Origin of the sequence: Streptomyces hokutonensis, from assembly GCF_042751305.1 — a bacterium.
GTDB classification, from domain to species: Bacteria; Actinomycetota; Actinomycetes; order Streptomycetales; family Streptomycetaceae; genus Streptomyces; species Streptomyces hokutonensis_A.
The window spans coordinates 480,918-525,811 of the sequence record NZ_JBHYWD010000002.1 but is presented as its reverse complement, the minus strand read 5'-3'; the positions used below and the strand labels follow the sequence as shown (position 1 = coordinate 525,811).

The window sequence follows — 44,894 nt, the reverse complement described above, 5'->3', positions numbered from 1 at the left end:
CCTCTGGTGCAGCGCGCGCGCCCTCTCGAAAGAGGCGCGCGCACGCGGGGCCGGCTTGGGCTGCGCCCGCGGGCGCGCCCCTGTCCGTTGCTAGCGAAGGATGTTGACGGCCCGCGCGACCACCAGGACGACGATCGACACGGAGACCGAGGACTGGCCCATCATCAGCATCTTGGCCCAGCGCGAGAGCGGCATCACGTCGGTCGGGCTGAAGGCCGTGGAGTTGGTGAAGGACAGGTACAAGTAGTCCAGGAACGCCGGCTCCCAGTCCGGTGGCGCGGTCTCCGGGCTCTGCATCTGGACGAAGAGGAAGTCGGCGTAGGGATGGTTGCCCATGACCCGCGCCATGGGCCCGCCCCGGTCCCACTCCCAGTACCAGAGGGCGAACACGATGACGTTCGTCAGCCAGATCCCCCCGCCGGTCAGCAGCAGCGGCCCCGCGTCCAGGCCCTCGGTGCCCCTGACCAGGCCCAACACCAGCCGGGCCGCCGCCCAGCTGTTGGCCAGGCTGATGACCCCCGTCAGAACCAGACTCGGCCAGCGCAGCCACCGCGTGCCCGGCTCGATCCGCCGCGGATTGGCGGCGAACAGACCGACCATGAGGACGAGTTCGAGAGTCGGCAGCAGCCAGTACGGCTGGAAGGCGAGCCGGTGCGGCAGCATCAGCTGCACGGCGACCGCCACCAGGATCACGGCCGACACGGCCCACCGCGTCTCCCCGCGCGTGACCTGCCGCCACGCGGGCACCACATCACGCCTGCCGTCCTCCAGCAGCCGCTCGATCCTGGCCAGGCGGTTCTCGGGATCGTCTCTGTCGTCCGTCATGACACCGATTGTCCCCGGCCGGGGGTCGGTCCCATGACACGCCCCACCCCGGGCGGACCAATCGCGGTCATCCCTTAAGCGGTTCCGCCAGCCGCCCCAACAACCCCGCGACCAGCGCAGTCTGCACCGGCACCGCATCCGGATGGATGAACTCCCCCTGCGCATGCGCCCCGTCGCCCACCGCCCCCATGCCGCACAGCACCGGCAACCCGAGCACGGTGACGAAGTTGGCGGCGCTCGCGCCGCCGACGGCGGTGTCGCGCAACGCTTCACGATCCTGCGCGCGGGCGACTTCCCGGGCGAGGTCGAGCAGCGGGGCTGAGCATCGGCATGGGCACGAGGACCGGTGCGGCCAGCGCCCACAGTGCGGAGCCGCTGGTCATGACGAGGTTCATGAAGGTGATCAGCACGGCGATGCCGACGAGCACCGTCCAGCCGTGCTGCGCCGGGGCCGGGCCTGGGACCCGCAGTTCCTCACGGACACCGAGCGCGCCGAGCTCCTGAAGGTCGCGGGCGCCCGCCCCGAGGACACCGCGACCGCGACACCCCCGGCCAAGCCGCTGAGCGAGGCGGAGCGCGGTGTCATCGCCGAACTGCTCCGTGACGGCCGCGCGTCAGAGGCGAGCGTGTTGCGGGCCACAGGTCTGGCCACCTCCACCGCGCACCGTGTCGTCCCCCGGGTCCTGGACGAGGGATGGGTCAAGCCGCGCCTGGAGATCGGGTCGGAGTGGCTCGGCTTCCAGACCGCGTTCGTCCTGCGTCTGCGGGTGGCGCCGGGGGCGACCCCCGAGGTCATGCACCGCATCGACCAGCTCCCGCAGACGCGGCTCGCCGCCCAGGTGGCCAGTGACATGTCGGTGCTCGCCACCGGCCTGGTGACCGACCGCTCCGCCCTGGCGCGCTTCGTCGACGCCGAGCCGGCCAGGATCCCCGGCCTGCTCGGCGTCAGCGTCGCCGTCATCCTCGCCGAGCCGCGCCGCTACTGGCTGGACCGCGACCTGACCACCGGCCTCGGCACCGTCCACTTCCACGCACCGGCGCTGCTCTGAGCGACCTCCTGCGTCAGCCGGTGCCGAAGCCTCCCGTTGCGTAGGCGCACTCCGTGTAGATGTAGCCCGACCTGAGCTTGGCCGTGTCCGAGGCCGGGCTCGCGGTCGAACTGTCCGGCCGGTGCACGAAGTACGTGGTGCCGGTCGGCAGACTGATCGTCTTCTGCGGGTAGTTCTTGCCGGCGCTGCACGGCTTGAACCCGGACAGCAGAGTGGTGGACAGGGAGTACGTCGTGCAGCTCCCGCAGCCCTTGAGCGTGAAGCTGCCGGTGACCGGCCCGGTGTACAGGACGGTGATGTCGTCGGGGCTGTCGTTCTTGACCGTGACGGAGATGCTCCCGCCTGACGCCATTGTCGGCAGCTTCTTGCCCGCGGCGGGAACCGTCTGGGCCACCTCGGCGGCGATCGCGATCTTCTTGGCGCGGGCCCGGTTCTTGTCGTGCGTGTTGTTCTTCACGAAGTCGTTCATCGTGCTGAGCGCAGAGTCGAAGTCGCCGCTCTTGTACTGCGAGACACCGCACTGGTAGGCCCCGGCACTGGCTTGGCCGTCGGCCCGCGTGGCGTCGGCGCTCAGCTCGTCGGCCACGCCCGCCTGTCCGCCCTCCAGCGTCCCGATCTGGGAGGAGAGATTCTTCAACTGCTCGACGGCTGCGCACGGTTGGCTGCCGCTCACGCCCTGCGCCGCCTTGGTGACGGCCGACTTGACGGCCGGTTCGACCTGGCCCGCCTGGGACGAGTGCGGGAACGTCGCCAGCAGAGCCCCGAAGTCCGTCGGCCAGTCGGCGCTCTGCGTGGCCAGAGAGGCGGAGGCGCACTCGTAGAGGGACGTGGCCAGCCGGTCGTCCGGCCAGGTGGTCAGCGTACCCAGTTGCTTCTTGCCGATGGTGCCGGGGACGGTCCGCAGATACTTCAACTGGGGTATCGCGTCACAGTAGTTCTTCTGCGCGTAGGCCCCGGCGACCGTCGTGTAGAACGTCTTCAGCCGGTCGGGAACCTTGCCGGCGGCCCGCGATCCGGAGTGCGCGGTGGTGAGGTTGTCGTACACCGCCAGCGCCTGGCGGTAGTGGGGCTCGGCCGCGGAGAACGACAACCGCCCGCTGTCCGCCACGAGTTGGTCGGCCTTGTCCAGCCGGTCGAGGAGCATCTGCTGGGTCGCCTCGTTACGGGCGTTGTCGTACAGCACGACTCCCCCCGCGGGTACGGCGAGCAGCACCAGGCCCAGCACGAGCGCGAGGGGTGCGGCCGCGGGCCAGGCCAGCCGGGTACGCAGACCGACCAACGCGCCGTGGACGGCGGCGAATCCGAGGAACACGACGTACAGCACGACGAGCGGGGTCGAGACGCCGTCCGGGTCGGCGGGCAGGGCCACCAGCAGCAGCACGACGGTCGCGACCCAGCATGCGGCCATCAGCAGCCAGCGGCGCGTCAGCGCGTAACCGAGGCCGAGGCCACTGAGGTTGAGGAGGCCGACCGCGACGGATCTGAGTCGGTCCGGCGGGGCGGATGGAGGTGAGGTGGGCATGGGCGGAACGGCGAACCCCTGAGACCCCTGATTTCCTTGATATCCCTGGTATCCCTGATAACCGCCGTACTGATCCCCGGACATGGTTCTCCCCCCGCTCAACAACGCCCCCGTTACCGTGACTTGTCAGTGTACGGTCGGGTTCGCCGCTAGGACAGTGGAGACCGTGGGGCGCCTCCGCCTCTCAGTACCCTGGACAGTCCGAGCGCCGCCGTCCTTACCGCCGGGGCGAGTTGGGCGGGCCGGAAGCGGGTGCGCGGTACGGCGACCGAGAGGGCGGCGACCGCGGTGTCGCCGGCGAACACCGGGGCCGCGATGCAGCTCACCCCCGAGGCCGCCTCCTGCTCCTCGTAGGCGAGGCCGGAGACCTGGATCTTCTCCAGGGCCGTGCGCAGCCGGGCCGGATCGGTGATCGAGTGCGCGGTGAGACTCGGCAGCGGGCGGGACAGCACCTCCTCCGTCAAATCGGCGCCGGAGAAGGCCAGTAGCGCCTTGCCGACGGCCGTGCAGGTCAGGGGCAGACTGCCGCCGATGCGGGAGGGCAGCCGCAGTGCCTCGTGGCCGTGGATGCGTTCCAGGTAGACCACCTCCATGCCCTCGCGGACGCCGAGGTGGATGGTCTCGCGGGTGGCCTCGAACAGGTCCTGGAGGAAGGGCAGGGCCGTCTCGCGCAGATCGCGCCGGTGCGGGACCAGCGAGCCCAGCTCGAAGAGCTTCGCGCCGAGCAGATAGCGGGGGCCCGAGCGCTCCAGCCAGCCCAGTCCGACGAGGTCGGCCGCGAGCCGGTGGACGGTGGGCTTGGGGAGTCCGGTGCGCTCCGAAAGTTCCGACAGACGGTACGGTCCGCCGCTCGGACTGAAGCATTCGAGGATGAGCGCGGCCTTCTCCAGCATGCTGCCGCCCGTGCTGTTCCGTGTCACGGAACAAAGATTGTCCCTTGGCGGGGATGCTGTCTATACCGAGGGGTGTACCCGCACTGCTCTCCCAGGAGGTAACCCGTGCCCACCGTCCCCGACGGCGCCCGCCCGGACGCCGAGCCCCCGGCCGTGGTCAAGGCCGCCGACCTGCTGGCGGAGGCCACCCGTACCGGGGTCGCCTGCCCGCCGGTGCGCGACCTGCTCGACGGCGGCGGCCTGGAGACCGCGTACGCCGTCCAGCAGCTCAACGTCCGGCGCGGCCTGGACGCCGGCCGCCGCGTCGTCGGCCGCAAGATCGGCCTGACCTCCCCCGCCGTACAGCGCCAACTCGGCGTGGACCGGCCGGACTTCGGCGCCCTGTTCGCCGACATGGCGGTCCCGGACGGCGGCGAGGTGCCGGTGGGCCGGCTCCTCCAGCCGAAGGTGGAGGCGGAGGTCGCGCTGGTCCTCGGCCGGGACCTGCCGCATCCCGAGTGCACGATCGTGGACGTGCTGCGCGCGGTCGACTTCGCGCTGCCCGCGCTGGAGATCGTCGACAGCCGGGTGCGGAACTGGGACATCTCCCTGGTCGACACCGTCGCCGACAACGCCTCCTGCGGTCTGTACGTCCTCGGCGGGACGCCCGTACCGCTGACCGCCGTGGACCTGCGCGCGGTCACGATGACCATGAGCCGGGACGGCGAGACCGTCTCCGAGGGCACCGGCGCCGACTGTCTCGGCAGCCCCCTCACCGCGGCGGTCTGGCTGGCCTCGGCCCTCGCGGAGCGCGGCGACCCACTCCGCGCGGGAGACCTCGTGCTGACCGGCGCCCTCGGCCCGATGACCCCGGCCGCCCCCGGAGACACCTTCGAGGCGCACATCTCGGACCTGGGCTCGGTACGGGTCCGCTTCGCAGCGGAAGCCACAGAAGGGAACGGCAAGTGACCACCAAGGTCGCCATCATCGGCTCCGGCAACATAGGCACCGACCTCCTGATCAAGGTCCTGCGCCTCTCCGAGACCCTGGAGATCGCCGCGCTGGCCGGCATCGACCCGGACTCCGACGGCCTGGCCCGCGCCCGCCGCCTCAAGGTCGCCACCACCCACGAGGGTGTCGCAGGACTCGTCAAACTTGACGAGTTCGCCGACGTCGACCTCGTCTTCGACGCGACCTCGGCCGGCGCCCACCGCCACCACGAGGAGGTCCTACGCCCCCTGGACCGCACCCTCGTCGACCTCACCCCGGCCGCCGTCGGCCCGTACGTCGTCCCGCCGGTCAACGGCGAGGCCCACCTCGACGCCCCGAACGTCAACATGGTCACCTGCGGCGGCCAGGCCACCATCCCGATCGTCGCCGCCGTGGGCGCCGTCTCGCCGGTCCACTACGGCGAGATCGTCGCGTCCATCGCCTCGCGCTCGGCCGGCCCCGGCACCCGCGCCAACATCGACGAGTTCACCGAGACCACCTCCCAGGCCATCGAGGCGGTCGGCGGCGCCGCGCGCGGCAAGGCGATCATCGTCCTCAACCCGGCCGAACCCCCGCTGATCATGCGGGACACCGTGCACTGCCTGGTCTCCGACTGCGCGACCGAGGCGGTCACCGCGTCCGTCGAGGAGATGGTCGGCCGCGTTCAGGCGTACGTGCCCGGCTACCGCCTCAAGCAGCAGGTGCAGTACGACAAGGTCGCCGCCGACGACCCGCTGCGCACCCTCGCGCCGGGCACGGGCGAACTGCTCAAGGTGTCGGTGTTCCTGGAGGTCGAGGGCGCCGCCCACTACCTCCCCGCCTACGCCGGAAACCTCGACATCATGACCTCGGCCGCCCTGCGCACCGCGGAACGCATGGCCGCCCGCACCGAAAAGGAGGCAGCCAAGTGAACCCCTCCCTCTACGTCCAGGACGTGACGCTCCGGGATGGCATGCACGCCGTGCGCCACCGCTACACCGTCGACCAGGCCCGCGCGATCGCCGCCGCCCTCGACACCGCCGGAGTGGCCGCCATCGAGATCGCCCACGGCGACGGACTGTCGGGCTCCAGCATCAACTACGGCGTCGGCGCCCACACCGACTGGGAGTGGATCGAGGCCGTAACCGACGTCGTACAACAGTCGATCCCGACGACCCTCCTCCTGCCGGGTATCGGAACCGTCCACGACCTCAAGCAGGCCCACGCGCTGGGCATCCGCTCGGTACGGGTCGCCACGCACTGCACCGAGGCCGACATCTCCGCCCAACACATCGCAGCCGCACGGGAGTTGGGCATGGACGTGGCCGGGTTCCTGATGATGTCCCACATGGCCGAGCCCGCCGAACTCGCCCGCCGGGCCAAGCTGATGGAGTCCTACGGGGCCCACTGCGTGTATGTCACCGACTCCGGCGGGCGGTTGACGATGGACGGCATCCGGGACCGCTTCCGCGCCTACCGCGAAGTCCTTGCCCCGGAGACCGAGTTGGGCATCCACGCCCACCACAATCTCGCGCTGGGCGTGGCCAACACGGTCGTCGCGGTCGAGGGCGGCGCGATCCGCGTCGACGCCTCCCTCGCGGGCCAGGGCGCGGGGGCGGGCAACTGTCCGCTGGAGGCGTTCGTCGCGGTCGCCGACCTGATGGGCTGGAAGCACGGCTGCGACCTGTTCCCGCTGATGGACGCGGCCGACGATCTCGTACGACCGCTGCAGGACCGCGAGGTACGGGTGGACCGCGAGACCCTCAGCCTCGGCTACGCGGGCGTGTACTCCAGCTTCCTGCGCCACGCCGAGACGGCGGCCGAACGCTACGGCCTCGACACGCGCAGCATCCTGGTCGAGGCGGGGCGCCGGGCGATGGTCGGCGGCCAGGAGGACATGATCACGGACATCGCGCTGGACCTGGTTGCACGCGCGGCGAAGACGGCCTGAGCCGGGCGGAGGAGAGGGGAGTCCGTTGGTCTAGTCCTCTTGACGGAGGGCTCGGGGAGTTGTTTGGTATATACCAAAGCCTTTCGCGCCCCCCCAACTCCCCCTCCCCATAGGCACCCCCGAAAGGGGATCTGTCATGCGCCTGGCAAGACTCGCGGCTTCCGTGTGCACCCTCGCGCTCTCGGTCAGCGGCGTCACCGTCGCCCTGGCCCCCGCGAGCAGCGCCGCGGGAAGCAGCGTCTACTCCGTGGCCCCCTACGTCGACATGTCGAACAGTCAGGAAGGGCTGCTCGACACCGCCATCACCGGACACCAACTCAAGGCGTACACAGCGGCCTTCGTGCTCGGCGTCGGCTGCAACCAGATCTGGGGCGACACACTCCCCATCGGCAACGACTCCTTCACCGACCCCCTGATCGCCAAGGCGAAGTCCGAGGGCGCGTCGGTCATCATCTCCTCCGGCGGCGCGAGCGGCGAGCCGCTGGCCTGGACGTGCTCGACGCAGAGCAGCATCGACGCCGGATACCAGGCCATCATCAACGACTACGGCGTCACCCAGCTCGACTTCGACATCGAGGGCGCCGCCATCGCGGACACCGCCGCGGCGGCCCGCCAGATGCAGGCGATGAAGGACCTCAAGGCGGCCAACCCGAACCTGAAGTTCTCCATGACCCTCCCGGTGCTGACCAGCGGGCTGACCGGCGACGGCGTCAACATCGTCAAGGCCGCCAAAACCGCGGGCATCAAGATCGACGTGCTCAACATCATGGCGATGGACTACTACGCGGGCACCGGCACCGAGATGGGCCAGGCCGCCGTCTCCGCGGCGAAGGCCACGCTGGCGCAGATGCAGTCCGTCGACTCCGGCTACACCTACGCCAACCTCGGCATCACCCCGATGATCGGCAAGAACGACGACGGCTCCACCTTCACCCTGGCCGACGCCCAGACGGTGGAGAGTTTCGCCGCGCAGAACAGCGTCGGCCGGCTGGCGTTCTGGGCGATCACCCGGGACCAGGCGTGCGGCGGCAGCGCCAACTCCCTGCCCACGTGCAGTCAGATCAGCCAGAACAGCCTCGCGTTCACCGACGCGTTCGTGCCCTACACGGGCACGGGCGGCGGCGGAGGCACCACCAGCGACTTCTCACTGTCCCTGTCGCCGGGCTCAGCCTCGGTCGCCCAGGGCGGTTCGGCGACCTCGGCCGTCTCCACCGCCGTCACCTCCGGCAGCGCCGAGTCCGTCAGCCTCTCCGCTTCCGGCGCACCCTCCGGCGTCAGCGTCTCCTTCAGCCCCAACTCCGTTACATCCGGGGGCAGTTCGACCCTGACGGCAACGGTCGGCTCGTCCGTGGCCGCGGGCAGCTACCCGATCACCGTCACCGGCACCGCCGCGACCGGCAGCCACAGCGCCACGTACACCCTCACCGTCACCAGCAGCACTGGCGGAGGCGGCGGCGGGGGCTCGCTGACCAACGCGGGCTTCGAGACCGGCAGTCTGAGCCCGTGGACCTGCACGGGCGGCAGCGCGGTGGTCTCCAGTCCGGTACACAGCGGCAGCCACAGCCTTCAGGTCACGCCGAGTGCCAGCAGCACCGGTGAATGCGACCAGTCCGTCACCCTGTCCCCCAACAAGAGCTACACGCTCACCGCCTGGGTCCAGGGACCGTACGCCTACCTCGGAGTGAGCGGCGGCGCCTCCGCGAGCACCTGGTCCAACAGCACGAGCTGGAACCAGCTGTCGGTCACCTTCACCACCGGCAGCAGCGGAACGGTCACCGTCTACGTCCACGGCTGGTACGGCCAGTCCAACGTCACGGCGGACGACTTCACCCTCGGCTGACGGGCCGTCAAGCCGAAGTCGTTCAGGGCTCGGCCCCCGACCGCAGATGCGGACGGGGGCCGAGTGCAGGGCGGGTCAGTAGTTCTCCGCGGTTCCGCCGCCGAAGATCTTCAGCTGTTCGGAGTCGGTCAGTCTGTTCACGAACATGACGAGTTTTCCGGTGGTCAGGATGCCGCTGACGGTGGCCTCCTTGTTCTTCGCGTACAGGGTGTCGGTCTCCTTCTTGGCCTGGTCGAACCACGTGGTCGCCTTGTCCGGGTCGGCGCCCGGGGCATCGACCGCGGCGCAGGCGCGGAGGAAGGCGGTGGTGTGGGTGTTGCCGTTCTTGGCGATGCAGTCCAGGAGAACGAGCTCGTCGGCCTTGGTGACCGTCAGGAGCAGGGACAGACCCTTGCCGTTGTCGCCGGTGATCACTGTTTCCTTGCGGCCCCCGGGGAACTCCTCCTCCTTCGGGGCTCCGAGGGTGATGCTCCATGTCTTCGAGAGGTCGGCCAGGAACGCTTTGCCCGTATAGCCCTTGGCCATGACTGTCGCCTCGCCCAGCCTCGGCATCTCGGCGGCCGGGATCGCGTGGGTGGGCAGCGTGGCGGCCGACGGCGGGGTGAAGGAGGGGGTGGGACTCGGCTTCGTCGGGGACGGTTTGTCCTCGGCGCCCGCGACCACCGGGGGATCCTGTTGTTCGTGCTTGGTGCAGGCGGTGAGCGTCAGGGCCGCTGCCACCGCGGTCAGCACCAGCACCGCCCCCGTGTTCCTGCCCCTCACGTGCCGCTGTCGTTCAGGTTGCATAGCGACTTGGTGACCTTACTGTTGTGCGGAACGAAGGCCATCGCGTCGAAAGCGACGTCGGCGTCTCCGGTTCCCGCGTCGTGTAGGTTGTCCGCCTCGATACGGCCGCCCTTCCAGAAGGTGAAGGTGCCGAACTCGATCCAGGTGTCGTTGCCGTTGCTGTACGTCGCTTGGTTGACGTGGCAGAAGTCCGGCTCGGCCCCCACGGTGTTGTCTCCGGGGATGAAGTTGTACTTCACGTTCGCTTGGCCGCCATGGCTGGGCAGGTGGACGAACACGTCGAACCGCTTGCCGGGCTGGTCGCCGGCCGGCAGGCGGGCCTGGTTGAGTTCCCAGCGGCCGGTGACCTTGTGGAAGATGTCGCCCGCGGGGTAACTGTGGGTGAAGTAGATATGGTTGTCGTAGCCGGCGCCGAGCTGGTGGATGTCGATCTGCGCGATGTACGGAGTGGCACGCCAGGTCGTGTCACTGCGCTGCATGGTGATGTTGTCGCCGGTCTGGAGCGTGAACTTGCCGTCGTCGGCGCCCACGATGTCCTGGCAGCCGTAGGTGTTCTCGTGCTCGCCCAGGTCGTCGACGATGAGGGCCGTCTCGTCACCGTTCGGGTAGTCGATGCACGGTCCGTGGTCGTACTTGCTCTCCAGGGCCGGTTCGGCCGAGCCCAGGCTGTAGGCCAGGTTCTCCGTCGACGAGTTGCCGTCCTGCTGGTCGGTGATCCAGGTGACGCCCTGGGTCCAGCGGCACTGCTCGTCCAGACTCGGGCAGGGGTCGGCCGCGCCGGGGGTGCAGGCGTTGACGCTCGGGTCGCAGAACAAGTCGTAGCTGGTGGGGGTGTTGAGCATGACGTTGGCCAGCGGCATGTCGGGTTTCGAGTACGACGGTTCGGCGTTCCAGGTCTGCTGCGGTACCTCGGCCCAGCCCAGGACCTTCTCCTGGTACGGCCAGTCGGCCGGGTGGGCGGCGTCGCCGGTGTCGAAGCGGAGGAAGGCGGCGCGGTCGGCCGGGTAGACGGGGTTGGCCGGGTTGTTGAGGAAGCCGAGCCCGGTCTTCGCCGAAGGGTCCGTGTAGACACCGGAGTTGTAGCCCCACAGGGCCATGTACCAGTTCTCGATGTACTTGGAGTTGCCGTTGTTGACGTTCATCCCGAGCGCCTTCAGCTGGTTCCACTTCTCGGTGAGGATGCGGAGTCCGGCCGCGATGTTGGAGGCGTAGTCGGTGGCGATCGCGCCGGCGTGGAGGGCGTCGTACGCGTCGGGCTTGGTCTCCGACATGCCGGTGGTCACCTGACCGATGCCGTAGCCGCAGTCGGCCTTGGTGCGGTCCGGGTAGTAGTGGATGCTCGCGCCGTTGCCGAACCAGTCGGCCTGCAGGACGTTGCCCGAGTCGCCGTAGACCGAATGCCAGGACGCCTGCTTGAAGTTGGACTCCTGGGCGAGGATGCCGAGCATGACCTGGGCGGGGACGCTGTCGCCGTCGGTCAGGCCGGCCTTGGGGAACAGGCCCTGGGGGCTGTAGGCGGACAGGCCCGTGTCGTGCCAGTTCGCCGGGCGGGTGAGGGTGAGGTCACCGTGCACGGCCTGGTCCACCGCCCACTCGACCATGTTCGCGCTGGGCTGGAGGGCCTGGCGCTGGGGGTCGTTGCGCTTGACCACGCAGGGCGTCTCCATGAAGGTGACGGGCCCGTACACGTCGGCTCCGCTGGAGGTCAGGCACTGGGATTCCGGACCGCCCTCGCCGCAGGTGAGCGGATCCACGTCGTCGGCCGCCGCGGTGATCGCCGGGGCGGACACGGCTGGTTCCGTCCCTGTCGTGTCCGCGTCCGTGGGCAGTGGCCGGCTCGCGTCCACCGCGGTCGTGGCCGCCGTGTCCGTCCCGGTCGCGGTCGCCTTCACCGTGATCAGGCCGGAGCCCTCGTCCGAGGGGGAGCCCAGTTTGCCGGTGACGCCCTTCATCTGCTCCGAGAAGACCGAGGTGGTCACCAGGTGACCCTCTCGGGAGACGCCCGTGGGACGGCCGTCGAAGGCGCGGCGGACCAGACCGGGAGCGTGCGTGGTGTCGATGCCCGCCACGTCACCGGCGACGATGTCGCCGCCCTTCGCCGGGAAGAGCTTGACCTCGCCCTCCGTGCCGGCGCCGAGTCGGGTCAGCGCCCCGCCCTGCCAGCGGGTCACGACGCTCTTGCCGTTCTGGACGGTCCCGATGTCGACCGCTCCGTCCGCCGACGCGGTGAGCGCGAACAGCGGGCCCGGCACCTTCGCCTCGACCGTGGCCTTCAGCTTCTTGCCGCTGCCGGTCAGCGTGACCAGCTTGCCGCCCAGGACGCCGTAGTCGCCGTGGGCGGTCGGCACGACGTGGGTGAGCTGGCCCGCGATCTTCCGCTCGCTGCCGACCCGTCCCGTGGCGGCGTCGGCCTCGATGAGGGTCGTGTCGCCGATGTCGGTGTCCGTGACGGAGCTGGAGGTGAACATCACACGGTCGCCGTCTCCGCAGCCGGGGCTGAAGTAGGCGAGCTGCACGCCGTCGGCGACCTCGGTGACCTTGCCGTCGGAGAGGCGGATGACGGCGGCGAAGGCGCCGCGGGCGGTGGCGCCGGGCTGGTTGGTCCATGCGGAGGGCGCGTACACGGCGGCGGCGTACCGGCCGGAGCCGGTGGTGCAGACGTAGCCGGTCCATGGTCCTACGTCGGACAGCTCCCCGTTGCCCAGGCGGGCGATCTCCCGGAACGTGAAGCCGTCGCTCTCCTTGGCCGCGAGGATGTGCAGGCCGCCGGAGTCGCCCGTGGCCTGGACATCGATGTCCTTGGAGTCCGTGTAGTGGGAGCCGAGGGCCTTGCCGGGGTCGGAGAAGAGTTCGCCGGAGGCGGGCGCGGCCTGCGCGGGGGTCGCGGTCGTCGCCGCGGGCAGTGCGGCGAGGGAGCCGGCGAGGACGAACAGGGCCAGGACCGGGCCGGACACGCGGGGCCTTCTGATCCGCGAGCGGAACATCCGCGATCGGTACATGGCTGCCCTCACATCCAATCCGTGCAGAGACCGTGCAGGGGCGAGAGGCTCGCGTCGTTGCCGTTCTGCTCGTAGTGGAGCGGGAACGGGTCGAAGCGGTCGCCCTGGTCGTTCCAGCAGGCCTTGGTCGTGGTGTCCTTCCAGTTGCGCATCGGCGTGTAGGCGCTCAGCCGAGTGCTCGTCAGCAGGCCGGTCGTACTGGCCCATTCGATGCCGCCGGTGAACTCGTCAGTGGTCCACAACGATCCGTACACGTCCTCGACCGAGACCGAAGGGTCGTAGGAGACCTTCATCCACACGGCCTGGCAGTCCGGGGACCAGACGAGTTTCACCTCGACCGATTCGTCCGCCTCGTCCACCTGTTGGAGGGTCTCGGCGTCCGCGTCGCAGCCCGCGTCGACGGGGTCGACACCCGAGCAGGTGTCACGCCAGCAGCTCGGGGCGGCCGATGCCTGCGGTGCGGCCACTCCCTGGAGAGCGGCGGCTAAGAGAAGTGCGGCTGTGGCGCCGCCTGCCCGACGTCTTCTTTTCGAGAGCCGGGCGGTTTTCGGGAGCCAGCGGGGCATGACCATCCTTTTCAAAGGTGAATGCGGGCAATCTCCGTACAGGGGAGGCCGGTTCACCCAAAAGGCCATGCGGTGCGCGACGCCCCCCGTCTCGCCGTCGTGGACCGGTGCGCTGATCACGCGACCGTCACAGAATCACCCTCAGGATTCAACAACACCAACCAAGATTCACCCAAGAAGTCGTCAAGCCTGGCTGCGCCATGGAACCTTCTGCGCACTCTTTTCATCCGCCAACCCCGTTGAAGGGATGGGTTGTTGACCAGCGCAGGACCAACATGAGGAACGGGTGGATTTACCACAGAAGTGCACATTGCTCGGCTTCGCTCGCAGCAACTCGGTCGCCCCATCTACGCGTGGAGAATCCGTGAGAACGAGACGTGCAGCACGAAGATCCTTCTGCCTGGCGGCGGCAGCGACCACGATCGCCGCCCTGCTGAGCGGTGGCCCGGCCTCGGCAGCGAGCAGCGGCAGCACCGCCGATCCCGCGACGCCCGGTCGGGGCTCTCAGGGTCAGTCCTCCAAGGTCCTGTCCCCCGACACCGTGCTCCCGAAGACCTGGAGGACCTCCGCCGACCGCGCGGTCACCGTCGCCGGTGACGGATCCGGTCTCCACCTGCTCGCCGCCGAGAGCCGTACGGCCTACTCGTGGCGCTCCGTGGCCACCCTCTCCGAGCCCGGCCTGGCCACCGACCTGTGGATCGGGAACGCCTGTGTGACCGGTTCCGGCAAGCGTGCGGTCGTCGTGTACGCACCCCGGGACTTCACCAACGAACCCCAGTTGATGGAGCACGGCGCCTTCGCGGCCGTGGTGGATCTGACCAGCGGCAAGGTGACCAAGCTCGCCGACACGGTGACCCTGGCCTACTTCGACCCGGGCTGCGGGACCGGCGAGACCGCCGTACTCACGCAGATCGGTGACGACGAGGACAACCGGACCCGGCTGCTGACGGTGGATGCCGCCACCGGCGAGATCATCCGCAGGCAGACCGAGAACGTCCAGGTCACCTCGGCGATCCCCACGGAGAACGGCATCGTCGGCGCGGCGTCCGGCCGACTTGTCACCTTCGACCGGAGCAACCGCACCACTGAGCTCGCGACCACCTCCGGCACCGCATTCGACCTACGGGTCGACAGTCAGGGCGGCATCAACTTCCTTGACCAGCAAGGCGATACGGCCCGAGCCCGCCGTACGGCAGGGGGAAGAACCACCACCTTCGCCAAGGGCCCGTCCGGCAAGTTGGGTCTGCGATCCGGCACTTCGGGACGGGTCTTCCTCACAGGTGATCCGAGTACGTCACAACTCCCCTCGGCGGTACGGCGCTTGGCGGTTCCAGCGGACGCGACCGTCTCCTCCACCGGAGCTCTCGCCGTCGACCAGGCCGTCTCCCAGAACCTGCGCAGCCATGTCAGCGATCCGCTCGCGGCCACCGCGTGGAACACCCCGGCGCCGCTCCGGCTCACGACCGAGGTCCCGGCGACCGGAAAGTCCGTGCCCTTCACGGTCGATACGGCGGCCACCGACACCCAAGCCTCCGGCCTGACGACGTCCCCCGCCCTGACGGGCTCCAGCGGTGAACTCTCCGCCGCCGTGGCCGGTGACCCCACCTCCACCGTCGACGACGACCGCACCTGCTCCCAGCCCCGCAACGACCCCGGCCAGCAGGCCTACCAGCCCACTCCCAACCAGGTCGAGTGGGCCGTGGACATGGCCATCCGCGGTGACCTGACCAGCACCTACGTCCGTCAGGGCGGCTGGCGTACCGCCGCCGGGCTCGGCACCGTCAACCCCCAGGGCATGTTCCCTCTCCCCGCGCTCACCGGTACCACCTCCGGAGGCCGTATCCCCGCCCAGGTGCTGCTCGGCGTGCTCGCGCAGGAGTCCAACCTGTGGCAGGCGGAGGGCGGTGCACTGCCCGGACAGACCAGCTCCACCCTCGCGAGCACCAACGGCTTCTACGGCCATCCCAGCGATCCGGCGACCCCCGAGGACCACTGGCTGATCGACTGGTCCAAGGCCGACTGCGGTTACGGCATCGGCCAGCAGACCAGCGGGATGAAGACCGGTGACGTGGACGAGTTCCCGGCCGCCCAGCAGAAGGCCATCGCCCTCGACTACACGTCCAACATCGCGGTCGCCGCACAGACCCTCGCGGCCAAGTGGAACGAGCTGCACGACGACGCGATCACACCGGGCGGCATCAGGCTCAACACCGACGACCCGGCAGCCCCGGAGAACTGGTTCGCCGCACTGTGGGACTACAACTCGGGCCTCAACCACTACGTTCCGGCCAACCCGAGCGCCGACTGGGGCCTGGGCTGGCTCAACAACCCCTCCAACCCCCTCTATCCGCCGGACCGGCACGCCTTCCTCGACGGCAACACCTACGCCGACGCCGCGCATCCGCAGGACTGGCCGTACGAGGAGAAGGTGCTGGGCTGGGGTGCCTGGCCCATCGACACCGGGCGCTCGTACGCCGACGACGGCACCGCCAACGACGGCAACACGGCGGGCTATTCGGCGGCCTGGTGGAACTCCGACAGCGACCGTTCCACGGTCAAGCCGGGCCTGGACACCTTCTGCAGTCCGGACATCAACGCCTGCGACCCCGCCGACCCGCCGCGCTGCGAGGTCGACCATCTCGGCGAGACCTGCGATCCCCCGCACTGGTACCACGGCGCCCAGACGACCTGGAAGGTCGGCTGCGCCGAGAGCTGCGGGCACGAGTACCTCACCTACAAGACCCTCAGGGCCGAGCTGGGCAACGGCAACAACGGCGCCGGCACCAGGTGCGACAACTCGGACGTCGGCTTCACCATCGTCGACGACGTGCCGAGCAGCGTGCCGACCTTCACCGACGGCTGCGACAAGTCGGCCTGGACCGACTCGGGCAGCTTCTCGTTCCGTTTCAACGCCGACGCCCAGGGCCACTACGAGGCCAAGGGCGACCTGCACCAGATCGGCGGCGGCTTCGGCGACCACTTCTGGTACGCCCACGCCCGTGACGACTCGCACGGCGCCTCCGCCTACATCGACGACCCCGCCACGGACCCGGGCACCGCATCCGGGCTGATGGCCGCCACCGGAACCTGGCGGCTCAGCAGTCAACGGACGTCCTGGACACGGGTGTTGGTCCATCTGCCCGACACCGGGTCCGCCAGTCAGCAGGCCGTCTACACCATTCACCTCGGCGACGGCACCACCCACAACCGGATCATCAACGCCGTGTCCCACGAGAACCGTTGGGTGAGTCTGGGCATCTACCACTTCACCGCCGGATCGGACTTCCAGGGCGTCACCCTGTCCAACTACACGGCCGAGGGGCAGGCGGACAACGACATCGCCTGGGACGCGGTCGGCTTCCAGTGGCTCTCCGCCAAGCCCCAGCACATCGTGGCCTCGCTCGGCGACTCCTACTCCTCCGGCGAAGGCGCGGGCGACTACGACGAGTCCACCGACCAGGAGCACGGCACCGCCGACTGGAACGCGTGCAGCCGCAGCGCCAACGCCTGGCCGCGCAAGCTGGTGCTGCCGGGCATGCCGGCGGGCCTCGCGACACTCTCCGACAACTACAGCCCGAGCGCCGAACTCGGCTTCGTCGCCTGCTCGGGCTCGACCACCTGGAACGTCGACGGCACCGCCGACACGAGTTACTGGCAGAGCGGCGAAGTCGGCGCGGCCGAGGGCGAGTTCCGGGAGATCCCGCAGATCCAGTCCGGAGTCCTCACCAAGGACACCACCCTGGTGACGGTCACCATGGGCGGCAACAACTACGGCACGTTCGTCGGCGCGATCTCCGACTGCGCGAGCCTCGGGGACTGCGCGAACAGCGACTACCTCGCCAAGTACGAGGCACTGGCCGACAAGATCAAGGAGGATGTCGGCAACACTCTGGCGGCCATCGCCCAACAGGCCCCCAACGCCAAGATCCTGATGGTCGGTTACCCGGAGATCCTCAGCCGCACAGTCAAGTGCACCGGCTCCTGGTACATCGACGGCGACGAGGCCGATGCCCTGGCCACCCTGGCCAACTACATCGACGGCGTCCAGAAGGACAAGGTCGACGAACTGCACGCGGGCGGGATCGACGTGTCGTACGCCAATCCGGTCGACGCGTTCGTCGGGCACGGCGGCTGCGACAGTGACGAGTGGATCAACAAGATCGTCCTCGGGCCGAACGGCGACGGCGACTTCCACGAGGGCGACCCGCACTCCACGTGCATCTCGGTCGCCGGGATCGGCCAGACCTGTCTGAGCCGGGAGGCCTTCCACCCGAACAACGCGGGCACCACCGGGTACGAGCATGTGGTGGAGGACGCCTTGACCGCCATCGGCTACACGGGAACATGAGCGCATGGCTCAGGTGACTCCCGTGGCACCACGCCGAGGCAGCCGGCCGGCCGGCTGCCTCGGCGCGCTCGTCCTGATCTGCGTGCTGCTCGCGGCGGGGGTGGTGGTGTGGTTCTTCCAGTCCGTGCAGGACAACGAGCAGGACCGCGACCGTGCGGCACGGGCCGCCGTGGCCGCCGCGGCGGAGCAGCTGCGTACCCGGCTGGAGACAGCCGACGCCGACGGCACGCTCACCGACCGGGAGATCACCAAGGCGCTGGGACGCGTGCGGGCACGCTCGGTCGACCGCGGTGACGACCGAGCGGTCCTGGTGGTGCAGGTCGCCGCGTCGTCCTGGGCTCAGTGCTATTCCTATACGGCACTGTCGACCGGCACGGTGAAGGCCCGGGCGCTCGATGAATGCGGCGGCTGACCGAAGGGAACCCCTACGGCACCTCGACGACCTGGACGACCGGCTCGCGGCGGTTGTGGCGGCGGATGACCAGCCACGTTATCCAGCCGACGCCGATGATGAACCCGAAGCTGATGATCCGGTAGAGCACGACCGTGGCGATGGCGGTGCTGGTCGCCACGCCACCCGTGACCAGGCCGAGGACGAGTGCGCTGTCGATGATGCCGAGTCCGCCCGGGATGATCGTGAGGGTGCCGGCGGCCATGCCCGCGCAGAAGGCGAGCAGGAGTTGGGCGTTGCTGATCTGCGTGTCGCTTATGGCGTGGAAGCACAGCCACAGACAGCCCGCGTCGAGCAGCCAGTTGAGCACGGCGAAGACGGCGGCGGCGATCGCGTGCCGGGGTTGCAGCCGGGCGGTGCGGAGTTGCTCGACGAAGCCGCGGATCCGGTCGAGGCCCTGGGTCTCGGGAAGGTGCCGCAACTTGTTGACCTTGGCGAGCGCAGCCCGGGTGGCCGGTTCGACCTTCTCCGGGTGGCGGGTGATGCGCCTGATGCCGACGGTGAGCAGCAGGACGGCCAGGCCGAGGGTGATCAGGCTGTGCCACTGCAGACTGCCGTCGGAGGCGATCGCGGAGATCGCGGTGACGACGGCCAGGGCCGCGGCGGAGAGTATGCCGGAGAGCGCGATGCACCAGGAGGCGACGGCGGGTGTGGCTCCGAAGCGGCGCATCTGCTGGTAGTTGAAGTGGGTGGAGAAGGCCGGTCCGCCGGGGAGTGTGACGCTGAGCGAGTGGGCGGCGTAGGCCAGGGCGACGTGCTTCTGGATCGGCACGATCACCCCGGCCGAGCGCAGCAGCCGGCGCTGCATGCGCGCGTAGCAGCCCATGGCGGCGACCTCGGCGACGAGCGCTACGGCGAACCAGTTCAGCCGGGGTGCGCGCAGCTGTGACAGCGCGGCGGCCAACGACGACCAGCCCAGTACCAGTTCGGTGGTGAACAGCGCGAGCAGGACCGTGATCACCACCGGGCGCACCCAGCGTCGGGTGCGACGCGGCGCCGTGTCGGCCGGTTCGGGGGTGATGGCGGTGGTGTCCGGAGCGTGCACAGGCAGGACCGTCGATTTCGTGAAGTGAGCTTCAACCGTCGGCGACCCCGGCGCCGCTCGATGCGGGGACGGTGTTCTCCGAGCGGACGAGGGAGCGGGCGCCGAGGCTGAACTGTGCCAGTTTATGCACGATGGCCCCGCGGACCGGAGTGTGCCCCTGCCTGTTCGTCCCGCGGGCAAGCCGTACCTGTCGGCTCGGCACGCGATTGTGCGGGCCCCCGCTGCACGAAGGGGCCCGCATCGCACCGGAGTTCAGACGGAGTCGGCGTGCTCCTGGTCGCGGCTGGTCTGCGCCGCCTCCGGCTCCGGCTCGTCGGCCGCGCGGCCGCCGGGCAGGACCGCGAGGACGATCAGCGTGCCGGCGGCCATGATGATCCCGCCGACCAGGCTGGTCTGCGCGACACCGTGGGCGAAGGCCTCGTGCACGGCGTCGACCAGGGCCTGTGCCTGCTGCGGTCCGGCGGACGGCGTCTTCGCGATCTCCTGGGCGACCGCCAGGCCGCCGCCGACCGAGTCCTTGGCCGTGTCGAGGGCGGCGGCGGGGAGATGGCCGCCGACCAGGTCGGTCAGCTTGTCCTTGTAGATGGTGCCCAGCAGCGAGCCGAGGATGGCGATGCCCAGCGAGCCGCCCAGTTCCAGCGCGGTGTCGTTGGCGCCGCCGCCGACACCGAGCTCGTTCTCCGGGAAGGAGCCCATGATCGTGTCCGTGGCAGGCGAGACGCTCAGTCCGACCGCGAAGCCGAGCAGCATCAGCGTGGGCAGGAAGTCGCCGTAGGTGGAGGTCTTGTCGATCCGGGTGAGCAGGAGAACGGCCGCGGTGCCGAGCACCATGCCGGTCACCACCATCGGCTTCATGCCGAGCTTGGGGGTGAGCCGTCCGGTGACCACGGCGCCGAGGAACACGGCTCCGGCCAGCGGCAGCAGTCGTACGCCGGTCTCCAGCGCGTTGTAGCCGAGGACGAACTGCAGGAACTGCGTGGCGTAGTAGATCGCGCCGAAGGTGCCGAAGAAGAAGAACAGCACCGCCGTCATCGAGCCGCTGAAGGGGCGGTGGGCGAACTTGCGGACGTCGAGCATGGGGTGCGGGTGGCGCAGCTCCCAGACCACGAAGGCGGGCAGTCCTACGGCGGCGACGACTGCCGCGGTGACGGGTCCGGCGCCCCAGCCGAAGTGCGGGCCCTCGATGATCGCGTAGACGAGGCTGCCGACCGAGACGATGGAGAGCAGACCGCCCACGTAGTCGATGCGGAACGCCGTGTCCGCCTTGGACGGCGGGACGAGGACCAGGGCGCCGACCACCGCGAGGACGGCGATGGGGACGTTGATCAGGAACGTGGAACCCCAGGCGTGGCTCTCGAGCAGCCACCCCGCGACCAGCGGGCCGACAGCGATGGCGAGGCCCGAGGTGGCGGTCCAGGCCGTGATGGCCCGCGCCCGCTCGCGCTTCGGGAAGATCGCGACCAGCAGGGACAGCGTGGCCGGCATCACCACGGCCGCGCCCACGCCCATGGTCGCGCGGGCCGCGATGACGAGAGCGGTCTCGTGGACGAGGCTGCCCATCACCGATCCGCCGGCGAAGATCATCAGGCCGGTGACGAGGGCGCCGCGGCGGCTGTACTTGTCGCCGATCGAGCCCAGTACGAGCATCAGCGCGGCGTACGGGACGGTGTAGCCGTCGATGACCCACTGCAGATCGCTGCTGCTCAGGCCGAGGTCGGTGGTCATGTCGGGTGCGGCCACGATCAGCGAGGTGTTCGCCATGACCACGATCAGCAGGCTCAGGCACAGCACGATCAGGGCGGACCAGCGGCGTGCGTAGGGCCCGGCCGTCCGGTCGACGGGGGTGGTGACGAAGAGCGGCATCGGGGACTCCTGGGGACGCATTAATTGCTCACTGATGTGCAGACTATTTTATTGCCCATTGATGTGCAACTATGCCGGGACGAGCCAGCCCCTCCAGGAGGTGTCGACGTGATCAGCCGCAGCAGCGCCAGGGCGCACGCCACCCGCGCCCGCATCCTGGAAGCGGCCCTGCGGGAACTGGGCCGCGACCCCGACTGCAGCCTCGGTGACATCGCCGTGGCCGCGGGCGTGGCCCGGCGCACCATATACGGGCACTTCACCGGACGGGCCGCACTGGTCCAGGGCCTCGCCGCGGACGCCGGGGAGGCGGTACGGCGGGTGAGCGCCGCCGCTCAGCCGCCGGCGCCGGACGCCGTGACCGCGCTGGCCCGCTTCGTCCTGGCCCTGTGGTCGGTCGGCGACCGCTACCGCACCCTCCTCGGCCTCGCCCACCGCGACCTCGGCCCCGACGCGATCGACGCGCTGCTCCGCCCGGCCCGCGAGACGGTCAGCGGGATCCTCGCCCAGGGCCAGCAACAGGGCGTCTTCCACACCGCCGTCCCGCCGGGACCGCTCAACAGAGCTCTGGAGGCACAGATGCTGGCGCTGCTGGAATGCGTCAACTCCGGCCTCTGGAAAGACGACGGCACGGCAGCCGCCACCGCCGCCCTCATCGCCGCGGGCGTCGGACGCGACAGCGCCGCCGCCACGGTTCACCGACTGCGACCGTCCCGCTGAAGGAGACCTCATGTATCAACACCCGCACGACTACGCCGACTTCACGTACGGGGCGTACGAGTCCGACGACACGCGCCCGCCGCGCAGGAACCGGCGCCCGGTCGTCGTCGCGGTCGGCGCGCTGGTCGCGCTGCTCGTCGTTCCCGTCGCCGTCGACCGCCTCGCGACGGCGCGGGTCGAGTCCCGTACGGCCAGGGCGTTCCAGGAGGGCATGCACACGCCCTCGGTGCCGGAGGTCCACGTACGGGGCTTCCCCGTGCTGACCCAGCTGGCCGCCGGCACCCTGCGGCACGTGGACATCACCGCGCACGACATACCGGCGAGCGAGACCACCGGCCCGCTTCCGGTGAGCCAACTCTCGCTCCGTCTCGCCGGGTTGAGGAAGTCGGACGACGACAAGGAGGCACTGGCCCGCTCGGCGGAGGCGACCGCCCTGCTGTCCTACCCGGACGTGTCCGACGCCCTCGGGCTGGAGATCTCGCGGGGTGCCCGGCCCGACCAGGTACGCGCGCAGGTCCTGCTCGCTCCAGGCGCCGACGTCACCGTGGCCGCGACCGTCTCGGTGCTGTCCGGCAACCGCATCGCCTTCAAGAACTTCCAGGTCACCGGGGGCCTGCTGCCCGAGGTGGGGCGAACGGCGCTCACCAGGGTCTTCGAGCGGCCGATACAGCTGCGGAACATCCCCGACGGGCTGCGGCTTCGGTCCGTCACCGCGACGGAGAGCGGGCTCAGTGCCCGGCTGTCGGGCGAGTCGGTCACCTTCCGGTCCGACGACAGCGCGCGGAGCGGTTCGGCATGAGTCAACTCGCCGTACGGGGAGGGTGTTTGAGGGCTCAGCCGTCCGTGACGGGGCGAATCGCGCCAGCGATCTCGTCCACCACGTCACGGGCCTGCTTCTCCGGGACGCCGGTCGCGATCAGCGCGGCGACGGCAGCGTGGGTGCCGTCGTCCTCCAGTTCCCCGGTGTTGAGCTCTTCGAGCAGCGCGACCGTCAGGGCCTCGAGTCCGGCGCTCAGTACGGCGGGAGGCAGCTGAGTGTGGAAGACGCCGTCGCGCTGTCCGCGGTCCAGGATGGCGGTGGCGGCGCGGCGGGCCGGTGCCAGGACCTCGGCCACCCGCTCGACGCCCAGGTCACGGCGGGCCAGGGCCAGCAGGAGCCGGTAGCGGTCGCCCACGGTCCACATCGACAGGACGAAGCGCACGAACGCCCGGTCGGCCGACTCCACCGGTTCCGGGTCGGCGGGCAGCGCGGCCATCAGCGCCTCCGAGGCCTCCTCGGCCAGCGCCTCAAGCAGCGCCTCCCGGCCGGGGAAGTGCCCGAACAGCGTGCGCCGGACCACGCCTGAGGCGCGGGCGAGCTCCTCCAGGGTGATGTCCGGATTCCGGCCGAGTTCCCGGCGGGCCGTGGCCAGGATGCGTTCCCGGTTGGAGCGCGCGTTGCTTCGCTGGGGGACTCGGGCCGGCGGCTTGGTCACGGACAACCTCGGTGAAGTGCGGGAACGACGGAGCAGGGGCGAACGGTACGTCCAGTCTGGCACGGTCCGGCGGCCGGTCCCCTCCCACGGCGGGGACCGGTCCGCCGGCCGTCGCTCAGTAGGGCCGAAGGTAACGGTCGAGCCGGGAACGCGCCCGGTTCACGCTGAGTCCCAGTGCCTTGCCGAGCGCCTCGCCCGACACGTCGTCGGCCCGCACCCCGTACGCGGCCTCCCTGCCGACCCGGCCCGCCATGCGTTCCAGCATGGCCACCGCCTTCACCGCGGCCACCGGTGCCGTCTCCGCGAGCGCGTCGAGCCGTTCCTCCAACTGCTCCATCAGATCGGAGAGTTCCTCCGGCAGCGGGACCGTACGGCGTTCGACCGCGCTGATGTGCTCCCACCAGTCCTCGTACGCGTCGGACGTGTCCAGGTCGTCCAGGTCGTGGTCCTCCACCTGGTCCCAGTCGATGGGATGGCTCTCGCCGCGCCAGCCGCACGCGCAGGAGGCCCGCCAGGCCGCCGCCTTGGGGCGGCCCAGCCAGCCGTTGTACGCCCACCACTCGCGCGTCTGGAATCCGTTGGTGCCACTGCCCACGTCCAGATACACGGGTTTGGGCTCACTGCCGTCGGCGAGGGTCGCCCCCACGATGCCCTCGTGGGACTCACCGAACTCCTCACTCCGCCACGCCACAACTCCCCCTTCCGGCAACCCTGTCACGGCCGGACCGGCACCCAGGGCGCCGGTCCGGTCACAGTACGAGAGTCCCGCGGAACGGGCGTCCGGGGAGGGCGATTTCACCCAACAGACCGGATTGTTGGGCAGGTTGTGCCCGTCAGGCGACCGCGGGATCGAGCAGCCCCGCGCGCAGGCGCCGGAGCATACGGCTGATGAGGCGGGAGACGTGCATCTGGGAGACGCCGAGCTCCTCGCCGATCTCGGCCTGGGTGCGCTCCTCGACGTAGCGCATGTGGATGATCTTCCGCTCCCGCTCGTCGAGTTGGGCGATCAGGGGGGCCAGGGAGTTCAGGTCGTCGACCAGTTCGAGGCACGGGTCGTCCTCGCCGATGACGTCGCCGAGCACGCTCTCGCCCTCGGCGCCGGCGTCGGAGCTGAGCGCGGCGTCGAGCGAGGAGGAGGTGTAGCCGTTGGACGCCTTGCGGGCCTCGATGACCTCTTCCTCGGTCAGGCACATCAGCTCGGACAGTTCCCGGGTGGTGGGCGTACGGCCGAGGCGGGAGCGGAGTTCCTCGGTGGCCTTGGCGAGCTCGACGCGGGCCTCCTGCAGCCGGCGCGGCACATGGACGGCCCAGCTGGTGTCGCGGAAGAAGCGCTTGATCTCACCGACGATGTAGGGAACGGCGAACGAGGTGAACTCGACCTCTCGGGTGAGTTCGAAGCGGTCGATCGCCTTGATGAGTCCGATCGTGCCGACCTGGACGATGTCCTCCATCTCGTTGTTGCTGCGGCTGCGGAAGCGGGCCGCCGCGTAGCGCACGAGGGAGAGGTTCATCTCGATCAGGGTGTTGCGCACGTACTGGAACTCGTGGGTGCCCTCCTCCAGCGAGGTCAGCCGGTCGAAGAACTGGCGCGACAGTTCACGCGCGTCCTTCGGGCTCACCTTCGACGGCTCCGCGATCAACGGGAGCGGCTCTTCGGCCGCCACCCGCAGCCCTGCCGTGGCCGCTGCCTTCGCTGCCGTCACGGCTCCCATAACGCCCACCCCATTCGTTCGAACGAACTTCGGTCAAGAGCCCCCTGCCCCGGTTCGCACGTCTCACTCCCCCTCGTTCGGTCAAATCCGGGGCGGGCGCCTGACTTTCGGTACGGAGGTCGAATGGGCGGCTCACGCGCCCTTGCGGCCGACGCCCGCGTAGACCCAGTACTCGGACGGGTTCTCCGGGATCTCGTCCCCGGCGTCCGGGCGCCACAGGGGGACGTAGGTCAGACCGGGTTCGACGAGGTCGAAGCCGTCGAACAGGCCGAGGATCTCGTCGTGGGAACGGGCGGTGACGGGCGAGGTGGCCTTGGAGCGGTACAACTGGCCGACGGCCGCGGCGGTGTCCGGGCGGTCCTGGTTCGTCGCGTGGCTCAGTGCGAGCCAGCTGCCGTCGGGCAGTGCGTCACGGAACTCGGCGACGATGCCGGCCGGGTCCTCCGCGGGCGTGATGAAGTGCAGGATCGTGATCATCAGGACGGCGACCGGCTGCTCGAAGTCGATCAACTTCCTTACCTGCGGGGCGGACAGGACCTCGGCCGGCCGCCGGATGTCGCCGTCGACGATGTCCGCGTCCGGGTTGTCGGCGAGCAGGGAGGTGCTGTGCGCGACCGCCACCGGGTCGTTGTCGACGTAGACCACGCGGGCGCCGGGGCTGGCGGCCTGCGCGACCTCGTGGACGTTGCCCTGGGTGGGGATGCCCGAGCCGAGGTCGATGAACTGCCGCACTCCTGAGGCGACAAGGAAGCGCACGGCCCGGCCGAGGAAGTCGCGGTTGGCCCGGGCCAGGGTGCGCACCTGGGGGTCGATCGCGGTGAACGCCGCCAACGCCTCGCGGTCTATGGCGAAATTGTGTTCACCGCCCAGCATCGCGTCGTACATTCGGGCGACACTCGCCTTGTCGGGATCGATCCCCTGCGGAAGCCCTGCGCTACCCGGCACTGCAACTCCTCTTCGCCCGAAGATCCTTGACGAGTCATCATATGATTGCCGTCGAACGCACTGCAGACCGCATGCCCCACGCCACGCGGCCGGTCCCCATCCGGAAAGGCACGACCCTGCGGAACGAACCGCGAAGTCACCACGGTGACGCACTCCCTGCCGGGCCCCCACGCCGCAGGCAGGTCTTCGCCCCCGCGGCGGACGTGATCGGCTCGGAGCTCGATCTGCGGCTGACGGGCACCCACGTCGTGCACGCGCTCACGCCCGGGTTCTGCGACGCGGCCTCGGTGTATCTGCTGGAGCGGTGGGTGCTGGAGGAGAACGCGACGCAGTCCGTCGATCCGGCCCAGATCGAGGCGCGCCGGCTGGCGGTGCGGGTGGGCGCGGAGGCGCAGGAGACCTGGGACGGTGTGCTGCCGGTCGGTGAGGTCATCGTCTTCCCGCGCGAGACCCCGTACGCGCGCGCCCTGGCCACCGGCCACACCCAGGTGCTCGACGGGGTGGACGCGCACACCTCGCAGCGGCTGCTGGCCTCCGCGGGCGGGGACGCGCAGCGCATAGACGACCTGCTGAAGACGGCGTCCTTCCTCGTGGTGCCGCTCCAACTGCGCGGCGCCGTCATCGGTTTCATCGCCTGCACCCGCGGCCCGGAGCGGGAACCGTTCCTGCCCGGCGAGGCCGTGGCCGTGGAGTCGCTGGCGGCCCGCGCCTGTGTGGCCCTGGACAACGCGCGCCGCTACGAACGCGAGCGCCGCACCGCGCTGGCCATCCGCAACAGCCTGCTCCCGGACCCGGCCCGGCAGTTCCCCGGCTGCCGTATCGCCCACGGCTATCTCCCCGCCGGCCAGGGCAACATCATCGGCGGCGACTGGTTCGACGTGCTGCCGCGCCCCGGCGGCCGGGTCGGCCTGGTCGTCGGCGACGCGATGGGGCACGGCCCCGACTCCGCCGTCGCCATGATCCAACTGCGCACCGCCGTAAGGACGTTGGCCCGGCTCGACATGGAGCCGGCCGAACTCATGCGCCGCCTCGACGAGTTGGCCTACGACACCCCGGGCGCGTCCTTCGCCACCTGCATCTACGCCGAGTGGGATGCGGCCTCGCGCACCTGCACCCTGGTCGGCGCCGGGCACCCTCCCCCACTGCTGCGCGGACCCGAGGGGCCGACCGCACCCGTGATCCTCGCCAGCTCGGGACTGCCGCTGGGGCTCGCCACCGGCAACTACGAGCCCACGGTGCTGACCGTCTCCGAGCCGTCCCTGCTCCTGCTCTACAGCGACGGGCTGGTCGAGTCCCGGCACGCCGACATCGACCAGGAGATCGCCCGGCTGGCCACAGCCCTCGACACGGCGGCCGCCGAACCCGCGCCGGACGGCGGCCCGGACGCGTTCCCCGCACTGTGTGAACGGCTGCTCCGCGTCCCCGGCGCGGCGCCCGGAGCCGACGACCGCACGCTGCTGCTGGCCGAGTTGACGCCCGCGACCACCTGAACAGGCCGCGGGCGTCCTCGCCCCCTGCATCGTCCGGTGATCAGCGCCCGGTCGGCAGCATGGCCCACACGGCCTTGCCGCCGGTGAGCGCCGACCGGTCGACCCCCCAGGTGTCCGCGAGCGCCTGCACGATGAACAGCCCGCGCCCGCTCTCGTCGTCGACACACGGCTCGCAGCGGGAGAGCCCGCCCCCCGTGTAGTCGTGGTCGTGCACCTCGATGCGCAGCCAGCGGTCGTCGACGATACCGACCCCGCACAGGAGCCGCGCGCTGGGGGTGTGGCACACGCCGTTGGTGGCCAGCTCCGAGACAAGCAGCACCGCGTCGTCACGCACGCTCTCGGGCAGGCCCCACTTGGCCAGTTGCGCACCCATGACGTGACGGGCGACGCGGACGCCGGAGCGGTGCGCCGGAAGTTCCAGCCAGTGCGCCAAGTCGGGGCTGGCGACGTCTAAAAGCTGCGGGGAGGGAGTCGTGTGGGGGGACACGGTGGTTCGCCTTCCATTGGGGGCGTGCGCAGGCGGGAGACGCGGGTCAGCAGCAACAGGCGTGCCGGAATTGGGGTGTTCCGGCGGGGGGCCTAGATCACTGACACAAGTAACTATGCCCATAGGTCAGTTCAAGCTGCAACCGGCTCCCTGATAATTACAGAACGGCGATTTCTGTCTGGCGGCATCAGCAAGTCGCTGTCAGACTAACGCCGGTGACAGTCCCTCAGGAGGTTGGGCGTGAGCGAAGCTCGTTCGGGCGCCGGTGCACCCACGGTCCTGCGCATGATCCTCGGCCGCCGGCTGCAGGACCGGCGGCAGGACGCGGGCGTGTCCCTGGAGGACGCCGCCAGGGCCCTGCGGGTGACGTCCCTGACCATCCGCCGCCTGGAGAAGGCCGAGGTCGGCCTCAAACCGCTCTACGTCGAGAAGCTGCTGGAGACCTACGGCGCCGGCCGGCAGGAGATCGAGGAGTTCGTCGCCCTCGCCGAGCGCGCCAACCGGCCCGGCTGGTGGCACGACTTCCGTGATGTGCTGCCCGGCTGGTTCACCGCCTATGTGAGCCTGGAGACCGGCGCCAAGACCCTGCGCACCTATGAACCCCACTACGTCACGGGACTCCTCCAGACGTACGACTACGCACGTGCCGTACTGAGCGGCGGCTTCCCGAACGACAACGACGAAGACCTTGAACGGCGGGTGCAGTTACGTCTGCGCCGCCAGAGTCTGCTGGAGAGGCCGGACTCGCCCACCTTGTGGGCGGTGCTGGAAGAAGCCGTGCTCCACCGGGTGGTGGGCGGTCCCGCGGTCATGCGGGACCAGATAGACCGGCTCCTCGAGGTCTCGGAACTGGACCACGTCAGTGTCGACATCGTCCCGTTCTCGGCGGGTGCCCACGTGGGGGCGTGCGCACCCTTCACCTATTTCCGGTTCGAGGAACCGGAGCTGCCCGACATCGTCTACAGCGAGATCCTCTCCGCCTCCATGTATCTGGACCAGCGATCCGACGTCGCGGCCCATCTGGAGGCGCACAACAGGATGTCGCTGCTGACCTCGTCCGCGGACAGCAAGGCGCTCTTGAACCGCATGCGCAAGGAGTACTCATGACCACCACCGACAACACGGTCTACAACGGGATGCCCGCGTCGAACCTCGGCGAGCAGGGCTGGGAATGCCCCTGGAGCGGTCCCAACGGCGGTCAGTGCGTGGAGACCAAGCAACTCGCCGACGGCCGTGTCGCGTTGCGCCAGTCGACCGACCCCGCCGGACCCGCGCTGATCTACACGCCGCAGGAGATGGCCGCGTTCGTCGCCGGGGTCAAGCGCGGCCTGGCCGACCATCTGATGGCCGGCTGAACCAGAACCACGGGCGTGAGGAACTGGAGCCGGCCCGGCTGCGACCTGCCCGAGACGCCGATGCACACCATTTGAGAGGGACAGCATGACCAACCCCCACGCCGCGCGGGACATCGACACCAGCAGGCCGCACTCCGCCCGCATGTACGACTACTACCTGGGCGGCAAGGACCACTTCGAGGTCGACAAGCAGGCGGCCGAGACGGTCGCGGCCGCCTACCCGGCCATCTTCGTCTGCGCCCGCGAGAACCGTGCGTTCATGCACCGGGCCACCCGTGTCCTGGCCCGCGAGCACGGCATCCGGCAGTGGCTCGACATCGGCACCGGCATCCCCACCGAACCGAACCTGCACCAGGTCGCCCAGTCCGTGGTCCCCGAGGCCCGGGTGGTCTACGCCGACAACGACCCGCTGGTCCTCAAGTACGCCGAGCGGCTGATGCGCAGCACCAGGCAGGGCCGCACCACCTATGTGCAGGCGGACGTCAACGACCCCGAGACGCTGCTCAACGCCCCGGAGTTGGCCGAGGTGCTGGACCTCGGCCAGCCGGTCGCACTCTCACTCAACGCACTCCTGCACTTCGTCACCGACGCCCAGGACCCGTACGGGCTCGTGGAGCGCCTGCTGTCGGTCCTCCCTTCGGGCAGCGCCCTGGCCATCAGCCACTGCACACCCGACTTCGACCCCGCCACCTGGGAGAAGGTGACGTCGATCTACACCAACGCCGGGACACCGGTGCAGTTCCGCTCCCAGAAGGACGTCTCCCGCTTCTTCACCGGGCTCGACCTGCTCGAACCCGGCATCGCGGTCGGCCACCGCTGGCGCCCCGACGCCTCCGACGAGGACGCCGTCACGGCGGAGCCGCCCACGGACGCAGAGGTCAGCCTGTGGACCGGAGTGGGCATCAAACCGTAGCGCCCTCCCAGGACGCCAACGACGTTACGTGCGGGAAACCTTGACGACGGCGGTGCCGGATGCCACGATTCCGGCGCCGCCATGTTTGCGTAAACATCCCCCTCCACTCACTCACGCCGAGCCCACCGGGTCCGGAGACGGCGAGCCGACAACCCCGTCCCGCCCGGTACCTGTTCCAACGGCCGCTCAGCCGCGCGCAGGCCCCGTCCTGCGCCGAGCCGCCAATCCTGAAAGGGCAAGTCGATGCGCACCAACCCCGCCAGAACCCGTCTGCGGGCCACCTTCGTGGCCGTCGCGATCGCCGCGGTCACCGGCACCACGCTGGCCGGCAGCCCCGCCTCCGCCGCGCCGAGCACGAACACGTCCCAGTTCAAGGGCGTCAACTGGGCCGACCCGCGCGACAATTACGCCGACGACCCGGTCGTCCTGTCCGGCCTGTCGCTCACCGACACCTACGCCCAGACGTACACGAAGGCGACCCGTGTCATCGCCGCGTTCCGCGCCAACCTCGGCGCCAACACGGTGCGTCTGCCCATCAACCCGTACACGGTGAACGGCAGTTACTGGAAGTCGTACCGCGGTGTCATCGACGCGGCGACGGCGCAGGGCTTCAAGGTCATCGTGTCGTACTGGGAGGGGACGGGCGCCAACAAGGACGGCTTCATCGACGACCCCGCCACCTACTGGCCCATGTGGGACACCGTGGTAAAGGCCTACCAGCACAACCAGCGCGTCTACTTCGAGCCGATGAACGAGCCCCACGGCTACACCGACGCCGAGTGGGCCGACCTCGCCGCCAAGTGGCTCGACACCTACTCCCATGTGCCCCGCAACCGGGTGTTCGTGAGCGGCGCCGGCTACAACGACCACGTCACCACGGTCTGCGCCGACCCGCGACTGAAGGGCACTTACCTCTCCCTGCACCACTACGGCTTCTGGAAGAGCTACGCCACCTACGACCAGTGGGTGAGCGACCTCAAGGTACGCCTCGGCGACTGCGCGAACCGTACGGTGGCCGACGAGTTCGGTGCCCCGATGACCACGGGCCTGAACTACAACGTGCCCACCCCCGACGACAATTCGATCAACTTCATCCAGGCCGACACCGACACCTTCCGCAAGCTCGGCATGGGCTCCGTCTACTGGCCCGGCCTGCGCACCGACGACACGTACTCGATCCAGAAGCTCATCGGCGACGCGGCCCGCCCCTGGCTGGCCACGACCAACCAGTCCGGCGCGGACCGCCTCGCCTGGGCGTGGGGTCGGGGGCGACCGGTCAAGTCCTAGGGCTGCGACCGAGGCGGGTGGCGTGATCCGTGTCCGCGAGGTGGCGGGCGGGGCGGATCGCGGCACCCGGCTCAGGGTGAACCGATCGGCGTCGTAAGGGAGTTCACGGTCAGCGCGCCGGCGACAGTGCCACCCTGCGCCGCTCCCGGTCGATTTCGGTGACGACGACCTTGAGTTCGTCGCCCACTTGAGGGATGCGCTGGGCCGGCTCCACGGGGATCCCGGTGAACTCCCCTATATGGACCAGTCCTTCAATGCCTTCGGCGACCCGGACGAAGACGCCGATCGGGACCACCTTGGTGACCTGTCCCCGCAATGTGCGACCCACCGCGACCCCTTCGGCGAACACCGCGAAGGGGTCCGGCTGCATCGCCCTCAAGGACAGCCGCGCCTCTCCGTGCCAGTCGTCGAAGTAGAGGAACTCGCCCGAGACGTGCTGTCCGATCCGCACGACGTCCGAACCGGCCTGGATGTGACGCCATGACAGTTCGGGGATCGTGATGAACCCGACGCCGGGAAAGACCGGATGGTCGGGGCCGTCGTCCAGCGCCACGAACACACCGAACCGCTCGATCGCGGCGACCGTCCCGGACAGAATCTCACCGGGGCGACGCGAGGTCAGGAACGCCCAGAGTTCCGGGTTCTCGGTAGCGGTCATCGCCAGCCGCACTCGCCCCTCGTCGGGATCGACCGCCACCACTTCCGCGGTGATCCGTCGGCCGACCTCCACGGCCACAGCCGTCCTCCAGCGCCAAGAGACGTCCGCCGGCCAGACGACGCCCAGCGGGCGCGCGGAGAACCCGTCCAGGGTGACCACCACCCCCCGAGACCGCGTGACCTCCACGACGGTCCCGCTACAGATGTCCCCCACGTGGATCCCGGCCAGGAATTCCCTGGCCGCCTGATCGTCCGCCGCTGCCCCCATGCCGTGCAGCCTCTCACGAGAAGCACCCCTGCCGTCTCATGGAATTCCCCGAGGACCGGCGGATGTGCGAGCATCTGCCGCGGCTACCCCAGGCGCAGGCGGTCGTGGAAGTCGGCACCCCTGCGCCGCACAGCACCGGCGACCTCCGAGTGACGGTCAGTCGTCTCCCGCCTTGACGGCGGCGGCCTCCCGCATTTCCGTGATCCTGCCGTCGAGGACGGTGAAGATCGACGTCACCCGGAACTCCTCCCGCCCGGCCTCCCGGGCGATGACGGCGCGGTCGCGGTCTCCCGTACGGATCAGGATGTCGTGCTCGATGGCGCCCCTGTCCCCCGCTTCCAGGTACGTGTGGAACGGCTCACGGACCTCCACCTTCTCGTACAGCTCGGGAAAGACTTCGAAGTGCTTCCGCAGCGCCTCGACACCGGCCGCCTTGGCCCGGCCGAAGCTGACGATCCCTCCGTCGTCCGCCCAGTAGTGGTGAATATCGTCGATGGCACTGCCGTTTTCGACGTCACACAGGTCTGAGACCCAGGTGTACACACCGGGGAAGAGATCCCGATGGCGCTCCGTCGTATCCAGCTTGCCGCAGGTTGACATCTTGGTCACCGACCAAGTTCACTGGTCTCACTTCCGTTGGTCAGTGAACAAGAGAGTGAGCCAGGGAGATCATGCCGAAGACGTGGTTCCTCACCGGAGCCTCGAAGGGATTCGGCCTGGAGTGGGCGGAAGCCGCTCTCGAACGCGGCGACCAGGTCGCCGGGACAGGTCGCTCGGACTCCGCGTCCGACGACCTGGTCGCGAAGTACGGCGACGCGGTGCTGCCCCTGTAGCTCGACGTCACGTCGGCCTCACCCACGATGGACTCCGCCATCAGGCCGAGCAGCCGGTCCTTGGTGCGGATGTGCAACATGACCGTGTCACCCTGACGCCGAGTTCGGCGGCCACCGCCCTCGCGGAGAGTTTGGCGATGCCTTCTCTTCGCAGGACGTCGAATGCGGCCCCGACTGCCCGGGCGAGCGTGATTCCGATTCCCCGCGGCAGCCAGCGATGAGCGAGATCAACTCCGTCGCATTGTCGGTGCCGTACCCCACGAGGTGAATGCTGCGGCTGCGGGTGTTCGCCTAATGGCGATCACCCCCGACACGACATGCAGCCATTCCTCGCCGACATGGCGCGCGGTCTTGGCCTGGACAAGCCCCTGGACCCGATCGTGCAGGAGTCCTGCGCCTTCTGCGACGACCATGTCCTGGTCGACGAGTACAAGGGTCTGGTCCTTGAGAAGTCCGAGGGCGAGCGGATCGCCGTCCGGCTCGGCGACCGGAGGGCGGCCATTCTCCGGCACCACGGCCTGCTGACGGTCGGACGGTCCGTCGTGCCCCTGGCGCACCGGCAGTTCAGCGACGCCAACATGGCGCGGCACAACTTCAATCTCCTGGCCGACCTCGTGGTGGAGCAGGAGCCCGACGTACTGGAGTGATCAGAGGGCCCACCAGCAGTACAGCCTCCGGTTCCCCGCCACGGCCCGCCGGGCCAGCCCGGACAGCAGCCGGAGCAGTTCCAGCGCGTCGGCGGGCGGCAGACCCACTTCCTCCACGGCCGCGAACGACCCTGCCACCAGGCCCAGTTGGTCATCCGTTGCCGAGGCCAGCGCGTCCCGGAGCGTGTCGGAGACGCTGATGACGAAGGCGGTTTCCGCCTCGGGGTTGGAGAGCAGTTGCCCGGAGCGCGGGCGGGCCCGTGCCTCGTCGTAGGCGCAGTCCGTGAGGAGGCCTTCGAGCCGCGCCATGACGACCACCGGGTCGATGCCCTTCAGGGAGAGCACGTCGAAGACCGACGGATCCGGTCCGCCCGGTGCGTCGAGGACACCGACGGCGGACTCGTCGCTCGCGGCGGAGTAGTAGTCGCAGATCGCCATGCCGTAGATCCTGCCCGATCCCGGGTTCCGAAGGGCGCCTGTCGTACGGTTGCCACTCGGGGTTGGTGAACATTGGGGTTGAAATGGCCGTTTCCGGCGACGAGTTGACGCGCACGCTGCCCGGCATTCTGCGGGAGCACTCGGACCGGATCGGGGACAAACCCGCCTATCTGGACGACCGACGTGCCGTCACCTACCGGGAGTTGGAGCGGCGCACGGCCCGGCTGGCGGGCCATCTGGTACGGCTCGGGGTGGGGCGTGGGGACCGGGTCGCGATCCATCTGGGCAACCGGGTGGAGCTGGTCGAGGCCTGGCTCGGTGTGCTGCGTGCCGGGGCGATCGGCGTGCTGCTCAACTCGGCCGCTTCGGAGGAGGAGTTGGCGTACTTCCTCGACGACAGCGGCGCCGTCGCGATCGTGACGGAGGCGCCGGACGCCCAACTGGGCGCCGTACGACGGGTGATCGCCGTCGGACGGGACGAACCGACCGACGGCGCCCTCGACTTCGAGGACCTGGCCCGAACGGATTCGGGTACGGCCGCCCGTGACGACCTCGGGCTCGACGAGCCGGCCTGGATCCACTACACGTCGGGCACCACCGGCCAGAGCAAGGGCGTGGTCTCGACGCAGCGTTCCGCCCTGTGGTCGGTGGAGAAGGCCTACGTCCCGGCGTACGAGCTGGAACAACAGGACCTGCTCCTCTGGCCGTTGCCGATGTTCCACGCCCTCGGCCACTCCGTGTGCCTGCTGGCTGTCGTCTCCGTCGGTGCGACGGCACGCGTCCTCGGACCGGGCGCGAACCTCGCCGAGGCGCTCGCCGCCGAGCCGTTCACCGTCCTCGGCGGGGTGCCCGCCACCTACCGTCTGCTGCTGGAGTCACTGCGCGAGACGGCACGTCCGGTGCCCGCGTCGCTGCGGGTGTGTGTCAGCGGAGGGGCACCCTGTTCCCCGGAGTTGAGGGCCGAGGCCGAACGGGTCCTGGGCGCTCCCCTGCTCGACGGGTACGGCTCCACGGAGACCTGCGGGAAGATCGCGATCGAGCGGCTGGACAGCCCGCGTGACGACCACTCGCGCGGTTTCCCGCTGCTGGTGCTGGACGTCCGGATCACCGATCCGTCCGCCGGTACCGAGGCCAGCGACGGGGACGAGGGTGAGATCTGGGTGCGCGGTCCCGGGCTGATGGCCGGCTATCACAACCGGCCGGACGCGACAGCGGAGGCGTTCACCGACGGCTGGTACCGCACCGGGGACCTCGGCCGGCGCGACACGAACGGCCACCTCCATGTCACCGGCAGGGTCAAGGAACTCATCATCCGAGGCGGTGTGAACATCAACCCGTCCGAGGTGGAACGGGTGTTACTGGCCCGCCCCGACATCGTCGACGCCGCGGTCGTCGGCCGACGGCACGACGTGCTGGGCGAGGTGCCGGTGGCCTTCGTCGTGCCCGGCCCGGACGGGGTCGACACGGAGCGGGCGCTCGCCGCCTGCCGGGAGCGGTTGTCCGGGTTCAAGGTGCCGGACGAGATCTATCCGACCGAGTCCCTTCCCCGTACCGCGTCCGGGAAGACCGCCCGCGCCGTGCTCGTCGAGGAGTTGCCTCAGCGCCTCGCCGCGGAACGTACGGCCGCCTCGGCCGCGCTGCGCGAGCGGCTCGCCACCGCGTCCGACGCCGTGCTCGACCTGGTCCTCGACGTGACGGCACGGACCCTCGACGTCCCCGTACCGGAGCTGGACCCCGAAGTACCGTTCAGCGCCCAGGGGTTGGCCTCGCTCGGTGCCGTCCTGCTGCGCGACCGGCTGGGCACGGCGACCGGGCTCGCGCTGCCCGCGACGCTGGTCTTCGACCACCCCACGCCCACCGCCGTGGCGGATCTGGTGCGCGCCGCGCTGCACGGCGAGAGCGGCCCGGGGCCCGCGCGTACTTCCGCGGGCGACCCCGGGGAGCCCATCGCCGTCGTCGCCATGGCCTGCCGCTATCCGGGCGGGGTGGAGTCCCCGGAGGACCTGTGGCGGCTGCTCGCCGACGGCACCGACGCGACCTCCGACTTCCCCGCCGACCGCGGCTGGAACGTGGCCGACCTGTACGACCCGGACCCCGACCACCTGGGTAAATCGGTCACCCGGCGGGGCGGTTTCCTGCACGACGCGGCCGACTTCGACGCGGCCTTCTTCGCCATGTCACCCCGCGAGGCCCTTGCCACCGACCCCCAGCAACGGCTGCTCCTGGAGACGAGTTGGGAGCTGCTGGAGCGGGCGGGGCTGGACCCGGCCGGGCTGCGCGACAGCGACACCGGTGTCTTCGTGGGCGTCATGCACGCCACCTACGCGAGCCGACTTCACCACGGCGGGCACGAGTTGGAGGCGCATCTGGCCCTCGGCTCGGCCGGCAGCGTGGCCTCCGGCCGTATCGCCTACACGCTGGGGCTGCGCGGCCCCGCCGTGACCGTGGACACCGCGTGCTCGTCGTCGCTGGTCGCGATGCACTCGGCCGTACGATCCCTGCGCGACGGGGAGTGCTCTCTCGCGCTGGCCGGCGGCGTCACGGTCATGTCGTCGCCCGGCCCGTTCATCGCGTTCAGCAGACTGCGCGGGCTGGCTCCGGACGGCCGCTGCAAGCCCTTCTCCGCGGCGGCCGACGGTACCGCGTGGGGCGAGGGTGTCGGCCTGGTCCTGCTGGAACGGCTCTCGGACGCGCGCCGCAACGGACATCCAGTACTGGCCGTGCTGCGCGGCTCGGCCGTCAACTCCGACGGCGCGTCCAACGGCCTCACCGCCCCCAACGGCCCCGCACAGCAACGGGTGATCCACGCGGCGCTGGCCGACGCGGGACTGTCCCCGGCCGACATCGACACCGTGGAGGCACACGGCACGGGCACCGCGCTCGGCGACCCGATCGAGGCACACGCGCTCCTCGCCACCTACGGCCGGGACCGTCCCGCCCAACGCCCGCTGTGGCTCGGCTCGTTGAAGTCCAACCTCGGACACACCCAGGCTGCGGCCGGGGTCGCCGGTGTCATCAGGACGGTGCTGGCGATGCACCACGACCGACTCCCCCGCACCCTGCACGCCGACGAGCCGTCCCCGCACGTGGACTGGTCGTCGGGCACGGTACGGCTGCTGTCCCAGGAAGAAGAGTGGCGGCCCGAGCCCGGCCGGCCGAGGCGGGCGGCGATCTCCGCGTTCGGCATCGGCGGGACCAACGCGCACGTGATCCTGGAGGAGGCTGACGCAGACACTCCACCATCCCCGCGCAACACAGTGGCACCCCCGTTGCTCCTCTCGGCCGCCACCCCGTCCGCCCTCCGGGCACAGGCCGCACGCACCGCGGCCTTCCTCCGCGAACACCCCGAACTCCCTCTGCTGGACGTGGCGTTCACCCACGCCATCAGCCGTTCCGGACTCCTCCACCGAGCGGCCGTCACCACCAGCGACCGGGCGGCGACCCTGACCGCACTGGACGCCCTGACGGAGTCCGTTCCCTCCCATACCGCCGCCCGCCTGGCCATGTTGTTCACCGGCCAGGGCGCCCAACGCACCGGTATGGGAAGGGAGTTGCACGAGTCCTTCCCGGTGTTCGCGACCGCTTTCGACGCTCTGTGCGCACGCTTCGACGCCCACCTGGAGTATCCGCTGCGCTCAGTCCTCTGGGACGCGGACAAGAGCGCCCTGCTGGACCGCACGGACTTCACCCAGGCCGCCCTGTTCACCTACGAGGTGTCCGCCTTCCGGCTGCTCACCTCCTGGGGTGTACGGCCGGACTTCCTGGCCGGGCACTCGGTCGGCGAACTGGCGGCGGCGCACTGCGCGGGCGTGCTGTCCGAGGCGGATGCCGTCGAACTGGTCGCCGCACGTGGGAGGTTGATGCGGGAACTGCCGGAGGGCGGCGCCATGGTGGCGCTCGACGCCACCGAGGCGGAGGTGACGGCCGAGTTGACCGAGGGGGTCGCGATCGCGGCCGTGAACGGCCCGCGCGCGGTCGTCGTCTCCGGCGCGCAGGAGCCGGTCCTCGCACTCTCGGAACGCTTCGCCGTACGAGGCCGTCGCACCGTCCGGCTACGGGTCAGCCACGCCTTCCACTCCCCACTGATGGAGCCGATGCTCGCCGAATTCGGCCGTATCGCGGGTGAGTTGACGTACGACGCCCCCAGCATCCCGGTGCTGTCGGGCCTGACCGGGCTTCCGGCCACCGGGGAGGAGCTGCGGTCGGCCGCCTACTGGATACGGCACGCCCGTGAGGCCGTGCGGTTCGGGGACGCCGTCCACTGGCTGGCGCACGGCGGGCGGGTGACCGCGTTCACCGAGGTCGGCCCGGACGCCCACCTCAGCGCCCAGGCCGCCGGGGCCGGTAAGGAGCTCCTCTTCGCCGCGACGGCCCGGAGGAACAGCGCCGAGTCGCGGACGCTGTACGACGCGCTCGGTCAACTCCACGTGCACGGCGCGCGATTGGACTGGCGCCGGGTCTACGCGGGCAGCGGTGCCCGGCGGGTCGACGCCCTGCCGACCTATCCCTTCCAGCGGCAGCGCTACTGGCTGCCCGACACCGGGAGCAACGGGTCCGCCGCCTCCGGGCACCCGCTGGTGACACAGGCGGTCACGGTGCCTGGTACGGAACGGCTGCTGTGCGGCGGCCGGTTGTCCGGTGCGGCCCAGCCGTGGTTGCGGGACCACGTCGTGGGCGGACACCCGCTCGTACCGGGTGCGGCCTTCGCCGACCTCGTGCTGCACGCGGGCGACCTGTGCGGGCTGGCCGTACTGGAGGAACTCGCCCTGCTGAACCCGCTGTTCCTGCCCGATGACGACGAAGAGGGCATCCAGGTCCAGGTGGTGCTGGGCGAGCCGGACGACACCGGGCGCCGCGCGGCGGACGTGTACGCACGGCCCGAGGAGTCCGGCGCGCTCGGCGCCTGGACACAGCACGCGACCGGCCGACTCGGCCCCGCCGTGCCCGGTGCCTTGGACGACGCGGTCCCGCTCACCGTATGGCCGCCGACGGGTGCCATACGGCTGGACCTCTCCGAGGCCTACGACCGGGTGGCCGCAGCAGGGCTGTCGTACGGTCCGGCGTTCCAAGGCGTCACCGCGTTGTGGCGGCGGGACGAGGAACTCTTCGCCGAGGTCGGCCCGTTGCCCGTCGCGGACGCCCGGCGCCATGTCCTCCACCCGGCCCTGCTGGACGCCGCCCTGCACCCCGGTCTGCTCGCAGAACCGCGCACCGGTCCGGCCCGGCTGCCGTTCGCCTGGCGGGGTCTGACCGTGCACGCCACGGGCGCGACAGCACTGCGCGTCCGGATGACGAGGCCCGGCCCGGACACGATCACCCTCGATCTCGCGACACCGACCGGCGCGCCCGTGGCCCGCCTGGAGTCGATGACGACCCGACCGGCACCGGACATCGGTCCCGCCTCGGCCGGGGAGCTGTACCGGCTGCGGTGGACAAACGTGCCGGCTACCGGTGAGGTGCCCACCGTGGCGGTGTCGCAGACCGACGACCTGGACCTGGCCGCGTTCCTCACCTCCGCCGACGATGAGAAGACACCGGTGGCGACCGTCGCCTCCTTGGCCGCTCCCGACAGTGAGGACCCAGTCGCCGAAGCGCACCAACTCACCGTACGGGCGATGCAGTTGCTGCAAACGCACCTCGCCGGTTCCGAACGCCTGGCCGTGGTCACGCGCGGCGCCGCCGCGCCCTCGCCCGACCTGCCCGCCGCCACGGTCTGGGGCCTGCTGCGAACCGCACAAGCCGAGTACCCCGGGCGCCTCACCCTCGTGGATGTGGACGACCACCCTGAGTCGCTACGACAGCTGCCCGCCGCCCTCGCCACGGGCGAGCCCCAAATCGCCGTACGTGACGGCGTGTTGAGCGTGCCCCGACTGGCGATCGCGCCCCCTTCCGAGGACGCGGGCTCGCTCGCCGGGGGCACCGTCCTGATCACCGGCGGCACCGGGTCCCTCGGGGCGATGCTGGCCCGGCATCTCGTCGAACGGCACGGGGTGCGACGGCTCGTGCTCCTCAGTCGGCGCGGTGAACAGGCGCCAGGCGCACCGGAATTGCGTGAGGCATTGCGACAAGCGGGCGCGCAGGTCGATCTCGTGGCCTGCGACATCACCGAGCGGGACCAACTCGCCGCCGTACTCAAGGCGTTCGGGCCCGACCTGACCGCCGTGGTGCACGCGGCCGGGGTGCTGAACGACGGCGTTCTGGCGTCCATGACGCCTGAGCGGCTGGCGGCGGTGCTGCGGCCGAAGGTCGACGCCGCCTGGCAGTTGCACGAGTCGACGAAGGACCTGCCGTTGGCGCGGTTCGTGCTGTTCTCGTCGGCGGCCGGGCTGCTGGGCAACCCGGGGCAGGCCAACTACGCGGCGGCGAACTCCTTCCTGGATGCGCTCGCGCGCCATCGCTCCGAACTGGGCCTGCCCGCACTGTCGTTGGTCTGGGGCGCGTGGGCGGACGAGGAGGGCATGGCGGCCCGCAGCGGCCGGGTGCACGGCGGGACGGTGCGCGCGGTCTCTCCTGAGCAGGCGTTCGCGCTCTTCGACGCCGCGCTCGGCAGCGCCGAACCGGTCCTGGCGCCACTGCCGTTGGACCGTTCACCCAAGGCGCTCCCGGCCGGGGCCGCCGTCCCGCCACCGTTGCGCGGGCTGTTGCGCACGGACCGGCCCTCGGCCTCCGTCGCGAACACGGGCGGCGGGGTGCCGGACGACAGCGCCGGATCCTGGCGGAACCGACTCGCGGTCCTGACCCCGCCCGAGCGGTTGCCCGCCCTGCGGTCACTCGTCCGCACCGAGGTCGCCGCCGTCCTCGGACACACCGAAGTCGACGCCGTGGACCGGGACTTCGCGGAACTGGGCCTCGACTCCCTGATGCGGGTCATGCTCTGCAACCGGCTGAGTCTGCTGACCGGTACACCGCTGGCGGTCACCGTGGCCTACGACTGGCCGGACACCGACCAGCTCGCCGAGCACCTGTACGGCGAGCTGCACAGCAGCTTGCCCGACGAACCCACCGCCGCGAGCGTCCCGGCACCGGCACGGTCCGGTGGACGCGGACGCGGAGCCGGACAGTCGCTGCCTGCCCTGTACCGGCAGGTGTGCGAGACGGGAGATGTCGTATCTGCCATGCATCTGCTGGTGACCGCGTCCATCGGCGCGACCGCCTTCGGCCCCGAGGAGGCCGCCCGGCACGCGCTGCCGCCGCTGCGGCTCGCCGCGGGCACCCGGGGGCCGGCCCTGGTCTGTGTTCCCGGCTTCGCGTCCAACCTGGGCCGGCCCTGGTACGCCGGGCTCGCCGCCTGTTTCGAGGGTGAGCGGGATGTGTTCGAGCTGCGGCACTCCGGGGTCGATCACGGAGACGCGGTGCCGCGGGACCTGGAGACGCTGACCGCGTCGCACGCAGCGACCGTGCGGCACCAGCTCGGCGATCGCCCCTATGTAGTGGTCGGCCATTCCATGGGGGGATCGGCCGCCCACGCGCTCAGCACGCACCTGGCGGGCCTCGGCGCTCCCCCGGCCGGACTCGTGCTGATCGACTCGTACCACGTCACCCCTGACCGGGAGGCGGAGCCGTGGCTGCTGTCCCTGCCGGCCCGGATTCCGCTGGCGGCCGGCGAGAGATTCGACACCCTCGTGGACGATCTGGCGCTGCTGTCGCTGGGCGCGTACACGCGGATGTTCCGTGGCTGGCAGCCCGAACCCACGCAGGTGCCAAGCCTGTTGGTCCGGGCCTCCGCACCCCTGCCGGACATGCCGCCGGAGTGGCGGTCGTCCTGGCCCGGGGTGCGGGACACGGCGGATGCCCCCGGCACTCATCTCAGCGTGCTCGAAGAGGACGCGCCGACCACGGGCAGGGCCGTGCGCGACTGGGTCGACGGCCTCGCATAGCCCGGCGGGCGATCGAATATCTATGTTCGCGGCATGAGAAACGGAATTCACGGCCGCACAGTCACGATCGCACCGTGCTACTATTGATCTCAGTTGCAGTTGTGGTTGCCAAACCCTTCAGATGCCCGCACCGCCCTCCGAGGCGGTGGAGCATTTTTTTGTGTGTCCGGTTTTTCTTCCGGCGGGGTGATCATCACGGCGACACGGAGCCCGCACAGTGCGGACTCCGCTGACCGCCCCGAAGGAGAACAAAATGGCCAGTGGCACCGTGAAGTGGTTCAACGCGGAAAAGGGTTTCGGCTTCATCGAGCAGGACGGTGGCGGCGCTGACGTCTTCGCCCACTACTCGAACATCGCCGCCCAGGGCTTCCGCGAGCTGCAGGAGGGTCAGAAGGTGACCTTCGACATCGCGCAGGGCCAGAAGGGCCCGACGGCCGAGAACATCGTCCCTGCGTAACACCGACGTTAACTTCGCAGCTGGGGCCCGCACCTTGGGGTGCGGGCCCCAGCTCGCTGCATTTTCCATGCTTCGGCGATATTCCGTCGAAGCCACCGGCTCGTTCTTGCGATTCTCTGCGCCGTTCAATTACCGCGGGAATTCCTTGATACGTGCCATATCAAGGAAGGTTCCACATTGAACCGCGCACGTACGAATGACCGCTTCTCGCGAAAGCGCAGTGGAAATCCGGAATCCGGAAAGAGCGGCGGCTACCGCTCGGCGGCCCCGTCCGGCAACCGTTCCAGCGCTCCGCGCCGCTCCAAGGGCGGCGGCGGCCGACCGGTCGCGCTGCAGGGCGAGTTCGCACTGCCGAAGACGGTGACCCCGGGCCTGCCCGCCGTGGAGTCGTTCGCCGAACTCGACATGCCCGCCAAGCTGTTGGCCGCGCTCGGCCACGAGGGCGTCACCGTCCCGTTCCCGATCCAGGCGACGACCCTCCCCAACTCCCTTGCCGGGCGCGACGTTCTCGGCCGCGGCCGTACCGGCTCCGGCAAGACTCTTGCCTTCGGCCTGGCGATGCTGGCCCGTACGGCGGGCCGCCGGGCCGAGCCGCGTCAGCCGCTCGCGCTCGTCCTCGTCCCGACCCGCGAGCTGGCCCAGCAGGTCACGGACGCACTCACCCCGTACGCCCGCGCCGTCAGCGTGCGGATGACCACCGTTGTCGGCGGTATGTCGATCGGCCGTCAGGCCGGGGCGCTGCGCGGCGGCGCGGAGGTCGTGGTCGCGACGCCGGGACGCCTCAAGGACCTGATCGACCGCGGCGACTGCCGCCTCGACAACGTCACCATCACCGTCCTCGACGAGGCCGACCAGATGGCCGACATGGGCTTCATGCCGCAGGTCACCGGCCTGCTGGACCAGGTGCAGACGGGCGGCCAGCGGATGCTGTTCTCGGCCACCCTGGACCGCAACGTGGACCTTCTGGTCCGCCGTTACCTGACCGACCCCGTCGTCCACTCCGTCGACCCGTCCGCGGGCGCGGTCACCACGATGGAGCACCACGTCCTGCACGTCCACGGCACGGACAAGCAGCGGGCGACCACCGAGATCGCGGCGCGCGACGGCCGGGTCATCATGTTCCTGGACACCAAGCACGCGGTGGACAAGCTGGTCAAGCACCTGCTGAACAACGGCGTCCGGGCGGCCGGGCTGCACGGCGGCAAGTCCCAGCCGCAGCGCACCCGCACCCTCGCCCAGTTCAAGGACGGGCATGTGACGGCGCTGGTGGCGACCAACGTCGCGGCGCGCGGCATCCACGTCGACAACCTCGACCTGGTCGTCAACGTCGACCCGCCCACCGACCCCAAGGACTATCTGCACCGCGGCGGCCGTACGGCCCGTGCGGGCGAGTCCGGCAGTGTCGTGACGCTGGTCACCCCCGACCAGCGCCGTGACTTCACCCGCCTGATGACCATGGCCGGCGTCACCGCCGAGGTCACCTCGGTGCGGTCGGGCGAGGAGGAGCTGACCCGGATCACCGGCGCCCAGGCCCCCTCCGGCGTCCCGGTCGTCATCACCGCCCCGGTCGTGGAGCAGCGCGAGCGCGCCCGCCGCGGCCCCTCCTCGTCGTCGCGCGGCCGTCGTGGCCGTCCCGCCGCCGAGGGCCGGACCGGCGGCGGCACGGCCCGCCGCAGCGGCGGCAACGGTGGTTCCGGCGGAAGCGGCCGGGGACAGCGACGCTCGTCCTTCGGGCCCGCGGCCTAGGTATCAACTCGGCCTCTTCGGTGGCCTGTTCGGACGGCTTCTCCTTCTCTCTGTGAGGCAACATGCGTTGTGTCATCGCCCGGTATCCCTTCGATCTCACCAAGCTGGGAGTCCTGGAGACGATGAAGGGCATCAAGCCCGAGCTGGTCACGGGTGAGTCCGTGACCATCGGGCGGCGCCGCTACCCCGTCAAGCAGGTGGGGCAGGTCATCACCCGGCAGGATCCGCGCGACTTCAACAGCGGCGAGGTCATCCGGGCCATGACCCGGCTCGGCTTCACCTGCCACGGCCTTCCCGAGGCCGTGCCCGTGCACGTCCTGTCTCCGATGGAGAACGCGTCGGCGCTGCTGGGCAGCGGCACGCCGCAGGACGCGTAGGAGCGACACCAGCTACAACCGTGAGGGCCCTGCCGACGCGCGGCGGCGCGGGCCCCACCGCGGGGGGGGGGCCCGGGGGGGCCCCACCGGACGCGCCCATGTAACACCGGGTTGCATATTTTGGCCC

Annotated in this window: 34 protein-coding genes and 4 pseudogenes; 20 read left to right on the top strand and 18 right to left on the bottom strand. The window is 70.2% G+C overall.

Annotation, left to right across the window (positions count from 1 at the left end; translation table 11 throughout):
* Positions 1 to 90: 90 nt before the first annotated feature.
* The 3 genes and pseudogenes from ACFXC1_RS08565 to ACFXC1_RS08555 form a co-directional block, all read right to left on the bottom strand.
* Entirely contained in the window at positions 91 to 825 is a 735-nt protein-coding gene (locus tag ACFXC1_RS08565; protein WP_381240589.1) for a hypothetical protein, read from the bottom strand.
* Positions 826 to 892: 67 nt separating this feature from the next.
* A pseudogene (locus tag ACFXC1_RS08560) lies at positions 893 to 1,147 on the bottom strand (M20 family peptidase); the annotation flags it as partial.
* Positions 1,146 to 1,262: pseudogene (locus ACFXC1_RS08555) on the bottom strand (AbgT family transporter); the annotation flags it as partial. The pseudogenes ACFXC1_RS08555 and ACFXC1_RS08560, both read right to left, overlap by 2 nt.
* On the opposite strand from ACFXC1_RS08555, the pseudogene ACFXC1_RS08550 reads away from it, so the two are divergent.
* A pseudogene (locus tag ACFXC1_RS08550) lies at positions 1,260 to 1,874 on the top strand (Lrp/AsnC family transcriptional regulator); the annotation flags it as partial. The pseudogenes ACFXC1_RS08555 and ACFXC1_RS08550 sit on opposite strands and share 3 nt — an antisense overlap.
* A gap of 13 nt (positions 1,875 to 1,887) precedes the next feature.
* Here ACFXC1_RS08550 and ACFXC1_RS08545 read toward each other — a convergent pair.
* Together ACFXC1_RS08545 and ACFXC1_RS08540 are read right to left on the bottom strand one after the other, a co-directional pair.
* Positions 1,888 to 3,396, bottom strand: coding sequence for a hypothetical protein (locus ACFXC1_RS08545; RefSeq protein ID WP_381240587.1), 1,509 nt, complete (start codon positions 3,394 to 3,396; stop codon positions 1,888 to 1,890).
* A 149-nt stretch (positions 3,397 to 3,545) separates the two neighbouring features.
* Positions 3,546 to 4,289, bottom strand: coding sequence for an IclR family transcriptional regulator (locus tag ACFXC1_RS08540; protein ID WP_381241129.1), 744 nt, complete (start codon positions 4,287 to 4,289; stop codon positions 3,546 to 3,548).
* A 105-nt stretch (positions 4,290 to 4,394) separates the two neighbouring features.
* On the opposite strand from ACFXC1_RS08540, the gene mhpD reads away from it, so the two are divergent.
* The 4 genes from mhpD (at position 4,395) to ACFXC1_RS08520 (ending at position 9,028) form a co-directional block, all read left to right on the top strand.
* The gene (gene mhpD, locus ACFXC1_RS08535; protein WP_381240584.1) at positions 4,395 to 5,237 is read left to right on the top strand and encodes a 2-keto-4-pentenoate hydratase; all 843 of its coding nucleotides are present in this window, start codon (positions 4,395 to 4,397) and stop codon (positions 5,235 to 5,237) included.
* A complete protein-coding gene (locus ACFXC1_RS08530; RefSeq protein WP_381240582.1) occupies positions 5,234 to 6,169 on the top strand; it encodes an acetaldehyde dehydrogenase (acetylating) in 936 nt (311 codons plus the stop codon). Before mhpD ends, ACFXC1_RS08530 begins: the two co-directional genes overlap by 4 nt.
* A complete protein-coding gene (dmpG, locus tag ACFXC1_RS08525) occupies positions 6,166 to 7,188 on the top strand; it encodes a 4-hydroxy-2-oxovalerate aldolase (protein ID WP_381240580.1) in 1,023 nt (340 codons plus the stop codon). Before ACFXC1_RS08530 ends, dmpG begins: the two co-directional genes overlap by 4 nt.
* Before the next feature lie 136 nt (positions 7,189 to 7,324).
* Positions 7,325 to 9,028 (top strand): carbohydrate binding domain-containing protein, encoded by a 1,704-nt coding sequence (locus ACFXC1_RS08520; RefSeq protein ID WP_381240578.1) that lies wholly within the window; start codon positions 7,325 to 7,327, stop codon positions 9,026 to 9,028.
* Between the two features lie 75 nt (positions 9,029 to 9,103).
* On the opposite strand, the gene ACFXC1_RS08515 is transcribed toward ACFXC1_RS08520, so the two are convergent.
* Genes ACFXC1_RS08515 through ACFXC1_RS08505 form a run of 3 tightly spaced genes read right to left on the bottom strand, consistent with a single transcriptional unit; the run spans position 9,104 to position 13,280 of the window.
* Positions 9,104 to 9,766, bottom strand: a complete 663-nt coding sequence (locus ACFXC1_RS08515; protein WP_381240575.1) for a hypothetical protein — start codon at positions 9,764 to 9,766, stop codon at positions 9,104 to 9,106.
* 20 nt (positions 9,767 to 9,786) lie between these two features.
* Positions 9,787 to 12,768, bottom strand: coding sequence for a hypothetical protein (locus tag ACFXC1_RS08510; RefSeq protein ID WP_381240572.1), 2,982 nt, complete (start codon positions 12,766 to 12,768; stop codon positions 9,787 to 9,789).
* A 53-nt stretch (positions 12,769 to 12,821) separates the two neighbouring features.
* Positions 12,822 to 13,280 (bottom strand): DUF2690 domain-containing protein, encoded by a 459-nt coding sequence (locus tag ACFXC1_RS08505; protein ID WP_381240570.1) that lies wholly within the window; start codon positions 13,278 to 13,280, stop codon positions 12,822 to 12,824.
* Positions 13,281 to 13,743: 463 nt separating this feature from the next.
* On the opposite strand from ACFXC1_RS08505, the gene ACFXC1_RS08500 reads away from it, so the two are divergent.
* On the top strand, positions 13,744 to 17,727 hold the full coding sequence (locus tag ACFXC1_RS08500; protein WP_381240568.1) for a golvesin C-terminal-like domain-containing protein: 3,984 nt from the start codon (positions 13,744 to 13,746) through the stop codon (positions 17,725 to 17,727).
* A gap of 22 nt (positions 17,728 to 17,749) precedes the next feature.
* On the top strand, positions 17,750 to 18,139 hold the full coding sequence (locus ACFXC1_RS08495; RefSeq protein ID WP_381240566.1) for a hypothetical protein: 390 nt from the start codon (positions 17,750 to 17,752) through the stop codon (positions 18,137 to 18,139).
* Between the two features lie 13 nt (positions 18,140 to 18,152).
* On the opposite strand, the gene ACFXC1_RS08490 is transcribed toward ACFXC1_RS08495, so the two are convergent.
* Together ACFXC1_RS08490 and ACFXC1_RS08485 are read right to left on the bottom strand one after the other, a co-directional pair.
* Positions 18,153 to 19,223: a lysylphosphatidylglycerol synthase transmembrane domain-containing protein gene (locus ACFXC1_RS08490; RefSeq protein WP_381240563.1), complete on the bottom strand. Its 1,071-nt coding sequence runs from the start codon at positions 19,221 to 19,223 to the stop codon at positions 18,153 to 18,155.
* Between the two features lie 252 nt (positions 19,224 to 19,475).
* Entirely contained in the window at positions 19,476 to 21,086 is a 1,611-nt protein-coding gene (locus ACFXC1_RS08485; RefSeq protein ID WP_381240561.1) for an MFS transporter, read from the bottom strand.
* Between the two features lie 108 nt (positions 21,087 to 21,194).
* On the opposite strand from ACFXC1_RS08485, the gene ACFXC1_RS08480 reads away from it, so the two are divergent.
* Positions 21,195 to 21,803, top strand: coding sequence for a TetR/AcrR family transcriptional regulator (locus tag ACFXC1_RS08480; RefSeq protein ID WP_381240558.1), 609 nt, complete (start codon positions 21,195 to 21,197; stop codon positions 21,801 to 21,803).
* A 10-nt stretch (positions 21,804 to 21,813) separates the two neighbouring features.
* Positions 21,814 to 22,602 (top strand): LmeA family phospholipid-binding protein, encoded by a 789-nt coding sequence (locus tag ACFXC1_RS08475; protein ID WP_381240555.1) that lies wholly within the window; start codon positions 21,814 to 21,816, stop codon positions 22,600 to 22,602.
* A 34-nt stretch (positions 22,603 to 22,636) separates the two neighbouring features.
* Here ACFXC1_RS08475 and ACFXC1_RS08470 read toward each other — a convergent pair whose 3' ends face one another.
* The 4 genes from ACFXC1_RS08470 to ACFXC1_RS08455 form a co-directional block, all read right to left on the bottom strand.
* Positions 22,637 to 23,278 (bottom strand): TetR/AcrR family transcriptional regulator, encoded by a 642-nt coding sequence (locus ACFXC1_RS08470; protein ID WP_381240552.1) that lies wholly within the window; start codon positions 23,276 to 23,278, stop codon positions 22,637 to 22,639.
* A gap of 115 nt (positions 23,279 to 23,393) precedes the next feature.
* The gene (locus tag ACFXC1_RS08465; RefSeq protein WP_381240549.1) at positions 23,394 to 23,969 is read right to left on the bottom strand and encodes a hypothetical protein; all 576 of its coding nucleotides are present in this window, start codon (positions 23,967 to 23,969) and stop codon (positions 23,394 to 23,396) included.
* Between the two features lie 142 nt (positions 23,970 to 24,111).
* Positions 24,112 to 24,990 (bottom strand): SigB/SigF/SigG family RNA polymerase sigma factor, encoded by an 879-nt coding sequence (locus ACFXC1_RS08460; protein WP_381240546.1) that lies wholly within the window; start codon positions 24,988 to 24,990, stop codon positions 24,112 to 24,114.
* 132 nt (positions 24,991 to 25,122) lie between these two features.
* Positions 25,123 to 25,935 carry an SAM-dependent methyltransferase gene (locus ACFXC1_RS08455; protein ID WP_381240543.1) on the bottom strand — a complete coding sequence of 271 codons (813 nt, stop codon included), beginning with the start codon at positions 25,933 to 25,935 and terminating at the stop codon, positions 25,123 to 25,125.
* Between the two features lie 41 nt (positions 25,936 to 25,976).
* Here ACFXC1_RS08455 and ACFXC1_RS08450 point away from each other — a divergent pair, with 41 nt between their 5' ends.
* Entirely contained in the window at positions 25,977 to 27,425 is a 1,449-nt protein-coding gene (locus ACFXC1_RS08450; RefSeq protein ID WP_381240540.1) for a PP2C family protein-serine/threonine phosphatase, read from the top strand.
* Positions 27,426 to 27,465: 40 nt separating this feature from the next.
* On the opposite strand, the gene ACFXC1_RS08445 is transcribed toward ACFXC1_RS08450, so the two are convergent.
* Positions 27,466 to 27,798 (bottom strand): ATP-binding protein, encoded by a 333-nt coding sequence (locus tag ACFXC1_RS08445; RefSeq protein ID WP_381240537.1) that lies wholly within the window; start codon positions 27,796 to 27,798, stop codon positions 27,466 to 27,468.
* A 354-nt stretch (positions 27,799 to 28,152) separates the two neighbouring features.
* Here ACFXC1_RS08445 and ACFXC1_RS08440 point away from each other — a divergent pair, with 354 nt between their 5' ends.
* The 4 genes from ACFXC1_RS08440 (at position 28,153) to ACFXC1_RS08425 (ending at position 31,467) form a co-directional block, all read left to right on the top strand.
* Positions 28,153 to 29,019, top strand: coding sequence for a helix-turn-helix domain-containing protein (locus tag ACFXC1_RS08440; RefSeq protein ID WP_381240534.1), 867 nt, complete (start codon positions 28,153 to 28,155; stop codon positions 29,017 to 29,019).
* A complete protein-coding gene (locus ACFXC1_RS08435) occupies positions 29,016 to 29,267 on the top strand; it encodes a DUF397 domain-containing protein (RefSeq protein ID WP_093631185.1) in 252 nt (83 codons plus the stop codon). The genes ACFXC1_RS08440 and ACFXC1_RS08435 overlap by 4 nt, the downstream gene beginning before the upstream one ends.
* Before the next feature lie 85 nt (positions 29,268 to 29,352).
* Positions 29,353 to 30,180 (top strand): SAM-dependent methyltransferase, encoded by an 828-nt coding sequence (locus ACFXC1_RS08430; protein ID WP_381240531.1) that lies wholly within the window; start codon positions 29,353 to 29,355, stop codon positions 30,178 to 30,180.
* Between the two features lie 243 nt (positions 30,181 to 30,423).
* Complete coding sequence (locus ACFXC1_RS08425; RefSeq protein ID WP_381240528.1) at positions 30,424 to 31,467, top strand: glycoside hydrolase family 5 protein; 1,044 nt, start codon at positions 30,424 to 30,426, stop codon at positions 31,465 to 31,467.
* A 109-nt stretch (positions 31,468 to 31,576) separates the two neighbouring features.
* Here ACFXC1_RS08425 and ACFXC1_RS08420 read toward each other — a convergent pair whose 3' ends face one another.
* A complete protein-coding gene (locus tag ACFXC1_RS08420; protein WP_381240525.1) occupies positions 31,577 to 32,392 on the bottom strand; it encodes a S1 RNA-binding domain-containing protein in 816 nt (271 codons plus the stop codon).
* Positions 32,393 to 32,548: 156 nt separating this feature from the next.
* A complete protein-coding gene (locus tag ACFXC1_RS08415) occupies positions 32,549 to 32,992 on the bottom strand; it encodes a nuclear transport factor 2 family protein (RefSeq protein ID WP_381241128.1) in 444 nt (147 codons plus the stop codon).
* A 71-nt stretch (positions 32,993 to 33,063) separates the two neighbouring features.
* Here ACFXC1_RS08415 and ACFXC1_RS08410 point away from each other — a divergent pair.
* Positions 33,064 to 33,222 (top strand): annotated as a pseudogene (locus tag ACFXC1_RS08410) (short-chain dehydrogenase/reductase); the annotation flags it as partial.
* 320 nt (positions 33,223 to 33,542) lie between these two features.
* Positions 33,543 to 33,872 carry a class II aldolase/adducin family protein gene (locus ACFXC1_RS08405; RefSeq protein ID WP_381240522.1) on the top strand — a complete coding sequence of 110 codons (330 nt, stop codon included), beginning with the start codon at positions 33,543 to 33,545 and terminating at the stop codon, positions 33,870 to 33,872.
* Here ACFXC1_RS08405 and ACFXC1_RS08400 read toward each other — a convergent pair whose 3' ends face one another.
* The gene (locus ACFXC1_RS08400; protein WP_381240519.1) at positions 33,873 to 34,310 is read right to left on the bottom strand and encodes a hypothetical protein; all 438 of its coding nucleotides are present in this window, start codon (positions 34,308 to 34,310) and stop codon (positions 33,873 to 33,875) included.
* Positions 34,311 to 34,393: 83 nt separating this feature from the next.
* Here ACFXC1_RS08400 and ACFXC1_RS08395 point away from each other — a divergent pair, with 83 nt between their 5' ends.
* The 4 genes from ACFXC1_RS08395 to ACFXC1_RS08380 all read left to right on the top strand — a co-directional run bounded on the left by ACFXC1_RS08395 (position 34,394) and on the right by ACFXC1_RS08380 (position 44,767).
* Complete coding sequence (locus tag ACFXC1_RS08395) at positions 34,394 to 42,187, top strand: SDR family NAD(P)-dependent oxidoreductase (RefSeq protein ID WP_381240516.1); 7,794 nt, start codon at positions 34,394 to 34,396, stop codon at positions 42,185 to 42,187.
* A 253-nt stretch (positions 42,188 to 42,440) separates the two neighbouring features.
* The gene (locus tag ACFXC1_RS08390) at positions 42,441 to 42,644 is read left to right on the top strand and encodes a cold-shock protein (protein ID WP_019056860.1); all 204 of its coding nucleotides are present in this window, start codon (positions 42,441 to 42,443) and stop codon (positions 42,642 to 42,644) included.
* Between the two features lie 177 nt (positions 42,645 to 42,821).
* On the top strand, positions 42,822 to 44,390 hold the full coding sequence (locus ACFXC1_RS08385; protein WP_381240511.1) for a DEAD/DEAH box helicase: 1,569 nt from the start codon (positions 42,822 to 42,824) through the stop codon (positions 44,388 to 44,390).
* A 62-nt stretch (positions 44,391 to 44,452) separates the two neighbouring features.
* Positions 44,453 to 44,767, top strand: a complete 315-nt coding sequence (locus ACFXC1_RS08380) for an SCO5918 family protein (protein WP_381240508.1) — start codon at positions 44,453 to 44,455, stop codon at positions 44,765 to 44,767.
* Positions 44,768 to 44,894: the final 127 nt, after the last annotated feature.

What these genes read in the sequence shown, in the direction of transcription:
- ACFXC1_RS08565 (WP_381240589.1), bottom strand. Translation starts at nt 825, where the DNA reads ATGACGGACGACAGAGACGATCCCGAGAACCGCCTGGCCAGGATCGAG.
- ACFXC1_RS08545 (WP_381240587.1), bottom strand. Translation starts at nt 3,396, where the DNA reads ATGCCCACCTCACCTCCATCCGCCCCGCCGGACCGACTCAGATCCGTC.
- ACFXC1_RS08540 (WP_381241129.1), bottom strand. Translation starts at nt 4,289, where the DNA reads ATGCTGGAGAAGGCCGCGCTCATCCTCGAATGCTTCAGTCCGAGCGGC.
- ACFXC1_RS08520 (WP_381240578.1), top strand. Translation starts at nt 7,325, where the DNA reads ATGCGCCTGGCAAGACTCGCGGCTTCCGTGTGCACCCTCGCGCTCTCG.
- ACFXC1_RS08485 (WP_381240561.1), bottom strand. Translation starts at nt 21,086, where the DNA reads ATGCCGCTCTTCGTCACCACCCCCGTCGACCGGACGGCCGGGCCCTAC.
- ACFXC1_RS08475 (WP_381240555.1), top strand. Translation starts at nt 21,814, where the DNA reads ATGTATCAACACCCGCACGACTACGCCGACTTCACGTACGGGGCGTAC.
- ACFXC1_RS08460 (WP_381240546.1), bottom strand. Translation starts at nt 24,990, where the DNA reads ATGGGAGCCGTGACGGCAGCGAAGGCAGCGGCCACGGCAGGGCTGCGG.
- ACFXC1_RS08450 (WP_381240540.1), top strand. Translation starts at nt 25,977, where the DNA reads ATGATTGCCGTCGAACGCACTGCAGACCGCATGCCCCACGCCACGCGG.
- ACFXC1_RS08445 (WP_381240537.1), bottom strand. Translation starts at nt 27,798, where the DNA reads ATGGGTGCGCAACTGGCCAAGTGGGGCCTGCCCGAGAGCGTGCGTGAC.
- ACFXC1_RS08435 (WP_093631185.1), top strand. Translation starts at nt 29,016, where the DNA reads ATGACCACCACCGACAACACGGTCTACAACGGGATGCCCGCGTCGAAC.
- ACFXC1_RS08430 (WP_381240531.1), top strand. Translation starts at nt 29,353, where the DNA reads ATGACCAACCCCCACGCCGCGCGGGACATCGACACCAGCAGGCCGCAC.
- ACFXC1_RS08425 (WP_381240528.1), top strand. Translation starts at nt 30,424, where the DNA reads ATGCGCACCAACCCCGCCAGAACCCGTCTGCGGGCCACCTTCGTGGCC.
- ACFXC1_RS08420 (WP_381240525.1), bottom strand. Translation starts at nt 32,392, where the DNA reads ATGGGGGCAGCGGCGGACGATCAGGCGGCCAGGGAATTCCTGGCCGGG.
- ACFXC1_RS08415 (WP_381241128.1), bottom strand. Translation starts at nt 32,992, where the DNA reads ATGTCAACCTGCGGCAAGCTGGATACGACGGAGCGCCATCGGGATCTC.
- ACFXC1_RS08405 (WP_381240522.1), top strand. Translation starts at nt 33,543, where the DNA reads ATGCAGCCATTCCTCGCCGACATGGCGCGCGGTCTTGGCCTGGACAAG.
- ACFXC1_RS08400 (WP_381240519.1), bottom strand. Translation starts at nt 34,310, where the DNA reads ATGGCGATCTGCGACTACTACTCCGCCGCGAGCGACGAGTCCGCCGTC.
- ACFXC1_RS08395 (WP_381240516.1), top strand. Translation starts at nt 34,394, where the DNA reads ATGGCCGTTTCCGGCGACGAGTTGACGCGCACGCTGCCCGGCATTCTG.
- ACFXC1_RS08390 (WP_019056860.1), top strand. Translation starts at nt 42,441, where the DNA reads ATGGCCAGTGGCACCGTGAAGTGGTTCAACGCGGAAAAGGGTTTCGGC.
- ACFXC1_RS08380 (WP_381240508.1), top strand. Translation starts at nt 44,453, where the DNA reads ATGCGTTGTGTCATCGCCCGGTATCCCTTCGATCTCACCAAGCTGGGA.